The sequence below is a fragment of the Kribbella turkmenica genome, from assembly GCF_004348725.1.
Classification (GTDB): domain Bacteria; phylum Actinomycetota; class Actinomycetes; order Propionibacteriales; family Kribbellaceae; genus Kribbella; species Kribbella turkmenica.
Genome location: NZ_SMKR01000034.1, coordinates 1 through 49091, shown reverse-complemented (window position 1 = coordinate 49091; position 49091 = coordinate 1). Strand labels below are relative to the sequence as shown.

At 68.6% G+C, this 49091-nt stretch carries 67 protein-coding genes and 1 pseudogene; 18 read left to right on the top strand and 50 right to left on the bottom strand.

Annotated features, from left to right (window positions below):
* The 4 genes from E1218_RS10665 to E1218_RS10650 form a co-directional block, all read left to right on the top strand.
* On the top strand, positions 1–132 hold a 132-nt coding region (locus tag E1218_RS10665), incomplete at its 5' end, for an integrase core domain-containing protein (RefSeq protein ID WP_165949223.1).
* Positions 133–254: 122 nt separating this feature from the next.
* Positions 255–1358, top strand: coding sequence for an IS110 family RNA-guided transposase (locus tag E1218_RS10660; RefSeq protein ID WP_132318799.1), 1104 nt, complete (start codon positions 255–257; stop codon positions 1356–1358).
* Positions 1359–1718: 360 nt separating this feature from the next.
* Complete coding sequence (locus E1218_RS10655; protein WP_132318797.1) at positions 1719–2081, top strand: hypothetical protein; 363 nt, start codon at positions 1719–1721, stop codon at positions 2079–2081.
* Positions 2011–2697 (top strand): acyltransferase domain-containing protein, encoded by a 687-nt coding sequence (locus E1218_RS10650; protein ID WP_407657599.1) that lies wholly within the window; start codon positions 2011–2013, stop codon positions 2695–2697. The genes E1218_RS10655 and E1218_RS10650 overlap by 71 nt, the downstream gene beginning before the upstream one ends.
* Before the next feature lie 107 nt (positions 2698–2804).
* On the opposite strand, the gene glmM is transcribed toward E1218_RS10650, so the two are convergent.
* Genes glmM through rplM form a run of 3 tightly spaced genes read right to left on the bottom strand, consistent with a single transcriptional unit; the run spans position 2805 to position 5159 of the window.
* Positions 2805–4151: a phosphoglucosamine mutase gene (gene glmM, locus E1218_RS10645; RefSeq protein WP_132318793.1), complete on the bottom strand. Its 1347-nt coding sequence runs from the start codon at positions 4149–4151 to the stop codon at positions 2805–2807.
* Positions 4152–4158: 7 nt separating this feature from the next.
* On the bottom strand, positions 4159–4680 hold the full coding sequence (gene rpsI, locus E1218_RS10640; RefSeq protein ID WP_132318791.1) for a 30S ribosomal protein S9: 522 nt from the start codon (positions 4678–4680) through the stop codon (positions 4159–4161).
* A 35-nt stretch (positions 4681–4715) separates the two neighbouring features.
* Complete coding sequence (gene rplM, locus E1218_RS10635) at positions 4716–5159, bottom strand: 50S ribosomal protein L13 (protein ID WP_132318789.1); 444 nt, start codon at positions 5157–5159, stop codon at positions 4716–4718.
* Between the two features lie 276 nt (positions 5160–5435).
* On the opposite strand from rplM, the gene E1218_RS10630 reads away from it, so the two are divergent.
* From E1218_RS10630 to E1218_RS10570, 13 genes are all read left to right on the top strand, one after another.
* A complete protein-coding gene (locus E1218_RS10630; RefSeq protein WP_233712141.1) occupies positions 5436–6722 on the top strand; it encodes a citrate synthase in 1287 nt (428 codons plus the stop codon).
* A gap of 219 nt (positions 6723–6941) precedes the next feature.
* Entirely contained in the window at positions 6942–7319 is a 378-nt protein-coding gene (locus tag E1218_RS38180; protein ID WP_407657598.1) for an SDR family NAD(P)-dependent oxidoreductase, read from the top strand.
* 4 nt (positions 7320–7323) lie between these two features.
* Complete coding sequence (locus tag E1218_RS35990; RefSeq protein WP_165949222.1) at positions 7324–7470, top strand: hypothetical protein; 147 nt, start codon at positions 7324–7326, stop codon at positions 7468–7470.
* A gap of 203 nt (positions 7471–7673) precedes the next feature.
* Positions 7674–8681 carry an NAD(P)/FAD-dependent oxidoreductase gene (locus tag E1218_RS10620; RefSeq protein ID WP_202865901.1) on the top strand — a complete coding sequence of 336 codons (1008 nt, stop codon included), beginning with the start codon at positions 7674–7676 and terminating at the stop codon, positions 8679–8681.
* A 99-nt stretch (positions 8682–8780) separates the two neighbouring features.
* Entirely contained in the window at positions 8781–9782 is a 1002-nt protein-coding gene (locus E1218_RS10615) for a LacI family DNA-binding transcriptional regulator (RefSeq protein WP_132318783.1), read from the top strand.
* 63 nt (positions 9783–9845) lie between these two features.
* A complete protein-coding gene (locus E1218_RS10610; RefSeq protein WP_132318781.1) occupies positions 9846–11102 on the top strand; it encodes an ABC transporter substrate-binding protein in 1257 nt (418 codons plus the stop codon).
* Positions 11099–11950 carry a carbohydrate ABC transporter permease gene (locus E1218_RS10605; protein ID WP_202865900.1) on the top strand — a complete coding sequence of 284 codons (852 nt, stop codon included), beginning with the start codon at positions 11099–11101 and terminating at the stop codon, positions 11948–11950. The genes E1218_RS10610 and E1218_RS10605 overlap by 4 nt, the downstream gene beginning before the upstream one ends.
* Positions 11943–12770: a carbohydrate ABC transporter permease gene (locus E1218_RS10600; protein WP_132318779.1), complete on the top strand. Its 828-nt coding sequence runs from the start codon at positions 11943–11945 to the stop codon at positions 12768–12770. Before E1218_RS10605 ends, E1218_RS10600 begins: the two co-directional genes overlap by 8 nt.
* Positions 12771–12779: 9 nt before the next feature.
* A complete protein-coding gene (locus E1218_RS10595; protein WP_132318777.1) occupies positions 12780–14123 on the top strand; it encodes a sulfatase-like hydrolase/transferase in 1344 nt (447 codons plus the stop codon).
* Positions 14124–14260: 137 nt separating this feature from the next.
* A complete protein-coding gene (locus E1218_RS10590; protein WP_132318775.1) occupies positions 14261–14719 on the top strand; it encodes a DoxX family protein in 459 nt (152 codons plus the stop codon).
* Between the two features lie 37 nt (positions 14720–14756).
* Positions 14757–16133 carry an SbtR family transcriptional regulator gene (locus E1218_RS10580; protein ID WP_233712140.1) on the top strand — a complete coding sequence of 459 codons (1377 nt, stop codon included), beginning with the start codon at positions 14757–14759 and terminating at the stop codon, positions 16131–16133.
* Positions 16134–16161: 28 nt separating this feature from the next.
* On the top strand, positions 16162–16707 hold the full coding sequence (locus tag E1218_RS10575; protein ID WP_132318773.1) for a CGNR zinc finger domain-containing protein: 546 nt from the start codon (positions 16162–16164) through the stop codon (positions 16705–16707).
* A gap of 28 nt (positions 16708–16735) precedes the next feature.
* Positions 16736–17275: a GNAT family N-acetyltransferase gene (locus E1218_RS10570; RefSeq protein WP_132318771.1), complete on the top strand. Its 540-nt coding sequence runs from the start codon at positions 16736–16738 to the stop codon at positions 17273–17275.
* Between the two features lie 11 nt (positions 17276–17286).
* Here E1218_RS10570 and E1218_RS10565 read toward each other — a convergent pair whose 3' ends face one another.
* The 15 genes from E1218_RS10565 to E1218_RS10495 form a co-directional block, all read right to left on the bottom strand.
* Complete coding sequence (locus tag E1218_RS10565) at positions 17287–18969, bottom strand: ABC-F family ATP-binding cassette domain-containing protein (protein WP_132318769.1); 1683 nt, start codon at positions 18967–18969, stop codon at positions 17287–17289.
* Positions 18970–19048: 79 nt separating this feature from the next.
* Positions 19049–20338 carry a zeta toxin family protein gene (locus E1218_RS10560; RefSeq protein WP_132318767.1) on the bottom strand — a complete coding sequence of 430 codons (1290 nt, stop codon included), beginning with the start codon at positions 20336–20338 and terminating at the stop codon, positions 19049–19051.
* Positions 20335–20628 carry a hypothetical protein gene (locus E1218_RS10555; protein WP_132318765.1) on the bottom strand — a complete coding sequence of 98 codons (294 nt, stop codon included), beginning with the start codon at positions 20626–20628 and terminating at the stop codon, positions 20335–20337. The genes E1218_RS10560 and E1218_RS10555 overlap by 4 nt, the downstream gene beginning before the upstream one ends.
* Before the next feature lie 27 nt (positions 20629–20655).
* On the bottom strand, positions 20656–21435 hold the full coding sequence (locus E1218_RS10550) for a hypothetical protein (protein WP_132318763.1): 780 nt from the start codon (positions 21433–21435) through the stop codon (positions 20656–20658).
* Complete coding sequence (locus tag E1218_RS10545) at positions 21428–21949, bottom strand: SigE family RNA polymerase sigma factor (protein WP_233712139.1); 522 nt, start codon at positions 21947–21949, stop codon at positions 21428–21430. Before E1218_RS10545 ends, E1218_RS10550 begins: the two co-directional genes overlap by 8 nt.
* Before the next feature lie 16 nt (positions 21950–21965).
* Positions 21966–22580 carry a class I SAM-dependent methyltransferase gene (locus E1218_RS10540; protein WP_132318759.1) on the bottom strand — a complete coding sequence of 205 codons (615 nt, stop codon included), beginning with the start codon at positions 22578–22580 and terminating at the stop codon, positions 21966–21968.
* The gene (gene truA, locus E1218_RS10535) at positions 22573–23400 is read right to left on the bottom strand and encodes a tRNA pseudouridine(38-40) synthase TruA (protein WP_132318757.1); all 828 of its coding nucleotides are present in this window, start codon (positions 23398–23400) and stop codon (positions 22573–22575) included. Before truA ends, E1218_RS10540 begins: the two co-directional genes overlap by 8 nt.
* A 66-nt stretch (positions 23401–23466) precedes the next feature.
* Positions 23467–24153 carry a 50S ribosomal protein L17, sunset domain variant gene (gene rplQ, locus E1218_RS38175; protein ID WP_132318755.1) on the bottom strand — a complete coding sequence of 229 codons (687 nt, stop codon included), beginning with the start codon at positions 24151–24153 and terminating at the stop codon, positions 23467–23469.
* A 47-nt stretch (positions 24154–24200) separates the two neighbouring features.
* Positions 24201–25226, bottom strand: a complete 1026-nt coding sequence (locus tag E1218_RS10525) for a DNA-directed RNA polymerase subunit alpha (protein WP_132318753.1) — start codon at positions 25224–25226, stop codon at positions 24201–24203.
* A 102-nt stretch (positions 25227–25328) separates the two neighbouring features.
* The gene (gene rpsD, locus E1218_RS10520) at positions 25329–25937 is read right to left on the bottom strand and encodes a 30S ribosomal protein S4 (protein WP_132318751.1); all 609 of its coding nucleotides are present in this window, start codon (positions 25935–25937) and stop codon (positions 25329–25331) included.
* Between the two features lie 22 nt (positions 25938–25959).
* Positions 25960–26367, bottom strand: coding sequence for a 30S ribosomal protein S11 (gene rpsK / locus E1218_RS10515; protein WP_012923659.1), 408 nt, complete (start codon positions 26365–26367; stop codon positions 25960–25962).
* Between the two features lie 41 nt (positions 26368–26408).
* Complete coding sequence (gene rpsM, locus E1218_RS10510) at positions 26409–26780, bottom strand: 30S ribosomal protein S13 (RefSeq protein WP_132318749.1); 372 nt, start codon at positions 26778–26780, stop codon at positions 26409–26411.
* 186 nt (positions 26781–26966) lie between these two features.
* A complete protein-coding gene (gene rpmJ / locus E1218_RS10505) occupies positions 26967–27080 on the bottom strand; it encodes a 50S ribosomal protein L36 (RefSeq protein ID WP_008361054.1) in 114 nt (37 codons plus the stop codon).
* A 35-nt stretch (positions 27081–27115) separates the two neighbouring features.
* Positions 27116–27337, bottom strand: coding sequence for a translation initiation factor IF-1 (gene infA, locus E1218_RS10500; protein WP_012923661.1), 222 nt, complete (start codon positions 27335–27337; stop codon positions 27116–27118).
* A 162-nt stretch (positions 27338–27499) separates the two neighbouring features.
* A complete protein-coding gene (locus E1218_RS10495; protein WP_132318747.1) occupies positions 27500–27829 on the bottom strand; it encodes a winged helix-turn-helix transcriptional regulator in 330 nt (109 codons plus the stop codon).
* 77 nt (positions 27830–27906) lie between these two features.
* Between E1218_RS10495 and E1218_RS10490 the strand changes: the two genes are divergently transcribed.
* Positions 27907–28776, top strand: a complete 870-nt coding sequence (locus E1218_RS10490) for an NAD(P)-dependent oxidoreductase (RefSeq protein WP_132318745.1) — start codon at positions 27907–27909, stop codon at positions 28774–28776.
* On the opposite strand, the gene E1218_RS10485 is transcribed toward E1218_RS10490, so the two are convergent.
* The 32 genes and pseudogenes from E1218_RS10485 to E1218_RS10330 all read right to left on the bottom strand — a co-directional run.
* Positions 28760–29572 carry a hypothetical protein gene (locus E1218_RS10485; RefSeq protein ID WP_132318743.1) on the bottom strand — a complete coding sequence of 271 codons (813 nt, stop codon included), beginning with the start codon at positions 29570–29572 and terminating at the stop codon, positions 28760–28762. The two genes, E1218_RS10490 and E1218_RS10485, sit on opposite strands and share 17 nt — an antisense overlap.
* Positions 29569–30021, bottom strand: coding sequence for a DUF1707 SHOCT-like domain-containing protein (locus tag E1218_RS10480; protein ID WP_132318741.1), 453 nt, complete (start codon positions 30019–30021; stop codon positions 29569–29571). Before E1218_RS10480 ends, E1218_RS10485 begins: the two co-directional genes overlap by 4 nt.
* 105 nt (positions 30022–30126) lie before the next feature.
* Positions 30127–30948: a type I methionyl aminopeptidase gene (gene map / locus E1218_RS10475; protein WP_407657596.1), complete on the bottom strand. Its 822-nt coding sequence runs from the start codon at positions 30946–30948 to the stop codon at positions 30127–30129.
* Positions 30949–30961: 13 nt separating this feature from the next.
* Entirely contained in the window at positions 30962–31534 is a 573-nt protein-coding gene (locus tag E1218_RS10470; RefSeq protein ID WP_132318737.1) for an adenylate kinase, read from the bottom strand.
* Positions 31534–32835 carry a preprotein translocase subunit SecY gene (gene secY / locus E1218_RS10465; protein ID WP_132318735.1) on the bottom strand — a complete coding sequence of 434 codons (1302 nt, stop codon included), beginning with the start codon at positions 32833–32835 and terminating at the stop codon, positions 31534–31536. The genes E1218_RS10470 and secY overlap by 1 nt, the downstream gene beginning before the upstream one ends.
* A 134-nt stretch (positions 32836–32969) precedes the next feature.
* The gene (gene rplO, locus E1218_RS10460; RefSeq protein ID WP_132318733.1) at positions 32970–33410 is read right to left on the bottom strand and encodes a 50S ribosomal protein L15; all 441 of its coding nucleotides are present in this window, start codon (positions 33408–33410) and stop codon (positions 32970–32972) included.
* 1 nt (position 33411) lies between these two features.
* Positions 33412–33594: a 50S ribosomal protein L30 gene (gene rpmD / locus E1218_RS10455; RefSeq protein WP_132318731.1), complete on the bottom strand. Its 183-nt coding sequence runs from the start codon at positions 33592–33594 to the stop codon at positions 33412–33414.
* A complete protein-coding gene (rpsE, locus tag E1218_RS10450) occupies positions 33594–34193 on the bottom strand; it encodes a 30S ribosomal protein S5 (protein WP_132318729.1) in 600 nt (199 codons plus the stop codon). Before rpsE ends, rpmD begins: the two co-directional genes overlap by 1 nt.
* Before the next feature lie 28 nt (positions 34194–34221).
* Complete coding sequence (rplR, locus tag E1218_RS10445) at positions 34222–34605, bottom strand: 50S ribosomal protein L18 (protein ID WP_132318727.1); 384 nt, start codon at positions 34603–34605, stop codon at positions 34222–34224.
* A 2-nt stretch (positions 34606–34607) separates the two neighbouring features.
* The gene (gene rplF, locus E1218_RS10440) at positions 34608–35150 is read right to left on the bottom strand and encodes a 50S ribosomal protein L6 (RefSeq protein ID WP_132318725.1); all 543 of its coding nucleotides are present in this window, start codon (positions 35148–35150) and stop codon (positions 34608–34610) included.
* Positions 35151–35177: 27 nt separating this feature from the next.
* The gene (rpsH, locus tag E1218_RS10435) at positions 35178–35585 is read right to left on the bottom strand and encodes a 30S ribosomal protein S8 (protein WP_132147623.1); all 408 of its coding nucleotides are present in this window, start codon (positions 35583–35585) and stop codon (positions 35178–35180) included.
* A gap of 91 nt (positions 35586–35676) precedes the next feature.
* Entirely contained in the window at positions 35677–35862 is a 186-nt protein-coding gene (locus tag E1218_RS10430) for a type Z 30S ribosomal protein S14 (protein WP_012923674.1), read from the bottom strand.
* Position 35863: 1 nt separating this feature from the next.
* On the bottom strand, positions 35864–36445 hold the full coding sequence (rplE, locus tag E1218_RS10425) for a 50S ribosomal protein L5 (protein WP_132318723.1): 582 nt from the start codon (positions 36443–36445) through the stop codon (positions 35864–35866).
* Positions 36445–36843 carry a 50S ribosomal protein L24 gene (gene rplX / locus E1218_RS10420; RefSeq protein WP_132318721.1) on the bottom strand — a complete coding sequence of 133 codons (399 nt, stop codon included), beginning with the start codon at positions 36841–36843 and terminating at the stop codon, positions 36445–36447. Before rplX ends, rplE begins: the two co-directional genes overlap by 1 nt.
* A 1-nt stretch (position 36844) precedes the next feature.
* The gene (gene rplN, locus E1218_RS10415; protein WP_012923677.1) at positions 36845–37213 is read right to left on the bottom strand and encodes a 50S ribosomal protein L14; all 369 of its coding nucleotides are present in this window, start codon (positions 37211–37213) and stop codon (positions 36845–36847) included.
* A 93-nt stretch (positions 37214–37306) separates the two neighbouring features.
* Positions 37307–37603 (bottom strand): 30S ribosomal protein S17, encoded by a 297-nt coding sequence (gene rpsQ, locus E1218_RS10410; protein ID WP_132318719.1) that lies wholly within the window; start codon positions 37601–37603, stop codon positions 37307–37309.
* Positions 37600–37896, bottom strand: a complete 297-nt coding sequence (rpmC, locus tag E1218_RS10405) for a 50S ribosomal protein L29 (protein WP_132318717.1) — start codon at positions 37894–37896, stop codon at positions 37600–37602. The genes rpsQ and rpmC overlap by 4 nt, the downstream gene beginning before the upstream one ends.
* Positions 37896–38315 (bottom strand): 50S ribosomal protein L16, encoded by a 420-nt coding sequence (rplP, locus tag E1218_RS10400; RefSeq protein WP_132216203.1) that lies wholly within the window; start codon positions 38313–38315, stop codon positions 37896–37898. The genes rpmC and rplP overlap by 1 nt, the downstream gene beginning before the upstream one ends.
* 3 nt (positions 38316–38318) lie before the next feature.
* Positions 38319–39155 carry a 30S ribosomal protein S3 gene (gene rpsC / locus E1218_RS10395; RefSeq protein ID WP_132318715.1) on the bottom strand — a complete coding sequence of 279 codons (837 nt, stop codon included), beginning with the start codon at positions 39153–39155 and terminating at the stop codon, positions 38319–38321.
* 137 nt (positions 39156–39292) lie between these two features.
* Positions 39293–39736: pseudogene (gene rplV / locus E1218_RS10390) on the bottom strand (50S ribosomal protein L22); the annotation flags it as partial.
* 50 nt (positions 39737–39786) lie between these two features.
* Positions 39787–40068 (bottom strand): 30S ribosomal protein S19, encoded by a 282-nt coding sequence (rpsS, locus tag E1218_RS10385; protein WP_131361012.1) that lies wholly within the window; start codon positions 40066–40068, stop codon positions 39787–39789.
* A gap of 15 nt (positions 40069–40083) precedes the next feature.
* On the bottom strand, positions 40084–40917 hold the full coding sequence (gene rplB, locus E1218_RS10380; protein ID WP_132216194.1) for a 50S ribosomal protein L2: 834 nt from the start codon (positions 40915–40917) through the stop codon (positions 40084–40086).
* Complete coding sequence (gene rplW, locus E1218_RS10375; RefSeq protein WP_132147597.1) at positions 40917–41222, bottom strand: 50S ribosomal protein L23; 306 nt, start codon at positions 41220–41222, stop codon at positions 40917–40919. The genes rplB and rplW overlap by 1 nt, the downstream gene beginning before the upstream one ends.
* Entirely contained in the window at positions 41219–41923 is a 705-nt protein-coding gene (rplD, locus tag E1218_RS10370; RefSeq protein ID WP_202865898.1) for a 50S ribosomal protein L4, read from the bottom strand. The genes rplW and rplD overlap by 4 nt, the downstream gene beginning before the upstream one ends.
* Positions 41920–42576 carry a 50S ribosomal protein L3 gene (gene rplC, locus E1218_RS10365; RefSeq protein ID WP_132318711.1) on the bottom strand — a complete coding sequence of 219 codons (657 nt, stop codon included), beginning with the start codon at positions 42574–42576 and terminating at the stop codon, positions 41920–41922. The genes rplD and rplC overlap by 4 nt, the downstream gene beginning before the upstream one ends.
* Positions 42577–42592: 16 nt before the next feature.
* The gene (rpsJ, locus tag E1218_RS10360; RefSeq protein ID WP_012923688.1) at positions 42593–42901 is read right to left on the bottom strand and encodes a 30S ribosomal protein S10; all 309 of its coding nucleotides are present in this window, start codon (positions 42899–42901) and stop codon (positions 42593–42595) included.
* Between the two features lie 361 nt (positions 42902–43262).
* Positions 43263–44456: an elongation factor Tu gene (gene tuf, locus E1218_RS10355; RefSeq protein WP_132318709.1), complete on the bottom strand. Its 1194-nt coding sequence runs from the start codon at positions 44454–44456 to the stop codon at positions 43263–43265.
* Positions 44457–44530: 74 nt separating this feature from the next.
* The gene (gene fusA / locus E1218_RS10350; protein WP_233712142.1) at positions 44531–46591 is read right to left on the bottom strand and encodes an elongation factor G; all 2061 of its coding nucleotides are present in this window, start codon (positions 46589–46591) and stop codon (positions 44531–44533) included.
* Between the two features lie 122 nt (positions 46592–46713).
* The gene (gene rpsG, locus E1218_RS10345; RefSeq protein WP_131361025.1) at positions 46714–47184 is read right to left on the bottom strand and encodes a 30S ribosomal protein S7; all 471 of its coding nucleotides are present in this window, start codon (positions 47182–47184) and stop codon (positions 46714–46716) included.
* A complete protein-coding gene (gene rpsL, locus E1218_RS10340) occupies positions 47184–47558 on the bottom strand; it encodes a 30S ribosomal protein S12 (RefSeq protein ID WP_012923692.1) in 375 nt (124 codons plus the stop codon). The genes rpsG and rpsL overlap by 1 nt, the downstream gene beginning before the upstream one ends.
* 278 nt (positions 47559–47836) lie before the next feature.
* Positions 47837–48601 carry a maleylpyruvate isomerase N-terminal domain-containing protein gene (locus E1218_RS10335; RefSeq protein ID WP_132318705.1) on the bottom strand — a complete coding sequence of 255 codons (765 nt, stop codon included), beginning with the start codon at positions 48599–48601 and terminating at the stop codon, positions 47837–47839.
* Positions 48594–49091: nuclear transport factor 2 family protein (locus tag E1218_RS10330; protein WP_132318703.1), on the bottom strand; the 498-nt coding region annotated here is incomplete at its 5' end. The genes E1218_RS10335 and E1218_RS10330, both read right to left, overlap by 8 nt.

The window sequence follows — 49091 nt, the reverse complement described above, 5'->3', positions numbered from 1 at the left end:
GAATCAACCCACCATCGCAACGCGGCCCTACCCCACTGGCTCCACTTCTACAATCATCACCGACCCCACAGCTCAATCGGCGCCCAGCCACCCATCACCCGACTGACCAACGTCCCTGGACATCACACCTAGACGGTATGACGTGACCGTCTCGGGTTGAGGTGGTTGCGGGCCGGGGCCTCACTCACAGAGATTCGTGGGTTACCGAGTAGGGGCTGCCTGCTCGGCCTATCCGACAGTTGTGGGAGGCCCCGGTGTTTACCGAGCGTACGAGTGTTGGGCTGGATGTGCACGCCAGGTCGGTCGCGGCAGCCGCGATCGATGGCGTGACGGGTGAGTTGTTCCAGGCCAAACTGACTCCGTCACACGAGCACATCCGGTCCTGGGTCGCCGGTTTGCCGGGCCCGGTCGCGGTGGCCTATGAGGCAGGGCCCACGGGGTTTGGGCTCTATCGGGTGTTGAGCGCGGCCGGGGTCAGGTGCGAGGTCGTCGCGCCGAGCAAGCTGCAAAGGCCGGCCGGTGACCGGGTCAAGACCGATGCCAGGGACGCTGTGCATCTGGCGCGGTTGCTGCGGTTGGACGAGGTCACCGCGGTCGCGATCCCGACCATCGAGCAGGAGGCCGCCCGCGACCTCGTCCGTGCCCGCGAGGACTGCCGCAGCGACCTGATGCGCGCCCGGCACCGGTTGTCGAAGTTGCTGCTGCGCCACGGCATCGTCTACGACGGCGGCGCCGCCTGGACCGGTAAGCACGACGCCTGGCTGCGCAACGACGCACTCCCACGGCTGACCTCGACAGCCACACGTCTGACCTTCGACGCCGGCTACGAGACAGTGCTCGCGACCAAGGCCCGTCGTGACCGGCTCGACGTCGCGATCGAACAGCTGGCCGCCGACTCTGAGTTCACTCCACTCGTGCGGCGTCTGGGCTGCCTGCGCGGCATCGGCACCCTGACCGGGTTCGCACTCGCGGTCGAGATCGGCGACTGGCGCCGGTTCACCGGCAACTCGATCGGATCGTTCGTCGGGCTCATCCCGGCCGAGTACTCCTCGGGCGGATCACGCGCCCTGGGCCCGATCACCAAGACCGGCAACGGTCACGCCCGCCGGCTGCTGGTCGAGGCAGCAGTGCCATCACAGCACCACCGGCCCCGCTACCGGATCGGCAAAACCCTGCGAGACCGCTGGGACCTCGCCCCGGCCACGGCCAGAATCCGCGGCGACGAAGGAAACCGCAGACTGCACCAACGCTGGGTCCGGTTCATCGACCGCCGCAAACGCAGCACCGTCGCGAACATCGGGATCGCCCGCGAACTGGCCGGCTGGTGCTGGTCACTGGCCGTCCTCGAAGACACCTAACCTCACCGAGCTGCTTCGTCAGCGCCACAGGCTCGCCGGCAGCGCGTGGAACGACCCGCGACACTTCTATGAGCAGCCCCCTGGGCGACGCTCGTTCCTAGACACGCGGGAACCGTTCCAGCCGAAACAACCGTCCTGCGGTAACCAACCCACGCATATCAGACTGACCGCGCGTCGACACCGACACGCTCGCCGAGCCAGCCGACGAAGCACGAGGCGCCCGCCCCGGAACAACCCACCGGGACGGGCGCCTCACCCTGCCCTTGACAGAAACTCACTCCATATCAGAAGTCGTGCATTTGGGCTGCGGCCCGTGGTGTCATCGCCCAGTACGCATCGGCCTGCTGGGAGGACGAGAACGTGTTGGGGCTTTCGGAAAACGCGGTCGCCTGGTTAGGAGGTCTGGAGCCCGCGAGCGACGTGAGGCTTCCGGATGACGTCGAGGCAGCGAGGATGCTCAAGTTCTGTGGGGTTTCGGAGCAGGACCGGGATGACATGCTCGCGGCTCGGCCGGATCGGTCCCGGGATGCCGACTGGTGGACGGTACTGGGTGCGATGGTGACCGATCTCGACCGCGGGATGGACCAGTCGATCGAGGCGAGCGGGTTCATGGCCTGGCCTGTCCTGTCGGAGGCACCGGTCGGATCGTTTCGTGGCGGCCTGGGCGTTGGTGTCCAGGTTGCCGCGGCTGCTCGACGTACATGCGCGGCGCGGTGTGCCTGAGTCCATCAGCAAGGCGTCGGTGTCTTCCCTAGGTGGAGTGCTGTCGACGCACCGGCAGGTGACCGGCCGGGCCGGGGCCGGGCTGTTTCCGCTGTGGGGTCCGCCGTTGCGGTTCCGGAGCGCCGACGTCCAGATCGGCCGTCATTCGTTCACTCGGGCTCAGCTCGCGCTCGGCGACGGGCCCGCGGGGTACGGGTTGATGATCCACGTCCCACCGATCGGGCCGCTCGACGCCACCGCCTCGGAGGAGTCGATCTCGGCCGCCGAACGGTACTTCGCGCAGTGGTATCCCGAGGAGCCGGTGACGGTCTTCTCGTGTACGTCGTGGTTGCTCGATCCGCAGCTCGCCGAGTACCTGCATCCGGAGTCGAACATCCTGCGGTTCCAGCGCCGGTTCACCCTGCTTCCGGAGCTGCCGCCGGACGACCCGCACGAGGGCGATCGCGAGATGATGCGTCTCGGCCTCCAGGTGACACCTCCGGAGAGGTCGCTCGAGGCCGAGGATCTCGCCCGGGTCCCGCAGCACACCACGCTGCAACGGGCGTTCGTGGCGCATCTACGCTCCGGCCGGCACTGGGCCAAACGAACCGGCGTCCGCCTCCCGGCCGCGCCCTGAACCCGACAAGAAACGGGACCTGGGACAGGGAACGGCGACCTGGGACCTGATATTTCAGGTCCCAGGTCGCCAGAGGGTGTTTCAGGTCCCCAGAAGGTGGACGACGCTCAGAGCTTCAGCGAGGTCGCGACCACGTCAGCCAGCGAGTGGGCGATCTCGTGCGCGACGTCCGAGGACTCCGCTTCGACCATGACCCGGACCAGCGGCTCAGTGCCCGACGGGCGGAGCAGCACGCGGCCGGTGTCGCCCAGCCGGGCGGTGGCCTCGGCGACCGCGGCCTGGACGGCCGGGTCGGTGCCGGCGCGGGACTTGTCGACGTTCTTCACGTTGACCAGCACCTGCGGCAGCCGGGTCATCGCGCCCGCCAGGTCGCTCAGCGTCTTGCCGGTCTGGGCGACCCGGGCGAGCAGCATGACCGCGGTCAGCGTGCCGTCGCCGGTGGTGGCGTGGTCGGACAGGATCACGTGCCCGGACTGCTCACCACCGAGCTTGTGGCCGCCGGCCTTCATCGCCTCCAGCACGTACCGGTCGCCGACCTTGGTCTGCTCGACCGCGATCCGCTCCCGGACCATCGCCTGGACGAAGCCGAGGTTGCTCATCACGGTCGCGACCACGGTGTCGTTGGACAACCGGCCGCTGTCCCGCATCGCCAGCGCCAGGACAGCGAGGATCTGGTCACCGTCGACCAGTTCGCCGTTCGCGTCGACGGCCAGGCAGCGGTCCGCGTCGCCGTCCAGGGCGATGCCCAGGTCGGCGCGGTGACCGACCACCTCGCGCTGGAGGCCCTCCAGGTGGGTGGACCCGCAGTCGAGGTTGATGTTCAGTCCGTCGGGGGCGGCGGCGTACGTGATCACCTCGGCACCGAGCCGGCGCAGGGCCTCCGGCGCGGTCTGCGAGGCGGCGCCGTTGGCGCAGTCGATCACGACCTTCAGGCCGTCGAACCGGTTCGGCGCGGACCGGACGAGGTGCGAGACGTACGTCTCGAAACCCTGCCCGTCGTCGAACACGCGGCCGACGGCGGCACCGGTCGGCCGCTGCCACTCCTCGCCCATCCGGGCCTCGATCGCGTCCTCGATCGCGTCGTCAAGCTTGATCCCGCCGCGGGCCAGGAACTTGATGCCGTTGTCCGGCATCGGGTTGTGGCTGGCGGACAGCATCACGCCGAGATCGGCGCCGGTCGAGCCGGTCAGGTAGGCCACGGCCGGGGTCGGCAGGACACCGAGCCGAACCACGTCGACGCCTGCGCTGGCCAGACCGGCCACCACGGCGGCTTCCAGAAACTCACCACTGGCACGCGGATCCCGCCCCACAACGGCGCGCGGCCGGTGCCCTTCGAAGGCACCGGCCTCGCCGAGTACGTGAGCTGCCGCGACCGAGAGGTCTAGCGCCAGCTCCGCGGTCAGGTCCACGTTCGCCAGGCCACGGACTCCGTCCGTGCCGAACAAACGACCCATCAGACAATCAGCGCTTGCTGTACTGCGGCGCCTTGCGGGCCTTCTTGAGACCAGCCTTCTTCCGCTCCTTGATCCGCGCGTCGCGGGTGAGCAGACCGGCCTTCTTCAGACCCGGGCGGTTCGCCTCCTGGTCGGCCTCGTTCAGGCACCGGGCGACACCCAGCTGCAGCGCACCGGCCTGGCCGGTGATGCCGCCGCCGTTGATCCGGGCGATCACGTCGTACGAGCCCTCCAGGCCGGCGACGACGAACGGCTCGTTCACGTGCTGCTGGTGCACCTTGTTCGGGAAGTACACGTCGAGCGGCTTGCCGTTGATCTTCCAGTTACCGCTGCCCGGGACGATCCGGACGCGGGCGACGGCCTCCTTGCGGCGGCCGGTGGCGCCGGCCGGGTTGATGACCGCGACCCGACCCGTCTCGGCGCGCTGCTCCGGAGTCGGGTTCGTCTCGGAGGTGTAGGCGACCGGGCCCTCGTTGTCGATGGGGACCTCGGGGTCGAACTCTTCGGTCTCGGTGGTGATGTCGCTCACGCTGAAAATCCTCGTTTACCTGGCTCGTCGATCGCTTACTGGGCGATCTGGGTGATCTCGAACGGCTTCGGCTGCTGGGCGGTGTGCGGGTGCTCCGGACCGGCGTACACCTTCAGCTTGGTGAGCAGCTTCCGGCTCAGGCGGTTCTTCGGCAGCATGCCCCAGACAGCCTTCTCGACGGCCTTGCGAGGGTCCTTCTCGAGGATCTCGCCGATCGGCGTGGCCGTCAGACCACCCGGGTGACCCGAGTGGCGGTACGCCAGCTTGTCCGTCCGCTTGGTGCCGGACAGGGCGACCTTGGAGGCGTTGACGACGACGACGAAGTCACCGCCGTCCACATGCGGCGCGAACGTCGGCTTGTGCTTGCCGCGCAGCAGGGTGGCGATCTGGACGGCGAGCCGACCGAGCGTGACGTCGGTGGCGTCGATCACGTGCCACTCACGGGTGACGTCAGCAGGCTTCGGGCTGTACGTGCGCACGGTCGTTGACCTTCGTTTCTCAGAGGTTGACAAGACTGGTACGTCGGCGAGCGGTCCACCGACGGGGCTGGGACCTGGAACGCACAACAGCAGCCCAGAATACCGGCGCTGTCGCCCCCGGGTCAAAGCGGGCACATCTCCACCGGGGACCCCGGCTTGGAAGCAGACCCCGACCGCACTAGTTTAGCGGTGAAGATTGCAGTCCGAACCGCGTCCCGCCGGCTGACGATAACCCTCACTCACCAGGCGATGACGCCAGCTTCCGAAGAGGGCATTGTGACCGATCAGTCGCTCACCGTCCGGGACAACCGGACCGGCAAGGACTTCGACCTTGCCATCACCGATGGCACCATCCGTGCCGCCGATCTCAAGCAGATCAGCGCATCCGACGGCGACGGTGGCCTGGCCACCTACGACCCCGGGTTCGTGAACACCGCCTCCTGCCGTTCGTCGGTCACCTTCATCGACGGCGACAAGGGCATCCTGGAGTACCGCGGGTACCCGATCGAGCAGCTCGCCGAGCAGTCGAACTACCTCGAGGTGGCCTACCTGCTGGTCAACGGGAAGCTGCCGAACAAGGCGGAGTACGAGGCCTGGGCGCACGACGTGACGTATCACACGTTCGTGCACGAGAACCTGAAGACCTTCATGCAGGGCTTCCGGTACGACGCCCACCCGATGGGCATGCTGCTGGCCTCGGTCGGTGCGCTGTCCACCTTCTACCCCGAGTCGCGCAACATCTTCGACGAGGAGTCCCGGGCGCTGCAGATCCGGCGGCTGATCGCGAAGATGCCGACGCTGGGCGCGTTCGCCTTCCGGCACGCCCAGGGCAAGCCGTACGTCTACCCGGACAACGAACTCAGCTACACGGCGAACTTCCTCTCCATGCTGTTCAAGATGAGCGAGCCCAAGTACGCCGCCGACGACCGGCTGGTGCGGGCCCTGGAGATCCTGTTCATCCTGCACGCCGACCACGAGCAGAACGCCTCCACCAACGCGGTCCGGGCGATCGGCTCCACCCAGGTCGACCCGTACACGGCCGTTGCCGGCGGCATCGGCGCGCTCTACGGCCCGCTGCACGGCGGCGCCAACGAGGCCGTGCTGAAGATGCTCCGCCGGATCGGCTCGGTGGACAACGTCCCGTCGTTCATCGAGGGCGTGAAAGCCGGCGACGAGCGGCTGATGGGCTTCGGCCACCGGGTCTACAAGAACTACGACCCGCGCGCCAAGATCATCAAGAAGGCCGCCGACGACGTGTTCGAGGTGACCGGCATCAACCCGCTGCTGAAGATCGCCGTCGAGTTGGAGAAGATCGCGCTGGAGGACGAGTACTTCGTCTCCCGCAAGCTCTACCCGAACGTCGACTTCTACTCCGGCCTGATCTACGAGGCCCTGGAGTTCCCGCCGGAGATGTTCACCGTCCTGTTCGCCATCCCGCGAACCTCGGGCTGGCTGGCCCAGTGGCTGGAGATGCTGAACGACGGCGACCAGAAGATCGCCCGCCCCAAGCAGATCTACACCGGCGAACGCGGCACCCAGTACGTCCCCATGGGCGACCGCTGACCTACCCTCCAGAACGGCCCCTCGCACACCGAGGGGCCGTTCTGTGTGTGGAAGTCAAGGGACGGCGTCAACGGCGGGAGCGGTTAGCTTCGGGTGGTGGAATCACTTGTGCGGAAGGTGGCGCTGGTCACCGGGGCCAGCCGTGGCTGGGAAGGAGGATCGCTCTCGGGCCCGGCGAGCAGGGAGCGACCGTCTGCGTGACCGGCCGGACCGAGGCTGGTGGTCAGCCGACGATTCCGCTCGACGGCACCGTGCAGGCGACGGCCGACCGAGGTGACAGCCATCGGCGGGCGCGGGATCGCGATCGCCTGCGACCACCGCGACGACGAGCAGACGAAGCAGGCCGCAGCTCAGGTGGCCGCTGACACCGGTCGGCTCGACGTGCTGGTGAACAACGTCTGGGCGGCTACGAGTTCTTCTGGGACGGCACGAAATTCTGGCTGCCGGCGACAAGCCTTACCGGCCCACCCCGCCTTGACGACCGATGAGCACCCCCACGACGGCTTCTGGTCCAGCTGGCCTCGGGCCTCGCCGCGGTCGGGCAATGGACCGATTGCAGGAACCTGCAACGAGTTCGACGGCTCATTCGACCGCTGACAGGTTGACGTCCGGCCCTCGGGCCCGCTGCAACAAGAACTTCGACGAGAACCGGACGATCCGCTTCCACGCGATCAAGTACAACGCCCAGAACAACGCCTTCTCCGACCCGTCCGAGTGGGAAAGCACCTCCACCGGCCCGGCCAACTGACCCACCCGCCGACGCAGTGGGTCCGAAGGAACCGCACACCCGGCGGCCTCCTTCGGACCCACCCCGTTCTCCACCGATTCCGGCACGGTATGGACGACCATCACCACCGCCCCCGGTCGCCGTGGGCAGAAAATGGCCGAGCCGGCGCGGCTGCGAATGCTAGCGTCGCGGAGATGTCGAGCCCACTGATTGGCAGAGCCCTCGTGGTGGTCGGCGCCGGGATCGTCGGCGCGTCGGTGGCCTATCACGCCGCCCGGGCGGGCGCAGCCGTGACCCTTGTCGACGCCGGGCGACCGGGCGGCGGGGTGACGGCCGATTCCTTCGCCTGGGTCGGATCGTTCGGGGTACTCAACAGTCCCGCCGCAGGTCCCGCCGCCGCCGGCCTGCGGATCGGTGCGACCGACGAATACCGTCGGCTCGAGGCGGAACTGCCGGGGCTTCCCGTGGCCTGGACCGGATCTCTGTCGTGGCGGGCGGGAGAGAGCGCGCCGGAAGTCCGTCCTGGACAGGAGATCGTCGACGCGGCCACCGCGGCGGCGCTCGAGCCCAACCTGCGGCAGCCGCCGGACTGGGCCGTCTGGGCGCCTGGCGACGCCGCCGTCGATTCGGTGGGCGTGACCGAGCGGCTGATCGCGGGCGCCCGAGACCACGGCGCACAAATACACCCGGATACCCCGGTCACCGCCGTACGACGAGACGCGGAAGGCCGCGTCGCCGGAGTCGAGACGCCCGCAGGACCTCTTCCTGCAGCGACCGTGGTCCTCGCAGCGGGTGCGGCAACCGCCGCGCTGGGCGCGCCGCTGGGTGTAAGCGTCCCCGTCGACCCGTCGCCGGCCACGCTCTTCCGATTCCACGCCCCGGCCGGGCTGGTCCGCACGCTGGTCAACACTCAGGACTTCGATCTTCGGCAGGTCGCCGAGGACCGGATCATCGCCGCCGCGGATTCTCCGGAACACACCCTGGCCGCCATCCGATCAACCTTCCGCGGCGCTGAGAGCGTCGAGCTGCTCAGCTCCCGGGTCGGCCGGCGCCCCATGCCGGCCGACGGCGAGCCGATCATCGGCCCCGTGGCCGAGGTTCCCGGCCTGTACCTGGCGGTGATGCACGCGGCAATCGCGCTGGCTCCGACCGCGGGCCGGCTGATCGCGCAAGAGCTGGTCAACGGCAGCACCGAGCCGGCGCTGACACGCTGCCGCCTCGACCGCTTCTAGCCCCGACAACGACCCGGAGGGGTCACGGTGGTTAATGTCTAGTGAATTAACCAACTATCGAGTATTGACCGCTTCTCAGCTCAGGTTAATGCTTTCACCATGAGGAGGGAAGGGCGTACGACGCTTCGCGAGGTGGCGGAGGCTGCCGGGGTTTCGGTGGCTACGTGTTCGTACGTGCTGAGCGGGCGGGCGGGTCGGACGACCCCGTTGCCGGAGCCGACCCGGCGGCGGGTCGAGGAGGCCGCGCAGAAGCTCGGGTACAAAGGGAACACCGCCGCCCGGAGCCTGCGCCGGCAGCGGTCGGAGTTGATCGCGCTGGTGTACGCGCCGCCGGTCGGGCCCTGGCTGGACCGCCTGACGATGCAGTGCGAGGACATCGCGGCCGCGCACGGCTACTCCGTCATCGGAGTCCCCGTACGGCGTCTCGATCGGGCCGCCCAGTCGCTGCGGGTCATCACCCGCGGGCACGTGGACGGCGCCATCTTCGCGCCCGGTCTCAGCGACGACATGGAACTCACCGCCGCCCGGCGATCCACGCGGGCGTTGATGGCCTTCAGCGACCACCTGGACCTCGAGGGCGTGGACGTCGTCCGCAACAACGTCCGTCAAGCGGTGGCCGACGCCACCGCGTACCTGCTGGGTTCAGGCCGGGAGCGGATCGCGTTCCTGTCCCACGCCACCCCGCACGACGACCGGTACGCCGGGTACGCCGACGCCCTGCGCGCGCACGGGCTCGACGCCGACCCGGAGCTCGTCCGGATCGGGGCGGCCTCGCGGGAGGAGGCGGTCGTCGTGGTCCGCGACCTGCTCAGCTCGCCGAACCCGCCGGACGCGATCGTCTCGGAGTCGGACCGGGGCGCGTTCGCCGCACTGCAGGCGGCGGTCGACCGCGGCTTCAAGGTGCCGGACGACCTGGCCGTGATCGGCACCGGCAACACCCTGGAAGCGACCTACTCGTCGCCGCCGCTGACCAGCGTCGGCATGTACCAACTCGATTTCACCGAAATGGTCGAGGCACTGTTCGCGCGGATCGACGACCCCACACGGCCGGCTCGGGAGCTGTCCATGCCCTGGGTGCTGAACCATCGCGACTCCGCCTGACCACCGCGAGAGCCGGCGCCTCGCCGCCCCCACCGCAGTCCGCCGTACCCGAAAGGTTCCGTCATGCCATCTCTCGACCGCCGCTCGTTCCTCCAACTCGGGCTCGGTGCCACCGTCCTCGGCGCGGTCGGCACCGGCTGCTCGCCGGCCACGCCGGCGGCGCAAAAGCAGGACGCTCGGACGTTCACCATCTACTGGAACGCCGGCCATGGCTACCAGGTCTACAAGGACGTGATCGACCAGTTCGGCAAGGATCACGACCTGGAGATGAACTGGCAGAAGTTCCAGTGGCCGGACCTGACCACCAAGCTGACCGCGGACTTCCGGTCGGGCAACGTGCCGGACCTGGTCGAGGAGGTGAGCGCCGGCACCGGGACGCAGTACGGGCTGGCCGGCAACGTGCTCGCGCTGGACGAGTTCGCCACCGCGGACCAGGCGTTCGGCTTCCCCGGCGACTTCATCGACCAGGCCGTCGTCGCCCGGCAGTACGAGGGCACGACGTACTCGATCCCGCTGCACCTGACCGCGAACGGGCTCGTCTTCTACAACAAGGAGATGATCGACAAGCCGCCGGCGACGTGGGACGAGTTCCTCGACCTCGCCCGGTCGACCACCAAGGACAAGGTCAGCGGTACGGCGCTCAACTCGGACGCCAGCTACGCGGCCCCGTTCTACAGCCAGCAGAACGTCGACTTCAGCCAGGTCGGCGCGAAGCAGTTCATGGTCCCGCAGGACGGTGCCCGGAAGGCGCTGCAGTTCATGCAGGATTTGATCTTCACCCACAAGGCCTCCCCCGCGCCGGTGGCGACGACGGACTACTCCGGTCCGCAGAAGCTGTTCTCGGCCGAGCGGGCGGCGATGTTCGTGTCCGGACCGTGGGACATCGGCCCGATCCGGCAGGGCAGCCCGGACATCGATCTCGGTCTCGCGGTCCCGCTGACCGGGGCGGTACAGGCCTCGTCGATGGCCGGCTCCGGCCTGATGATCCCGGCGAAGGCGAAGGATCCCGAGCTGTCGTGGGAGCTGATCACCAGGCTGACCGCGGTGAAGACCGAACTGGCCGCCACCAAGGAGTCGGGGATGTCGATGCCGCGCAAGAGTTGGGCCGCGGACCCGGCCGTCGCCGCCGACCCGAACCTGGGCACGATCGCCAAGGCCCTCGCGGTGGTCGCCGACCAGGACGTCGCGCTGGCGGCGAGCGGCAAGGCCGCGCAGATCACCGAGCTGTGGAAGAAGGCCTACCAGCAGATGATCATCCAGCACGCTCCGGTCGAGCAGACGCTGGCCGACTTCCGCAAGCAGGCCGGGGCCGCGCTGTGATCCGTCGGCGTCAAGCGGCGACCGCTTGGCTGTTCCTCACGCCGGCGGTGCTGTTCTTCACCCTGTTGTTCTTCCTCCCGATCGGCAACCAACTGCTGACCGGACTGTACGACGCGGACGGCGTCTCGTTCGTCGGGCTCGGCAACTTCAGCCGGGCCCTGAGCGACCCGGAGGTCGTGCACTCGTTCCTGATCACCCTGCTGTACGCCGCGGGCACGCTGATCGTCGGTACGGCGGTGGGCCTCGGACTGGCCGTGATCCTCAACCAGGCGCTGCCGGGGCGCACGCTGTTCCGCTCGCTGCTGCTGATCCCGTACCTGACGTCGGTCTCGATCGTCGGCCTGCTGTGGCGCAACATCCTGGATCCGCAGGTCGGCATCCTCAACCGGCTGCTCGAGTCCCTCGGCCTGCCCGGTCAGACGTGGCTGAGCACGCATCCGCTGGCAACGATCGTCGGCATCACGGTCTGGTCCGGCGCGGGCTACACGATGGTGCTGTTCCTGGCCGGCCTGCAAGGGATCCCCGGCCTGTACTACGAGGCCGCGCGGATCGACGGTGCCGGGCCGTGGCGCCGGTTCTTCGCGATCACCCTGCCGCTGCTCGCGCCGACGACGCTGTTCGTGTCGATCATCGGGTTGATCAGCACGTTGCAGCAGTTCGCGCTGCCGTACATCGTGACCGGGGGCGGCCCCGGCAACGCGACCTCGCTCTACGCCCATCGACTGTTCATCGTCGCGTTCAACGACAACGACTTCGGGTACGCGTCCGCACTCTCGGTCCTGCTGCTGATCGTCGTCCTGGTCCTGTCGCTGGCGCAGTTGCGGATCGGAGACCGGGCCAATGCGTGAGCGACTCTTCCCGGGCGACCGGTTGGCGGCGTACGTCGTCCTGGGCGCGCTCGGCCTGGTCACCGTGCTGCCGCTGCTCTACATGATCGTGCTGGCGCTGCAGAGCGACGCCGAGGTGCAGTCGGGTGATCCGGTGCTGTGGCCGGCCGAACTGCAGTGGAGCAACTTCACCCGGTTGTTCGAGGCGGCGCCGTTCGGGCGGTTCTTCGTGAACAGCTTCGTGATGGCCGGCGCGATCACGGTCGCCCACCTGATCTTCGACCCGCTCGTCGGCTACGTGTTCGCGAAGATGGACTTCCCCGGCAAGCGGATCGCGTTCGTCGCGGTGCTGTCCACGCTGATGGTGCCGTTCTTCGTCCGGATGCTGCCGATCTACGCGATCTTCGCCAACCTCGGCTGGATCGACAGCTACCAGGGGCTGATCGTGCCGTTCCTAATGGACGCCTACGGCATCTTCCTGATGCGGCAGTTCATCAAGCCGCTGCCGGACGAGCTGATCGAGGCAGCCCGGGTGGACGGCGCCGGCGAGTTCCGGATCTACCTGCGGGTGATCCTGCCGCAGTGCAAACCGGCGATGGCGGTGCTCGGCCTGTTCACCTTCGTCTTCCAGTGGAACGAGTTCCTCTGGCCGTTGATCGCGACCAGCCGGACGGAGATGCGCACCCTGCCGATCGGGCTGACGCTGTTCAACCAGGAGTACTTCACCCAGTGGAACCTGACCGCCGCCGGCGCACTGCTGCTGTTCGTCCCGACCGCGTTGTTCTTCGTGATCACCCAGAAATTCCTGGTCGAGGGCATCGCGCTCTCCGGCCTCAAGTGAGGATTGTTGATGCGCCCCAATGTGATCGTCTTCTTCACCGACCAGCAGCGCTCCGACACCGTCGGCGCGGCCGGCAGTCCACTCGGTCTGACCCCCAACCTCGACCTGATGGCCCGTCACGGCACGATGTTCGAGTCCGCGTGCACCACGAATCCCGTCTGCGCACCGGCCCGGGCCGCACTGCAGACGGGCATGTACCCGACCAATACCACCGTCTTCCGCAACAACGTGCCGCTGCCCACGGACGCCCCGACACTGGGCCGCCTCTTCGGCGCTGCCGGCTACCAGACCGGCTACATCGGCAAGTGGCACCTCGGCACCCAGGACCCTGTCCCGGTGGAGGAGCAGGGCGGGTACGACTTCTGGCTGGGCGCGAACCTGCTCGAGTTCACCTCGGACGCGTACCGGACGGTCGTGTACGACCGGGACGGCGAGCCCGTCCGGCTTCCCGGCTACCGGCCGGACGCCCTCACCGACGCGGCGATCCGCTTCGTCGCCAGAGCCTCGGGCGACGACCGCCCGTTCATGCTGTTCCTGTCGCTGATCGAGCCGCACCACCAGAACGAGCACGACGACTACCCGGCCCCCGAGGTCTACCGCGACACCTACAACGGCGCCTGGCTGCCACCGGACCTGGCCACCCTCCCGGGGACGGCGCACCAGCACGCCGCCGGGTACTACGGCCAGATCAAGCGGGTCGACGAGTGCCTTGGCCGGCTCCGCGATGCCCTGATCAGCTTGGACCTGCTCGACGACACCCTGGTCGTCTACACCTCCGACCACGGCTCGCACTTCAAAACCCGCAACAACGAGTACAAGCGTTCGCCGCATGACGGGTCGGTCAGGGTCCCGCTGGTCGTGGAGGGCCCTGGCTACCGCGGTGGTACTCGCGTCGGCGTACCCGTCAGCACGGTGGACGTAGTCCCGACGGTGCTCGACGCGGCCGGGATCGAGTTGCCCGAGCACCTGGACGGCGTACCGCTCCGGGAGCGCACGACGAGTGCCGGCGTGCTGATCCAGATCAGCGAGTCGGAGGTCGGCCGTGCACTCCGGACGGGCCGGTGGAAGTACTACGTGCACGCGCCGGACGCGGGCGACGTCCCCGGAACCGACCGCTACACCGAGCGGGCGCTGTACGACCTCCAGGCCGACCCGTACGAGTTGGACAACCTGGTCGACAGCGCCAACCACCAGGAGATCGCGGCCGAACTGCGGGCCGCCCTGATCGCCGAGATCGCACGCATCGAGCGGCAGACCGTCACGATCGACGCCTACCCCGGCATTCGCGACCGCGGGCGGTTCCCCGAGACCACCGTCCGGCGGCTGAAGCTGGACGGTCGCCGGCTGGAGTGAACTACTCCGCCAGGACTCAGGGCATCCCTGAGTCCTACGCCGGCTGCGGTACAGGAAGTGCCGTCGACTGCCCGACGCGGCGGACAGGTGGTTTTCGCGACGCTGTTGACACATCGATCGCGACAGGAGAAACCACCATGAATGCCTTGCTCTTCAGGGAAAACAAGCTGGCCGACTGGCTCGGGCGGCGAAGTGTCGACATCCTCCGGGTCAGCCTGGGGCTGATCTTCCTGGGCTTCGGCGTCCTCAAGTTCTTCCCGGGTGCGAGCCCGGCGGAGGCGCTGGTGATGCGGACGCTCGACACGCTCACGCTCGGCATCGTCGAAGGACGGAACGCCGTCCTGCTGACGGCGCTGATGGAGTGCTTCATCGGGCTGACGCTGGTCACCGGCAAGTTCCTGCGGACCGGGCTGCTGGTGCTCGGGCTTTCGCTGGTCGGGATCATGTCGCCGCTGGTGCTGTTCTTCGGCGACCTGTTCCCGGGGACGCCGACGCTGGAAGCGCAGTACGTGCTGAAGGACATCGTGCTGGCGGCCGCCGGCCTGGTGATCGCGGCGAAGGCCCTGGCCGCGTCACCACTGCGGCTGCGGGCGTGAGGGTTGGCCATGTGGAGATGGCCCCGGGCGGGCTCAGTTGCCTCGGTCCGGGGCCATCCGGCGCCTCTGCCGTCTACGACGCGGCAGGGGCATTCGCCGGTTCCGGGAGTCCGCCTCGAAGCTCGCGATCGCGGAGGCGCTGACCGCGGCCGGGTCGGGCGCCGGCGCGGAGGCGACGAAGGCCGGCAGCGGCCTGCGGGCCGCGTTCGGCACGCTCCTCACGCGCGCCCAGGACGCCGGCGCCGTACGGCGTGACGCCGGGCCGGCCGAGGTATACGCGCTACTGATCGGCGCCTCCCCGGGGCGCGACCTCGCTCGCGCTCGAGCCGGATGTCCGCGACCGGATGCTCGCGCTCGTCTACGACGGCCTGCGTCCGTGAGGCAGCGCTGGCAGAACTGGTCCCGCAGACGCCGAGTCCTGATCGGTCTCGCACTCGCCTTCGTCGTGCTCGTGCCGCTTCCGCTCGGCGCGTACGCCGGGTCGCTGCAGGTCCGGTACGCCGGTGACCCGGCCGCCGAGGCGCAAACCCGGAACAACGACGCCCTGTGGCTCGGCCATGCCTGGGTGGACGGGCGGAAGACCGAGGCCGACGTGACCGCGCTGGCCCGACAGCTCGAAGACACTGGCATCCGGGACCTGTACGTCCACGCCGGCCCGCTGGAGCACGACGGAACGTTGCCAATCGCAACGGTGTCGCCGAAGGCGCGGTGGTTCACGTCGGCGATGCGGGCCGCGGCTCCCGGCGTCCGCGTGCAGGCCTGGCTCGGCAACCTCGTGCAACCCGGCAAGAACCCGGGCCTGGACCTGGACGACGCCGCCGTGCGGACCCGGGTCGTGGCGTCCGCGGCCGCCGTCCTCGATCAGGGCTTCCAGGGCATCCACTTCGACTTCGAGCCGGTGCATTCCGGGTCGACCGGATTCCTCGCCGTACTCGACGAAACGCATGTGCTGACCGACCGGCACGGCGTACCGCTGTCGGTTGCGGCAGCTCAATTGGAGCCGCTCCGGCGAATCAATGCCCTGCCGTTGGCACTCACCGGCGAGGGCAAGTGGTGGTCTCAGAACTATTTCGCCGAGGTTGCCCGCCGGGTCGAGCGAATCGCCGTGATGTCGTACGACACCGCGATGCCGCTGGAGTCCTTGTACGGCGGCTATGTCGCCCAGCAGACCGCACTGTCGCTGGCGGCGACGCCGGCGTCGACCGACCTCCTGATGGGCCTGCCCGCCTACTGGGAGAGCAACCCCTCCCACTGGGTCACGCGGAGACCGTCGCGGCGGCCGTCCGCGGCGCCCGCCTCGCTCTGGGCACTTCGGACCGGCAGAACTTCGGTCTGGCCGTGTACGTCGACTTCACCGCCACAGCCGCCGACTGGGCGGCGTACCGCGACGGCTGGTGCGTATCTCCCTAGCTGACGGATAAATCTACTGTTACCGTCAGCATATGGAGTTTCCCCTACTCGGCACCGAGCCGCTCGCGGTCGAGTTCGCGAACACCTGGTACGACGACGGCGCGGTTGACTACCTGGCGACGCCGGAGCTCGTCCGCGGCTGGTTCCAGGCGTACGGCGACGCCCACGACGCCGGCGTGCACCGAGTGCCGACGAGGGACGCCGGCCGGGTCCGCGAGTTGCGCGGCCACGTCCACCGCCTGCTGGCGGCGGTCGCCGACGGCCGGCACCCGGGCCCCGATCCGATCGCGGCCGTCAACGACTGTGCCGCACTGGCGTACTCCTCGGTGCGGCTGACGTGGCCGTCAGGCGGGCGCCCGTCGGCGTCGACGGACTCGGCGACCTCGGGGACGACCCGCCTCCTGGCAGCACTCGCGAGCGAAGCGATCGAGTTGGCCGCCGGGGATGACCGGATCGGCCGGTGCGAAGGGCCCGGCTGCCGGATGTTGTTCGTGCGGACGCACGGACGACGGCGGTTCTGCCACGCCTCCTGCAGCCAGCGCGGACGCCAGGCCCGCTACTACCGGAAGACGCATTGAATCGTTTTCACCGTCAGAGGGGATCATCATGACCTACCGGTTCCGCCGGCTCACCCGGGACGACTTCGGCCTGCTCGCCGAGTGGCTGGCCCACCCGCACGTGGCACGCTGGTGGAACCACGAGACCAGCCCGGAGGCGGTCGAGCGGGACTTCGGCACGAGCGCGGACCGGCGTGAGCCGTCCGAGGACTGGCTCGTCCACCTCGACGACGAGCCGGTCGGGCTGATCCAGCGCTGCCGGCTGGCCGACTACCCGGAGTACCTGACCGAGTTCGAGAAGCTCACCGAGGTCCCCGCGGGCGCGCTCACCGTCGACTACCTGGTCGGTGAAGCCAGTCGGACCGGCCGAGGCATCGGCACCGGGATGATCGCGGCCATGGTCGCCGACAGCTGGACGGCGTACCCCGACGCCGAGGCCGTCATCGTCGCGGTCGTGGCGGGCAATCGGCTGTCGTGGCGGGCGCTGGAGCGTGCCGGGTTCCGGCGGGTCGCCGAAGGGCCGATGGAGCCGGACAACCCCATCGACGACCCACTCCACTACGTCTACCGCGTCGACCGCCCGAGCTGACGCGGCGAGCCTCAGCGAGCCCGCTCGACCCGGCCTTCGTCCCAGACCGGTTCGTTCGACTCGTACACGGAACCGTCGGCGCCGAACACGAGGTACCGGTCGAACCCACGGGCGAACCAGCGGTCGTGCGTGACCGCGAGCACCGTCCCGTCGAAGGAGTCGAGCCCCTCCTCCAGAGCCTCCGCCGACTCCACGTCGAGGTTGTCGGTCGGCTCGTCGAGCAGCAGCAGCGTGGCCCCCGACAGCTCGAGCATGAGGATCTGGAAACGGGCCTGCTGACCACCGGACAGGCTGTCGAACGTCTGCTCGGCCGCGTGCGCCAGCTCGTACCGGTCCAGTTTCCGCGAGGCCAGCTCGCGGCCCATGCCCTCCCGGTGCTCGTCACCGCGGTGCAGGATTTCCAGCAGAGTCCGGCCCACCAACTCCGGGTGCTCGTGCGTCTGCGCGAACCATCCGGGCCGGACCCGGGCACCCAGCTTCGCGTTGCCGCTGTGCGCCACCGGAGCGATCTGTACGTCGCCGACCGGCCGGTGCTCGACATCCGGATCGGAGCCGCCGTTGGCCAGCAGTCGCAGGAAGTGCGACTTGCCGGACCCGTTGGACCCCAGCACGGCCACGCGTTCGCCGTACCAGACCTCGAGGTCGAAGGGCTTCATCAGACCGGTCAGCTCGAGGCTCGTGCAGACCACCGCACGCTTGCCGGTACGGCCGCCGGTCAGCCGCATGCTGACCTTCTGCTCGCGCGGGATCGCCTGCGGCGGCCCGGCCTCCTCGAACTTGCGCAGCCGGGTCTGCGCGGCCCGGTACCGGGACGCCATGTCGGAGTTGTACGCCGCCTTCTGCTTGTACATCAGCATCTGCGCACGAAGCTTCGCGTGCTCCTCGTCCCAGCGCTTGCGCAGTTCCTCGAACCGCTCGAACCGGTGCTGCCGGGCCTCGTGGTAGGTCCTGAAGCCGCCGCCGTGCGTCCACACGGTGTTGCCGGCGGCACCGAGCTCGACGGTGACGATCCGGGTCGCGGTATTGGCCAGCAACTCACGGTCGTGGCTGATGTAGAGCACGGTCTTGTCGGTGGCCCGGAGCTGCTCCTCCAGCCAGCGCTTCCCCGGTACGTCGAGATAGTTGTCCGGCTCGTCGAGCATCAGGACCTCGTCGGGTCCGCGCAGGAGGGCCTCCAGGACCAGGCGCTTCTGCTCACCGCCGGACAGCGTCTTCACCTCCCGCCAGCGGCAGCGGTCGAACGGGATGCCGAGGGCGGCTGTCGTACACACGTCCCAGAGGACTTCGGCGTCGTACCCGCCGACCTCACCCCAGTCGGCGACGGCCTGGGCGTACCTGAGCTGGGTCTTCTCGTCGTCGGCCTCTATCATCGCCAGCTCGGCCTGGTCCAGCTTGGCCGCGGCGGTTCGGATGGCCTCCGGCGCGACCGACAGCAGCAGGTCCCGCACGGTCGACGAGTCCCGCACCGAGCCGACGAACTGCCGCATCACGCCGAGCCCGCCGGACCGCGAGATGCTGCCGCTGTGCGGTTTCAGGTCCCCGGCGATGATCCTGGTCAGCGTGGTCTTGCCGGACCCGTTCGCTCCGACCAGCGCGACCTTGGCTCCGTCGCCGACCCGTAACGTGACGTCGTCCAGCAACACCCGCCCGTCCGGCAACTCGAAGCCGACCCCACCGACATCTACGTGACCCATCGCACCAGTCTGACAACCCGACCCCAACCAGGCGAGCGGATATCGCCACCGGGCCGAACCGGCGGGTCGCTGTCAGGCGTCACCTGGAGTCGCGGGCGCTCTCACCGGGGCCGTGCTCGCCGCGCGCCGGGCCGGCGGACGGGCCGCGGTGATACCGCTGCGCGGGCTGCGCCGCGTCCGCCTCCGGCTGCGGGTGCGCCCCGGCGCCTGGTGCTGTGATGGCACTCGCCGGCGTCTGCTCAGCCTGCAACCGAACGCCGAACTGCTGCCAGTCATGCTCTCTCCGCCCGGCTTGGTCATGTCCGGCGCCCTCCTGCTGCTGCGTCAGGTGCACAGTCGGCGCGAACTGCGGACGCGGCGGGAACTGCTGAGCAGATGGTTGAGGGATGGGTGGCTGATGCCCGGGGTGAGTCGGCTGCTGGAGCTCTGGGCCGGTTGCCTGGCGGGTCGATGCCGGGGCGCCGCGTTGTTCAGCGAAGCGCCGGTGTTCGGCGAGCTTCGGAGCGGCCAGCTGCTGCAGCCGGCCGAGCAGCCGGCGGCCTTCGTCGGAAGCCATCAACGGCATCGCCTTGAAGTGGTCCTTGATCGGCCGGTCGGCGAGCGCGGCGAGCCGGTTCCACCCGCGGTGGAAGTGATTCACCTCCCGGTCGGTCCACGGCCGGTTCCGCTCCGCCTCGATCGCTGCGCGGCTCGAGCCCGGCGGGTGCCGCCACAGACCGTTCTTCCGCTCGTTGGTGAAGACCGGCTCGGCCTCTCCGCGCCGGTACACGTGCACGGCGTCGGCGAGCCGGTGTGCCTCGATCGCCTCCGCGGTGCCCAGCATGTCCCGGTAGATCTGGTCGTGCTGCCCCGCGCCGATCCAGCGTCCGTACCCCGACTCCTGCCGGCCGTCGACGAAGCGCTCCATGATCCCGAGCTGGCTCTGCGCCTCGTGCACCGCCGCGAACGCGACCTCGACGCGGTACCCCTTGTCCTGGAACTGCTTCATCAGGTCGAGGTCGTACTGGCCGGAGATCGGGAACGGCACGACCACGTCCAGCTGCCGCGCCTGCACGTCCTGGAGGGCCCAGCCGCGCCAGATCGCCGCGTCCTGGCCGTAGACGGCGGCCGCGGTGTAGTCGTTCTCGAGCGCCCCGCTCGCGTAGCCGGGGTGCTTGTCGAGCAACTCGTCGTGGTCGAGGACGTACGCGGTCTTCATCCCGAGGCGCTCGATCGCCGCCGCCTGCATGGTGGTCTTCCCAGCGCCGGGCTGGCCCGCGATGAACAGGACCGTGGGCCGCCGCAGCATCGGCCGGCGGTGCTTGAGGATCCCACGGCGGATCCGCCGCAGGTACACGTCCTGCAGTTGCTCGTTCGGCAGCCTGCTCACGACAGCCCGGCGCGGACCCGGGCCAGCAGCTCCGGGAACTCGGCGTTGATCCTCGCGATCCCGGCCTTGTCGTCGGGTGACAGCGTGCGGCGGAGCTCCTCGTAGCCGTCGGACTCGTCCGCGAGCCGGTCGGCCTCGGCGTCGTCACCGGCGGCCTCGGCCGCGCCGATGCGAGCGCTGTACGCCGCGATCACCGCGCCGATCCGCCGGCGCGCCGACTCGAACGCGCGCTCGTCGTCGAGCGACCAGCGCGGACCCGGTTGTGCGTTCTGGTTCCCCGTGTCGGTCATGACGTGGCGGATTCTACCGGCCGGAGGTCACCAGCCCTCGAGGGCGTTCAGGTAGGTGCTGCCGGTGGGGCGGGTGCTTCCGATCATGAAGAGCTTGAGTGGGGCGGCGTACAGGCCGTACGTGCGGGAGCCGGTGAAGAAACCGGGGGTGTCGCAGCCGTCGTACTGCACCCAGATCTCCTTGACGCCGGCGGAGGTGTCGAAGCGCAGCACGATCGCTTCCTTCGCCTGCGCGAGCTGCGGGGTGCACTTGAACACCGGAAGGTCCGGGTTCCGCTCCGGCAGCACCTTGATCGCATCGACCACCTGCTGCGCGATGCCGGCGTTGAGGCTGTGCTGGCCTAGCAGCATGGGTGCGTCCGGGGTGAGCCGGTAGCGGCAGGCCTCCAGCCCGAACACCTGGGTCTCCAGGTCCAGCCCGGTCCCACGAGGTACGGCGCTCGCTCCGCCGGGTGACTGGATCACGTGATCGGCCGGGCAGGCCGGCCCGGACTCCGTCTGTGGGGGCACCAGACCTGGCGACGTCCGGCCCGATCCGGTTCCGGAACTGCCCTGCTCCGCGCTGCTGTCGCTGGTGCTCGAGGCGATCGGCGACGGGTCACCGATCGCGTTCCAGACACCTCCGATCGCGGCCGCCACCACCACCGCGGCCGCGGCCATCGTCATGCCCTGGCGGCGTTTGCGGACCCGCCGGCGCGCCTCGGCCGCCAGCGCACTGCCGCGCGGCCCGGCGGCCGCGGCGGCCCGGCGCTGGAACGCGTCGGCGATCTTGGGGCCGAGCTCCTGCTCAGGCTCGTGCTCAGGCATCCTCGGCTCCTTCCTTGCTCAGCGTGGTCTTCAGTGCGGCCAGTGCCCGGTGGACGTGGGACCGGGCGGTCGCCTCGGCGCAGTGCAGCAGTTCAGCGATCTCGGCGTACGAGAGCTCCTCGTAGAAGCGCAGTACGACGGCTGCCCGCTGCTTGTCGGGCAGCGTCGCGCAGAGCGCCCAGACCGCGTCGGACTCCGCCCTGTCCACGGCACCGTCGGGTGCCGGCGGCCCGCTCCGGACCGGGTCGGCGATCGGTGCCTCCCGGCGGCGGAAGCGGCGCCACCAGGAGATGTGCGCGTTCACCACCATCCGTTTCACGTACGCCTCGGGGTCGTCGGCGCGGCTCACCCTTCCCCAGCGGGCACAGGCGGTCGTCAGGGCGTCCTGCACCGCGTCCTCGGCCAGGTTCCTGTCCCCGGTCAGGACGTAGGCGAAGCGCAGCAGCGCGTCCGCCCTCTCGGTCACCCAGAGCTCGAAGTCCAGCTGACCCGTCCGTGCCTCTGCTGCCGCCAAGGCTGCCTCCATACCCTCAGGACGGCGACGGACCCGCGTTCGTTGCACGCAGGACCCGGAACCCCTTCGCGCTGCCGATCCGCGTGCAGGGGTAGCCCTGCTCGGTCATCCAGCGCTGCAACGAGTCGCCGCCCAGGTTCTTGCCGACGACGAACCATGCCACGCCGCCGGGGGCAAGACGGGGCAGCCAGTGCAGCAGCATCTTGTGCAGCTCGGGCTTGCCGATGTGGATCGCCGGGTTCGACCACAGCTGGTCGAAGCGCATCACCTCCGGTACGCCCTCCGGCAGCACCGGATGCACCCGGTCGGCCACACCGGCCCTCCGGGCGTTCTCCGCGGTCAGCTCCAGCGCCCGGGTGTTCACGTCGACCGCCCACACCTCGGCCTTCGGCGCCTCCACCGCGAGGGCACACGCGATCGGCCCGTAGCCGGTCCCGAGGTCGAGGAATGTGCCCGGCCCGGTCGGCGGTTCCACCTCGCGCAGCAGGACCGCCGTACCGATGTCCAGGCGGTCGCGGGAGAACACCCCGGTGGCCGTCGTGAAGGTGTACTCGCGTCGCCAGATCCGCGCCTCGACAGTACGGCGTACGTCGGCCGAACCGGGCTCCGCCGAGAAGTAGTGGTCAGCCACGCTGGTGCACCTCTCCCCTGACCTGACGGGCCTGCAGCGCCCGCGCGGCCAACTCGTCGTCGGCCGGGTAGCGCACTTCCTCCAGTGTGAGGCCGTGGGCGGGCAGAACCGACACGGCCGAGTCCCGCACCTTCCCAGCCAGTACGGCGGCCGGCCAGTCGACCTCACGCCGTCCGTCACCCACGGGGATCAGTGCGCCTACGAGCGCCCGGACCATCGAGTGGCAGAAGGCATCCGCGACGACCGTGCCTTCGAGCTGTCCGACGCCGGTCCGCTGCCAGGAGTACTCCAGGAGTGCCCGGACCGTGCTGGCGCCCTCGCGCTTCTTGCAGAAGGCAGCGAAGTCGTGTTCGCCGAGCAGGCCTGCGGCCGCGGCGTTCATGCGGTCCACGTCCAGCGGGCGGCCCACGCGCAGTACGTGCCCACGCCGCAGCGGGTCCCAGCCTGCGGGGTCGTCGCACAGCCGGTACACGTAGCGGCGGGCCAGAGCGGAGAAACGGGCGTCAAAGCCCGCTGGAGCCTCGCTGACGGCCGTGACGGCTACGTCCGCGGGTAGGACGCCATTCAGGCTCCTGAGGAGCCTCAGCGGCTCCACAGCGCCTTCGAGGTCCACGTGAGTGACCTGGCTACGGGCATGCACGCCGGTGTCCGTCCGGCCGGCGCAGGTGACCCTCGGCGGCTCCGGCAACCGCAGGACGACGCGGAGGGTCTCCTCCAGCACGCCCTGCACGGTCCGGAGGCCTTCCTGACGGGCCCAGCCGTGGAAGGCCGTCCCGTCGTACCTGAGGTCTATCCGCCAACGCCCAGTACCGTCGAACACAGTGCAATCTAACGCAACAGCGCCCCCTCACCGTGAAGTGAGGGGGCGCCGCCGGACCAACCGGTGTTACTTGTCGTCGTCCTCGGTCTCGCCGGCCTTGGTGAAGCCGGCGGCCTCGGCGTCCGCCTCCGTCTTGAACCAGACCTCGGCCTCGGTCTGGTCGTACCACGGCGAGTCGGCGGTGTGGTACTTCATCGAGTTCTCGTTGCCCTTGATCACGAAGCCGTCCGGCGCGCTGCCGTCGGCGTTCGGGGGGGCGGAACCCTCGTACTTGCCCGCGACAACGTCCTCGGTCTTCTCGTCCTGGACGTCCTCGGCCTTGTCCTCGGCGACAGCCTTCTTCGCCGCGGCCTTCTTGGCCGGAGCCTTCTTCGCGGCCTTCTTCGGCGAGTCGGCGAGTGCCTCGACCAGCTCGATCTTCACCATCGGCGCGTTGTCGCCCTTGCGCGGGCCGAGCTTGGTGATCCGGGTGTAGCCGCCCGGGCGGTCGGCGTACCGCTCGCCGATCTCGGTGAAGAGCACGTGCACGACGCTCTTGTCCTTGATCCGCTTCATCACCTGGCGGCGCGAGTTCAGGTCACCACGCTTCGCCTTGGTGATCATCTGCTCCGCCAGCGGCTGCAGGCGCTTGGCCTTGGCCGCGGTGGTGGTGATGGCGCCGTGCTCGAACAGCGACGTCGCGAGGTTGCTGAGGATCAGCTTCTCGTGCGCCGGGCTGCCGCCCAGCCGGGCACCCTTGGTGGGGGTAGGCATCTCTTGACTCCAGGAATCTCAGGCCGCTCGGCCCGGGGGTGGTTGACTCAGTACTGCTCGGTCTCGGCGAAGCTCTCGTCCTCGTCGTCCGACTCGGTGCCGTAGGCCTCGGCGGCCGCGCGCAGGTCGAAGCCAGGAGGCGAGTCCTTGAGCGACAGGCCCATCTCGGCCAGCTTCAGCTTGACCTCGTCGATCGACTTGGAGCCGAAGTTGCGGATGTCCAGCAGGTCCTGCTCGCTGCGCGAGATCAGCTCACCCACGGTGTGGATGCCCTCACGCTTGAGGCAGTTGTACGACCGGACGGTCAGCTGCAGGTCCTCGACCGGCAGGGCCAGGTCGGCGGCCATCTGCTCGTCCACCGGCGACGGGCCGATGTCGATGCCCTCGGCCTCGACGTTCAGCTCGCGGGCCAGGCCGAACAGCTCGACCAGCGTCTTGCCGGCCGACGCGACGGCGTCGCGGGGCAGCATCGACGGCTTGGTCTCGACGTCGACCACGAGGCGGTCGAAGTCGGTCCGCTGCTCGACACGGGTCGCCTCGACCTTGTAGGTGACCTTGAGCACCGGCGAGTAGATCGAGTCGACCGGCATCCGGCCGATCTCGGCGTCGGCGGACTTGTTCTGGATCGCCGAGACGTAGCCCCGGCCCCGCTCGACGACCAGCTCCATCTCGAGCCGGCCCTTCTCGTTCAGGGTGGCGATCTTCAGGTCCGGGTTGTGCACCTCGACACCGGCCGGCGGCGCGATGTCCGCGGCGGTGACGTCACCGGGGCCCTGCTTGCGCAGGTACATGGTGACCGGCTCGTCGTGCTCGGAGGAGACGACCAGGTCCTTCAGGTTCAGGATCAGCTGGGTGGCGTCTTCCTTGACCCCGGCAACGGTCGAGAACTCGTGCAGGACACCGTCGACCTTGATGCTGGTCACGGCGGCACCGGGGATGGAGGACAGCAGCGTGCGGCGGATCGAGTTGCCGAGGGTGTAGCCGAAGCCCGGCTCCAGCGGCTCGATCACGAACCGCGAGCGGTGCTCGCCGACGACCTCTTCGGTCAGGGTGGGGCGCTGTGCGATAAGCAACTTCGTGTTCCTTCTCTGTTCGCGACGACCACTATTTGAGGTCGCGAGGGATGAAGAACACCGATCCGGCCGGCGGCCGGGAGGCCACCGGCCGGAGCCGGGTCAGTTCTTCGAGTAGAGCTCGACGATCAGGTGCTCGGCGACCTGGGTGTCGATCTGCTGCCGGGTCGGCAGCTGGTGGACGAGGATGCGCAGCCGCTCGGGCAGCACCTCGAGCCAGGCCGGGACGACGCGCTCGGAGTGCGTCTCCCGGGCGATGATGAACGGGGTCGTCTCGACCGACTTCGCCTTGACATCGATGATGTCGTGGGCGGCCACCCGGTACGACGGGATGTTCACCTTGACGCCGTTCACGGTGAAGTGACCGTGCACGACGAGCTGACGGGCCTGCCGCCGGGTCCGGGCCAGGCCGGCGCGGTACACGACGTTGTCCAGCCGGGACTCCAGGATGATCAGCAGGTTGTCACCGGTCTTGCCGGAGCGCCGCGAGGCCTCCTCGTAGTACCGGCGGAACTGCTTCTCCAGGACGCCGTACGAGAAGCGGGCCTTCTGCTTCTCGCGCAGCTGGAGCAGGTACTCGCTCTCCTTCGGGCGGCCGCGGCCGTGCATACCCGGCGGGTACGGACGACGCTCGAACGCCTTGTCGCCACCGACGAGGTCGACCCCGAGACGGCGCGACTTCTTGGTCATGGGTCCGGTGTAACGGGCCATTGTGTGTGCTCCTCTCGGAAGGTCAGACCCGGCGCCGCTTGGGCGGGCGGCAGCCGTTGTGTGCGGTCGGGGTGACGTCCTGGATGGTGCCGACCTCGAGGCCGACGGCACCCAGCGAACGGATCGCGGTCTCACGGCCGGAGCCGGGACCCTTCACGAACACGTCGATCTTGCGCATGCCGTGCTCCATCGCGCGGCGCCCGGCGGCCTCGGCGGCCATCTGCGCGGCGAACGGGGTGGACTTGCGCGAACCCTTGAAGCCGACGGTGCCCGCGGAAGCCCACGAGATGACCGCGCCGGTCGGGTCGGTGATCGTCACGATCGTGTTGTTGAACGTGCTCTTGATGTGCGCGTGGCCGGCGGCCACGTTCTTCTTCTCCTTGCGGCGCACCTTCTTCGCGCCGGCCGCGGTGCGGCTCTTGGGAGGCATAGGTCAGTTGCTCCTGGGGTGGTCGACGGTCATCCGGGTCATCACTTCTTCTTCTTGCCGGCGATCGCCTTGCGACGACCCTTGCGGCTGCGGGCGTTGGTCCGCGTGCGCTGACCACGCACCGGCAGGCCGCTGCGGTGCCGGCGACCCTGGTACGACCCGATCTCGATCTTGCGGCGGATGTCCGCGGTCACCTCGCGACGGAGGTCACCTTCGATCTTGTAGTTGCCTTCGATCCAGTCCCGGAGCTTCACCAGCTCCTCGTCGCCCAGCTCGTGGACGCGCCTGTCACCGGAGATCCCGGTGGCTTCGAGCGTCTTCAGGGCGCGAGTACGTCCTACACCGAAGATGTAGGTGAGAGCGACCTCGATGCGCTTGTCGCGCGGCAGGTCGACCCCTACGAGGCGTGCCATGTGGCGGTGTTCCTTTCGTCGGCAGAGGTGTGGCGGCGCGCCGCGTCCCCGCCCGCCTCGGTGTCGCTGTGCTTCACCGGCAGGGCCCCGGCCTCTGTTCCGGGGGCGACGTCAGGCCGGGTTGCGGTGGCCTGACGAGCGTGCGCGCTGTGGTGCGAAAGTGCTGGTGCTGCTCGAGTGGGGCTGTCAGCCCTGCCGCTGCTTGTGCCGCGGGTTCTCGCAGATCACCATGACCCGGCCGTGACGGCGGATCACCTTGCACTTGTCGCAGATCTTCTTGACGCTCGGATTGACCTTCATCGAGCTTCTTTCTTCGACAGGTGTTGGTGGTGGTCTTACTTGTACCGGTAGACGATGCGACCCCGGGTGAGGTCGTACGGCGACAGCTCCACGACGACCCGGTCCTCGGGGAGGATCCGGATGTAGTGCTGCCTCATCTTGCCGCTGATGTGCGCGAGCACCTTGTGCCCGTTGGACAGCTCAACACGGAACATCGCGTTCGGCAGGGCCTCGACGATGGTGCCCTCGAGTTCGATGACTCCCTCTTTTTTGGGCATGTCCTCGCACTTCTGTAGACGACGTACTGAATGATGGTTCTGTCTCCTGGCGCCCTCCTGACGCGAGCGTCAGGCAGCCGCGGGCACGACGAGCCAGAGGCTACAAAGAGCCAAGGGAAGAGTCTACGCCACTCACCCAGGCGAAACCCAATCGAGACCCGGTCAGCCCGCGCGGGAGGCCTCCAGGATCTCCAGATGCTCGGCTCCCCAGGCATCCAGCGGCGCCAGCGCCACGTTGAGTGACTGGCCGAGCCCGGTCAGCGAGTACTCGACCCGCGGCGGGACCTGCCGGAAGACCTCGCGGTGCACGATGTCCCGGGCCTCCAGCTCGCGCAGCTGCTGGATCAGCATCTTCTCGGTCACGCCGGCGATCTCCCGGCGCAGCTCGCCGAACCGCATCGGCCCGTGGTGCAGCGCCCAGAGGATCCGCGGCTTCCACTTGCCGCCGATCACGTCCGCCGCGGCGTCCAGGCCACAGCTGTACGGAACCATCACTTACCTTCCGGTCAGTACCTGACAAAATAGTGGGTACTTGTCCATCCTAAAGGGATCGCACCAGGCTGGACAGCATGAGAACTCCTGTCACCGTCCTCGGCCTCGGCGCGATGGGCACCGCCCTCGCCCGGGCCTTCCTGGCCGCCGGCCACCCGACCACCGTCTGGAACCGGACACCCGGCCGCTCCCCCGAGCTCGACGCCCTCGGCGCCACCCGCGCGGCCACTGCCGCCGAGGCCGTCGCCGCCGGCCGACTCGTCGTGGTCTGCCTGCTCGACGACACCACCGTCCGCGCCACCCTCGAGCCGCTCGCCGCCGAACTGACCGGCCGCACCCTGGCCAACCTCACCAGCAGCCTGCCCTCCCGGGCCCGAGCGCTCGCGGACTGGGCCGCCGGGCACGGCATCGAGTTTCTGGACGGCGGCATCATGGCCGTTCCGGTGATGATCGGCGGCCCCGAGGCCTTCATCCTGTACAGCGGCTCCACGGTCGCCTTCGAGCAGTACGAGCACGACCTCGCAGCCGCCGCGCGACCGGCGTACGTCGGCAAGGATCCGGGGCTGGCCTCGCTGCACGACTTCACCCTCCTCAGCGCGATGTACCCGATGCTCGGCGGGGCCGCGCACGCGCTCGCCCTGATCAGTCGCGAGGACATCTCGCCGACGACGTTCACCGACAGCTACCTGGTGCCCTGGCTGAGCGCGATGCTCGGGCAGCTCCCGGCTATGGCGAAGGACCTCGAACACGGCCCGGACGGACCGGCCGGGTCGAACCTCGCCATGCAGGCGAACGGGTTCCACGAGCTCGTCGACCTGGCCGTCGAGCAGGGCGTCGACCCACGCATGCTCGCTCCGATGGAGCAGCTCCTGCGCAGAGCGGTCGACGCCGGGCACGGCGACGAGGACCTGGCCGCGCTGGTCCCGCTGCTCAGGGCTGGTGCCTAGCCGCCCACTGCTCGCCCGCGCGCCAGATCTGCTCGGGCATCAGGTCGAGCAGGTCGCACGCGGCGTCCAGCTGCGCGAGGGCGGTGGCCGAGTCGCGGTACGCCGGCAGGATCGCGACGAACCGCCGCCCCTCGCAGCTGAACCCGAACGGCGGGACGGCGGCCAGCTCCTCGACCGCGCGCGGATGCAGAACCGCCTCCGCGTGGTCCTCGCGACCGTTGAACAGGAGATACCGCCCGGGCAGACCGTCGACGGCCAGCTTCATCGGCAGCAGGCTCGCGGCCGCCACCGGCGCCAGCGCGGCCGGCAGCACCTGCAGCGGCGGAAGCGGCCGGTCCACCTGCAGGTCGAGGAAGTCGAAGCCGAGATCGCGCCGGCCGACCTTGTGCCGGAACCGGCCGGTCGAGAACTCCCGGCCCCGGTGCCGGCCCGACGTCACGTCGTACACCTCGGCGTCCGGATCCACCGAGAACGGCGGGAACGGCCAGCGCCGCAGCAACTCGGGCCGGTCCACACTGAGCCGCCAGCCCATCTGGCCGACGACGTCACCCCAGGCCTTGCGCCGCCGGCTCTCGGCGATTCGCACGCCGACCGTGAACCCGGCCAGCACCAGGAACCAGATCAGCATCATCCAGCCGACCGAGCGCGGCTTGAGCAGCAGTCCGGCGATCGCCAGCGGTACGGCGACCGCGAACCAGATCACGTAGACGACGGCCGACCCCTGCCGCAGCTGCCACTCCCAGTCCGGCCGCAGACGTGGGCCGACGACGCGACGGGTGACCGGGGCCGCTGTCAACGGCGCTTCCCGAGGTTGCTCAGCGCGAACAGGGTCCAGGGGATCAGCAACCAGACCGGCCAGAAGTGCGGCCAGTTCCCACCGTTCGCGACGCCGATGACGAACCAGATCACCACGTTGATCAGCACGACGCCGGTGAAACCGCCGCCGAGTGCCGCCAGTCCGTGCCGCTCCGGGTGGCCGTCCCGCTTCCGCTCCGGGAACTCACCGGGCGCCGGGGCCGGCTTGCTGTCCTGCACCACCGCCGGGGTCTGGTAGGTCCGCACCGGCGGCAGGTCCCGCACCAGCGGCTCCAGCTCGCCGTACGTCTGCACGGAGTACAACTGGTCGAGGCGGGAGGTGAACTCGGGTTGGTCCAGCCGGCCGTCCGCGAACGCGTCCCGCAGCCGGCCGGCGATCTTGTCCCGGTCGGCTTCGGTGAAACGCTGGTGCGGCTGGTACTGAGGCATAGCTCAAGTGTGCCTCAGCGGCAGGGGCGACGGCGTCCCCCGAGGGGTGGACGCACGTAGTCCGCCGACACGGGCGGTGAGCGGACTTCGGCGTACCGTGATCGGTCAGTCGGCGAGCGCGCCGACCTTGACGCCGAGCTCGGCCAGCTTGGCCTCGCCGCCGTCCAGTGCGGTCAGCACCCACGGGCCCTGCGGGGTGAGCGTGAAGGTGTGCTCGGTGTGCGCGGCGGCCTTGCCGTCGTCGGTGACGACCGTCCAGTCGTCGTCGAGCGTGTGGTTGTCCTGCCGGCCAAGGGTGAGCATCGGCTCGACCGCGAGCGCCATCCCCTCGACCAGCTTCGGGCCGCGGCCGGGACGGCCGAAGTTCGGCACGTTCGGCGGCTGGTGCATCGCCGAGCCGATCCCGTGCCCGACGAAGTCCTCGACGATCCCGTACGACGAGTTCGCCCGGACGTGGGTTTCGATCGCCGCCGAGATGTCGGTCAGCCGCCCGCCGAGCCTGGCCGCGGCGAACCCGCGCCACATCGACTCCTCGCAGATCCGGGCCAGCTCGAGCAGTTCCGGCTCCACGTCGCCGACCGCGACCGTGATCGCGGCGTCGCCGTGCCAGCCGTCCACGATCGCACCGCAGTCGATCGAGATCAGGTCGCCGTCGGCCAGCAGCCGGTCACCGGGAATGCCGTGCACGATCTCGTCGTTCACCGATGCGCAGATCGAGCCGGTGAAGCCGTGGTAGCCCTTGAACGACGGCGTCGCGCCGGAGGACCGGATGTTGTCCTCGGCGATCGCGTCCAGCTCGCGGGTGCTGATGCCGGGGCGGACCTCACCACGGAGCAGTGCCAGCGTGCGGCCGACGACCAGGCCGGCCGCACGCATGGAGAGGATCTGCTCGCGGGTCTTGATCTCGATCCCGCGATCCCTGAACATCACCGCACGCCGCTTACTCGGTGATGGTCTTCAGGGCGGCGAGCACACGCTCGCTCACCTCGTCGATTTCGCCGACACCGTCCACCTCGACCAGCAGGCCGCGCTGGGCGTACACCCGCAGCAGCGGCTTGGTCTCGGCGGTGTAGACGTCCTGCCGGTGCCGGACGACCTCCTCGGAGTCGTCCGCCCGGCCCTCGACGTGCGCCCGCCGGAGCATCCGGTCGACCAGGACGTCGGTGTCGGCGATCAGCGCCACCACCGCGTCCAGCTTGTGGCCGTGCTCGGCCAGGATGTCGTCCAGCGTGCCGACCTGGGCCAGCGTCCGCGGGTAGCCGTCCAGCAGGAAGCCGTCGCCGGCGTCCGCCTCGGACAGCCGGTCCCGCACCATCGCGTTGGTGACCTCGTCCGGGACGTAGTCACCGGCATCCATGTAGCGCTTCGCCTCGAGCCCGAGCGGCGTCTCGTCCTTGACGTTCGCACGGAAGATGTCGCCGGTGGACACGGCCGGGATATTCAGGCGTTCCGCAAGCACCTTTGCCTGCGTGCCCTTGCCCGCCCCGGGCGGACCCATCAGCAACATTCTCATCAGCGCAAGAACCCTTCGTAGTTACGCTGCTGCAACTGAGACTCGATCTGCTTCACGGTGTCCAGACCGACGCCGACCATGATCAGGATCGACGTACCGCCGAACGGGAAGTTCTGGTTCGCGTTCAGGAGCACCAGCGCGACCAACGGGATCATCGAGATCACCGCGAGGTAGAGCGCGCCGGGCAGCGTGATGCGGGACAGCACGTAGCCCAGGTACTCCTCTGTCGGCCGGCCCGCCCGGATGCCCGGGATGAAGCCGCCGTACTTCTTCATGTTGTCCGCGACTTCCTTCGGGTTGAAGGTGATCGAGACGTAGAAGTACGTGAAGAAGATGATCAGGGCGACGTAGGAGATCATGTACACGGGGTGGTCGCCGGTGACCATATTCGCCTGGATCCACTGGGCCCAGGACTTCTCCTGCTGGAACTGGCTGACCAGCACCGGCAGGTAGATCAGGCTGGAGGCGAAGATGACCGGGATGACACCGGCCTGGTTCACCTTCAGCGGGATGTACGTCGACGTGCCGCCGAACATCTTGCGGCCGACCATGCGCTTGGCGTACTGCACCGGGATCCGGCGCTGCGCCTGCTCGATGAAGATCACCGCGGCCATGATCACCAGGCCGACGACCAGCACAACGACGAAGATGCCGAGGCCCTTCTCCTTGCGGATGCTCCACAGCTGCGAGGGGAAGGTGGCCACGATCTGGGTGAAGATCAGGATCGACATGCCGTTGCCGACACCGCGGTCGGTGATCAGCTCGCCCAGCCACATCACCACACCGGTACCGGCCGTCATGGTCAGCACCATCACGACCACCGGGAACCAGCTGTCGTCGTGCAGCAGCGGCTCCTGGCACCCCTGGAACAGCCGGCCCGGAGTCCGCGCCAGCGCGACGAACGCAGTGGCCTGCAGGATCGCCAGCCCGACGGTCAGGAACCGGGTGTACTGCGTGATCTTGGCCTGTCCCGCCTGACCTTCCTTCTTCAGCGACTCCAGCCGCGGGATCACCACGGTGAGCAGCTGCAGGATGATGCTGGCGGTGATGTAGGGCATGATGCCGAGCGCGAAGATCGCCAGCTGCAGCAGCGCACCGCCGGAGAACAGGTTGATCAGGTTGTACAGGTTCGCGTTGGCGCCGCCCTGGGCCTGCTTGAGACAGACGTCCAGCGAGTTGACGTTGACGCCGGGTGCCGGAACGACCGAACCGATCCGGAAGATCACGATGATGAAGAGCACGAACAAGAGCTTCCGGCGCAGGTCCGGAGTCTTGAACGCGTTGGCAAAGGCGCCTAACACCCTGTCCTCCCACATGTTTCCTCTGCCCGGTCAGGGCAGGGGCCTAGCAAAGCAGCTTGGCAAGAGACGAACCAGGGCTCGTCCGAACTCCAGCGCACGATATCAAGCGCCGGCTCGCACGAGCCCTGGACACATCACACCTCGGTGGTGGTCCCCCCGGCCGCCTGGATCTTCTCCTGGGCGGACTTGGAGAACTTGTGCACCGAAACCTGCAGTGCCACGGTCAGCTCGCCGTCACCCAGCACCTTCACCGGCTGACCGCTGCGAACCGCGCCCTTGGCGACCAGGTCGGCCACGCCGACCTCACCGCCTTCGGGGAACAGTTGTCCGAGCTTGTCCAGGTTAACGACCTGGAACTCCACCCGGTTCCTGCTCTTGAAGCCCTTCAGCTTCGGGAGCCGCATGTGCAGCGGCATCTGGCCACCCTCGAAGTACTCGGGGATGTTGTTGCGGGCCTTGCTGCCCTTGGTTCCGCGGCCGGCGGTCTTGCCCTTGCTGCCCTCACCACGACCCACGCGGGTCTTGGCGGTCTTGGCACCGGGCGCCGGACGCAGGTGGTGAACCTTGAGCGCCATGTCAGTCGACCTCCTCGACGGTGATGAGGTGGCGAACCGTGCGGACCATGCCGCGGACCTCAGGCTTGTCCTCGTGGACGGCGGTGTCGCCGATCCGCTTGACGCCCAGGGTGCGCAGCGTGTCGCGCTGGTTCTGCTTGCCACCGATACCGGAACGGACCTGGGTCACCTTCAGGCGTGCCATCAGGAGGCCACCTCCGCCCGCGCCTTCAGCAGCGCCGCCGGGGCGACGTCCTCGACCGGCAGGCCACGGCGCGCGGCCACGGCCTCCGGGGTCTCCAGGCTGCGCAGCGCCGCAACGGTGGCGTGCACCACGTTGATGGCGTTGGACGAGCCCAGCGACTTGCTCAGGATGTCGTGGATCCCCGCGCACTCCAGTACGGCGCGCGCCGAGCCACCCGCGATCACTCCGGTACCAGGAGCGGCCGGACGCAGCATGACGACGCCTGCGGCCTTCTCGCCCTGCACCGGGTGCGGGATGGTGCCCTGGATCCTCGGCACCTTGAAGAATGCCTTCTTGGCCTCCTCGACGCCCTTGGCGATCGCCGCGGGCACCTCCTTGGCCTTGCCGTACCCCACACCGACGGTGCCTTCACCGTCGCCGACGACCACGAGGGCGGTGAAGCTGAAGCGACGACCACCCTTCACGACCTTGGCGACACGGTTGATGGCTACCACACGCTCGATGTAGGCGGTCTTGTCGGCTGCCGCACCACGACCACCGTCGCGGTTACGGCGCTCACCACCGGCGCCGCCTCCGCGACGCTGCTGGCCTCCGCTCATTTCGAACTACCTTCTTCCTTTGTCGCCATCAGAAGCCGAGCCCGCCCTCGCGGGCGGCGTCGGCCAGGGCCGCGATACGGCCGTGGTACTTGTTTCCGGCCCGGTCGAAGACGACCGAGTCGATGCCGGCGGCCTTCGCCCGGTCGGCGATCAGGCCGCCGACGGTCTTGGCCTTGTCCGTCTTGTTCGCCTCCGCGCCGCGCAGGTCGGCCTCCATGGTGGAGGCGGACACCAGCGTCTTGCCGGCCACGTCGTCGATGACCTGCACGAACAGGTGCTTCGAGGACTTGGTGACCACCAGCCGCGGCCGGTCGGCCGTGCCGTTGATCTTCTTCCGGACCCGGATCTGGCGACGCAGCCGCGACGCCGTCTTCTTGGCGGAGTGCTTGTGCGGACGCAGTCCGATCGCCATGGTTACTTACCAGCCTTTCCGACCTTGCGGCGGACCTGCTCGCCGGCGTACCGCACACCCTTGCCCTTGTACGGCTCGGGCTTGCGCAGCTTGCGGATGTTGGCGGCAACCTCGCCGACGGACTGCTTGTCGATACCCTGCACCGAGAACTTGGTCGGCGACTCCACCGCGAAGGTGATGCCGTCCGGTGCCTCCACCGTGATGGTGTGGCTGTACCCGAGCGAGAACTCCAGTGTGGCCGGGCCCTTGGACAGGACGCGGTACCCGACGCCGACGATCTCGAGCTTCTTCTCGTAGCCGTCCGTCACGCCGGTCACCAGGTTGGCGATCAGGGTGCGGGACAGGCCGTGCAGTTCCTTGCTCTTGCGCTGGTCGTCGGGGCGGGTGACGGCGATGGTGCCGTCCTCGTCCCGGTCGACCGCGATGGGTTCAGCGACGACGTGCGACAGCTGACCCTTCGGACCCTTCACGGTGACCGTCTGGCCGTCGATCGTGACGTCGACGCCGGACGGGACCGTGATCGGGAGCTTACCGATGCGAGACATGAGAGTGGTCCTCCTTCCGGTTCTTCGTCACCAGACGTAGGCGAGGACTTCCCCGCCGACGCCCTTGTTCTTGGCCTGCCTGTCGGTCAGCAGTCCCTGGGACGTCGAGATGATCGCGACGCCCAGGCCACCGAGGACCTTGGGCAGGTTGGTCGACTTCGCGTAGACCCGCAGACCCGGCTTGCTGATCCGGCGGACGCCCGCGATGGAGCGCTCCCGGCTCGGGCCGAACTTGAGGTCGACGACCAGGGTCTTGCCGACGGCGCCCTCCTTGGGGTCCTCCACCTTGTAGGAGGAGATGTACCCCTCCTGCTGGAGGATGTCGGCGATGCCCTGCTTGATCTTGCTGTACGGCATCGAGGTCGACTCGTGGTACGCCTGGTTGGCGTTGCGCAGACGCGTCAGCATGTCTGCGATCGGGTCGGTCATCGTCATGGCCTGGGGCCTCTTTCCCGCCGTGGTTTCGCCGGCCGGCGACCTACGGTGACTAGATGGTGAATGGAGAAAAGTTCGGGGGTGGAGACGGTCACCAGCTGGACTTGGTCACGCCGGGCAGCTCGCCCCGGTGCGCCATCTCCCGCAGGCAGATCCGGCAGAGGCCGAACTTGCGGAAGACCGCCTTCGGCCGGCCGCAGCGCTGGCAGCGGGTGTAACCGCGCACCGCGAACTTCGGCTTCCGGGCCTGCTTGACCTTGAGTGCTGTCTTCGCCACGTCAGTTCTCCTTGAACGGGAAACCGAGCTGCCGCAGCAGGGCCCGGCCCTCGTCGTCGTTCTTCGCGGTGGTCACCACGGTGATGTCCATGCCCCGGACCCGGTCGATCCGGTCCTGGTTGATCTCGTGGAACATCACCTGCTCGGTCAGGCCGAAGGTGTAGTTCCCGGTGCCGTCGAACTGCTTCGGCGACAGACCGCGGAAGTCACGGATCCGCGGCAGCGCGAGCGCCAGCAGCCGGTCCAGGAACTCCCACATCCGGTCGCCGCGCAGTGTCACGTGCGCACCGATCGGCATGCCCTCGCGCAGCTTGAACTGCGCGATCGACTTGCGCGCCTTGGTGACCTGCGGCTTCTGACCGGTGATCGCGGCCAGGTCCTTCACCGCGCCGTCGATCAGCTTCGAGTCGCGAGCCGCCTCGCCGACACCCATGTTCACCACGATCTTGGTGAGGCCGGGCACCTGCATGACGTTCTCGAACTGGAACTGTTCCTGCAGCTGGCCGACGATCTCCTCGCGGTACTTCGCCTTCAGCCGCGGCTGGACCCTGGTGGTCGCAGTCTCGGTCGCTGTCGCACTCATCAGATCTCCTCGCCGGTACGCCGCGCGATCCGGACGCTCCGGAAACCGGTGTACGTCGAGCCGTCGGGGCGCCGCTTCTGCACCTCGACGCGGTTGTAACCGACGCGGGTGGTCACCTTCTGCTTCTTGCCGTCCTTCTCGACCTCGACCAGAAGCGCCACGTTCGAGACGTGGATCGGGGCTTCCTGGGTGACGATGCCACCGGTGGTGCCGCCGCGCTGGGCCTGCTGCACCTTGGTGTGCTTCTTCACCCGGTTCACGCCCTCGACGATGACCTTCTCGTCGTCCGGGAAGACCTGGATGATCTTGCCCTCGAGGCCCTTGGACTTGCCGGCGATCACGCGGACGAGATCACCCTTCTTCACGTGCAGCTTCTTCTGTGCCTTGTTCTGGGCCATCTCAGAGCACCTCCGGAGCGAGCGAGATGATCTTCATGAAGCGCTTCTCGCGCAGCTCCCGGCCGACCGGCCCGAAGATACGGGTACCGCGCGGCTCGCCGTCGGCCTTCAGGATCACCGCGGCGTTCTCGTCGAACCGGATGTAGGAGCCGTCCGGACGCCGGCGCTCCTTCACGGTCCGCACGACGACCGCCTTGACGACGTCACCCTTCTTCACACCACCGCCCGGGATCGCGTCCTTGACGGTGGCGACGATCGTGTCACCGACACCGGCGTAGCGCCGACCGGAGCCACCGAGCACGCGGATGCAAAGGATCTCCTTGGCACCCGTGTTGTCGGCGACCTTCAGTCGCGACTCCTGCTGGATCATCTGTTGATCTCCTGGTTGTCTCGCTGGTTCTCACTCACGTGAGCCTTGCGGAACGAATGATTTCGATTGGTTGCCGGTCAAGACCGGGAACTACTACTTGGCCTTCTCGAGGATCTCCACGACGCGCCAGCGCTTGGTCGCCGACAGCGGCCGGGTCTCCATCAGGAGGACGCGGTCGCCGATCCCGGCGGCGTTCTGCTCGTCGTGCGCCTTGAGCTTGCTGGTGCGACGGATGACCTTGCCGTACAGGGCGTGCTTCACCCGGTCCTCGACCTCGACCACGACGGTCTTGTCCATCTTGTCGCTCAGCACCAGGCCCTCACGGGTCTTCCGGCGGCCTCGCGCCTCGGTGGTCGTGCTCACGGTCTCGTCCTTCGCGTTCTCGGTCATGCCTTGCTCCCGGCCTTCTCGCTGTCGTCCGCGGTCTCTTCGGCCTCGGCCTCGGCGTCAGCCTCGGCGGCCGGTGCGTCGACCTCCTCGGTGATGCCGAGCGCGCGCTCGGTCAGCACCGTGTAGATGCGGGCGATGTCCTTGCGAACGGCGCGCAGCCGGCCGTGGGACTCCAGCTGACCCGTGGCAGCCTGGAACCGGAGGTTGAACAGCTCCTCCTTGGCTTCGCCGAGCTTGCTCAGCAGCTCGTCCCGGCCCAGGTTCCGCAGCTCGGCGGCGGTCAGGATAGCCATCAGTTCTCACCTGCCTCTCGGGTGATGAAGCGGCACTTCATCGGCAACTTGTGGATCGCGCGGCGCATGGCCTCGCGAGCGATGTCCTCCGGTACGCCGGACAGCTCGAACATCACGCGACCGGCCTTGACGTTGGCGATCCACCACTCCGGCGAACCCTTGCCGGAACCCATCCGGGTCTCGGCCGGCTTCTTGGTCAGCGGGCGGTCGGGGTAGATGTTGATCCACACCTTTCCGCCACGCTTGATGTGCCGGGTCATCGCGATACGCGCGGACTCGATCTGCCGGTTGGTGACGTAGTGGCTCTCCAGCGCCTGGATGCCGAAGTCACCGAAGGCCAGCGTGGTACCGCCCTTGGCAGCGCCGGAGCGCTTCGGGTGGTGCTGCTTGCGGTGCTTGACCTTGCGGGGGATGAGCATCGGTCAGCTCTCCGTTCCGGTCGTCTCGGCGGGCTTGTCGGCAGCCGGCGCCTCGGCCCGGGGGGCCTCGTCGCGCTGTCCCCGACGGTCGTCGCGGCGGTCGCCACCGCGGCCACCACGGTCGCCGCCACGGCCACCGCGGTCGTCGCGACGGGCCGGCCGGCGCTGCTGGGTGGCAGCCCGGGCGGCGGCCTGCGCCTCGCGCTCGGCGCGGGAGCCGGCGACGTCGCCCTTGTAGATCCAGACCTTCACGCCGATCCGGCCGAAGGTCGTCCGGGCCTCGTAGAAGCCGTAGTCGATGTCCGCGCGGAGCGTGTGCAGCGGCACCCGGCCCTCACGGTAGAACTCCGACCGCGACATCTCCGCGCCACCGAGCCGGCCCGAGCACTGGATCCGGATGCCCAGGGCGCCGCCACGCATGGTGGTCTGCATCGCCTTGCGCATCGCGCGGCGGAACGCCACGCGGCCGGACAGCTGCTCGGCCACGCCCTGCGCGACCAGCTGGGCGTCGACCTCGGAGTTCTTCACCTCGAGGATGTTCAGCTGCACCTGCTTGCCGGTGAGCTCCTCCAGGCTGCCTCGGATCCGGTCCGCCTCGGCGCCACGGCGGCCGATGACGATGCCCGGACGGGCGGTGTGGATGTCGACCCGGACCCGGTCACGGGTGCGCTCGATCTCCACGCGGGAGATGCCGGCGCGCTCCATGCCCTTGCTCAGCAGGCGGCGGATCTTGACGTCCTCGCCCACGTAGTCCTTGTACAGCTTGTCGGCGTACCAGCGGCTCTTGTGGTCGGTGCTGATGCCGAGACGGAACCCGTGCGGGTTTACCTTCTGTCCCACAGTCAGGACTCCTTCTTCTCAGCGGTGGCCTTCTTGGCGGCCGACTTCTTGGCGGTCGCCTTCTTGGCCGGCTTGTCGGCGGCCTCGGCCTTGTCAGCCGCCGCCTTCTTGGCCGGGGCCTTCTTCGCCGCGGTGTCGGCCTTCTTGGCAGACTTCTTGGCGGGAGCCTTCTCGACCGGCTCCTCCTCGACCCGCGGCGTGACCACGACGGTGATGTGGCTGGTCCGCTTGTCGATCCGGGTGGCCCGGCCCTGGGCACGCGGGCGGTGACGCTTCAGCGTCGGGCCCTCGTCCACCAGGACCTTGGTCACGACCAGGTCGGCCCGGCTCAGGTGCTCGGTGCCCTCGGCGTTCGCCGCGGCGCTGTCGACGACCTTGTACACGGTCGCGGCAGCGGCCTGCGGGGCGAACTTCAGAGTGGCGAGTGCGTCGTCGACGCCCAGACCGCGCACCAGGTCGCCCACGCGGCGCGCCTTCATCGGCGTCACGCGGACGAAGCGCGCGACCGCGAAGGCCCCGGGCTCGTCGCCCAGCAGGCTCTCGCGACGGGCGCTGACCGCCCTACGCTCTTGAACGCTCATGATGTTCGAATCTCTCCGTAGGTTGCTTTCGCTTCGTCACTGACCACAGGTCAGCGACGCCGTGACTTCCGGTCGTCCTTCTCGTGACCCTTGAACGTCCGGGTCGGGGCGAACTCGCCGAGCTTGTGCCCGACCATCGCGTCCGTCACGAACACGGGCACGTGCTTGCGGCCGTCGTGCACCGCCAGCGTGTGACCGATCATGTCCGGCACGATCATCGATCGGCGGGACCAGGTCTTGATGACGTTCTTGGTGCCCTTCTCGTTCTGCACCTCCACCTTCTTCATCAGGTGGTGGTCGACGAACGGGCCCTTCTTCAAGCTGCGTGGCATCTGGCCGGCTCCCTATCAGCGCTTCTTGCCGGCCTTGCGGCGCCGGACGATCATGCGGTCGCTTTCCTTACGGGTGCGGGTACGCCCTTCGGGCTTGCCCCACGGGGACACCGGGTGGCGACCACCCGAGGTCTTGCCCTCACCACCACCGTGCGGGTGGTCGACCGGGTTCATCGCGACACCGCGGACGGTCGGGCGCTTACCCTTCCAGCGCATCCGGCCGGCCTTGCCCCAGTTGATGTTCGACTGTTCGCCGTTGCCGACCTCACCGAGGGTGGCGCGGCAGCGGACGTCGACCATCCGGACCTCGCCGGACGGCATCCGCAGGGTGGCCATCCGGCCTTCCTTCGCGACCAGCTGGATGCTGGCACCGGCCGAGCGGCCCATCTTGGCGCCGCCGCCCGGGCGCAGCTCGACGGCGTGCACCGTGGAGCCGACCGGGATGTTGCGCAGCGGCAGGTTGTTGCCCACCTTGATGTCGGCGGCCGGGCCGTTCTCGACGATCGTGCCCTGCTTCAGGTTCGCCGGGGCGAGGATGTAACGCTTCTCGCCGTCGACGTAGTGCAGCAGCGCGATCCGCGCGGTGCGGTTCGGGTCGTACTCGATCTCGGCAACCTTCGCCGGGACGCCGTCCTTGTCGTACCGCTTGAAGTCGATCAGCCGGTAGGCCCGCTTGTGACCGCCGCCCTGGTGGCGGGTGGTGATCTTGCCGGAGTTGTTCCGGCCGCCCTTCTTCGGGAGCGGACGCAGCAGCGACTTCTCCGGGGTCGAACGGGTGAGCTCGACGAAGTCGGCCACGCTCGAGCCACGGCGGCCCGGCGTCGTCGGCTTGTATTTGCGGATACCCATTACGACTGGCCTCCGAAGATGTCGATGCGGTCGTCACCCTTGAGGGTCACGATCGCCCGCTTGGTGTCCGGGCGCTTGCCCCAGCCGGACCGGGTCCGGCGGCGCTTGCCCTTGCGGTTGATGGTGTTCACGTCGCTGACCTTGACCTTGAAGACCTTCTCGACCGCGAGCTTGATCTCGGTCTTGTTGGCGTTCGGGTCGACCTCGAACGTGTACTTCTGCTCATCCAGCAGGCCGTAGCTCTTCTCGCTCACGACCGGCCGCAGCAGCACGTCCCGCGGGTCCTTGTTGACTCCGTGGCTCACGCTTCTACCTCCTCGGCTTCGGTCGACGTCGCGACAGCCTTCACGGACTTGCCCTTCGGGGCACCGGCGACGAACGCGTCGAGCGCACCCTTGGTGAACACGACCGCGTCGCTGACCAGCACGTCGTACGCGTTCAGCTGGTCGGCCGCGATCAGGTGCACGTGCTGCACGTTGCGCAGGCTCAGCCAGGTGAGCTCGTCGGCACGCTCGACCACGACCAGCGCCTTGCCCGGGTCGGTGACCTCGGTCAGCACCTTCATTGCGGTCTTGGTGGACGGGGTGTCCCCGTCGATGAACTTTTCGACGACGTGCACCTGGCCGTCGCGGGCCCGGTCCGAGAGCGCACCGCGGAGCGCGGCGGCGATCATCTTCTTCGGGGTCCGCTGGCTGTAGTCGCGCGGCACCGGGCCGTGGACCACGCCACCGCCGGCGAACTGCGGCGCGCGGGTCGAACCCTGCCGGGCGCGACCGGTGCCCTTCTGCCGGTACGGCTTGGCGCCGCCACCGCGGACCTCGCCCCGGGTCTTGGTCTTGTGCGTGCCCTGCCGGGCCGCGGCCAGCTGGGCCACCACGACCTGGTGGATCAGCGGAATGTTGACCTGGACGTCGAACAGCTCGGCCGGAAGCTCGGCGGAGCCCTTCTTGCTGACCTTGTCGCCCTTCACGACGACGACGTCGACGGTGTTCGATGCGGGGCTCACTTGGCTGCTCCCTTCGCGGCGTTGCGGATCAGCACGAGGCCGCCCTTCGGACCGGGAACCGCGCCCTTGAGCAGGATCAGGCCGCGGTCGGCGTCGATCGCGTGGACCGACACGTTCTGCGTGGTGACCTGCTCGGCGCCCATCCGGCCCGCCATCCGCAGGCCCTTGAAGACCCGGCCGGGGGTGGCGCAGCCGCCGATGGAACCCGGCGAGCGGTGCTTCTTGTGCACACCGTGGGTGGCGCGCAGGCCGTGGAAGCCGTGCCGCTTCATCACACCGGCGAAGCCCTTGCCCTTGCTGGTGGCGGAAACGTCGACCAGCTCGCCGGCGGCGAACGCCTCGGCCTTGATCTCCTGGCCCAGCGTGTACTCGCTCGCGTCGGCGGTGCGCAGCTCCAGCAGGTGGCGCCGCGGCGTCACGCCGGCCTTGTCGAAGTGACCGCGCATCGGGCTGGTCACCTTCCGCGGGTCGATGTCGCCGAAGGCGATCTGGACGCCGTCGTACCCGTGGCTGTCCGAGGTCCGAACCTCGGTCACGACGCACGGGCCGGCCTGGATCACGGTCACGGGGACGACTCGGTTGTTCTCGTCCCAGGTCTGGGTCATGCCGAGCTTGGTGCCCAGCAGACCGCGCGTGTTCTTCTGCTTGCTCATTGGTTGTTCGCGTCCCTCAGAGCTTGATCTCGATGTCGACACCGGCCGGCAGGTCGAGCCGCATCAGCGAGTCGACGGTCTTCGGCGTGGGGTCGATGATGTCGATGAGCCGCTTGTGGGTGCGCATCTCGAAGTGCTCGCGGCTGTCCTTGTACTTGTGCGGCGAGCGGATGACGCAGAACACGTTCTTTTCCGTCGGCAACGGCACCGGGCCAGCAACCTTCGCACCAGTACGCGTCACCGTGTCGACAATCTTGCGCGCCGAGCTGTCGATGACCTCGTGGTCGTAGGCCTTCAGCCGGATGCGGATCTTCTGTCCCGCCATCGCTTCGCTTCGTCCTTCTCTATCGTCAACGTCTGTGTTGCTCCGACCCCCGCGGTCGGGTGTGTCGCGGACGCGGAACGCGCGCGACTCACCGCTTCATCGACCTGGAATGGTGATCGGGGCCCGGTCTCGGACCGGAACCTCGGCATGGTCTCCGGTCCGGCGCACCAGCCCGACCTGGTGGTCGGGGGGCGCGCCCCGGCGGCCTCGCCTGAGCAACCTGAATATTGTGCCCCAGATCGGCGCCGGAACGCCAATCGGGGTGGCTTCATGCCTGATCCGGCCCACCTGAGCGCCGGATCGGGCGCAAAGCAGAGGTCCGCGGGGGCTCAGCGGGCGAGCCCACGCGGACCTCGTGAGATCACTTGATGATCTTGGTGACCCGGCCGGCGCCGACGGTGCGGCCACCTTCGCGGATCGCGAACTTCAGACCGTCCTCCATGGCGATCGGCTGGATCAGCTCGACCGACATGTCGGTGTTGTCGCCCGGCATGACCATCTCGGTGCCCTCGGGGAGCTGCACGACACCGGTCACGTCCGTGGTACGGAAGTAGAACTGGGGCCGGTAGTTCTGGAAGAACGGCGTGTGACGGCCGCCCTCCTCCTTGGACAGGATGTAGACCGAGGCCTCGAAGTTCGTGTGCGGGGTCGTGGTGCCCGGCTTGATGACGACCATGCCGCGCTCGACGTCCTCGCGCTTGGTGCCACGAAGCAGCAGACCGACGTTCTCACCGGCCTGGCCCTCGTCCAGCAGCTTCCGGAACATCTCGATACCGGTGACCGTGGTGGTCTGCTTCTCCGGGCGGATGCCGACGATGTCGACGGTCTCGTTGACCTTGATGACACCGCGCTCGATCCGGCCGGTGATGACGGTGCCGCGCCCCGTGATGGTGAAGACGTCCTCCACCGGCATCAGGAACGGCTTGTCGATCTCGCGCTCCGGCTGCGGGATGTACTCGTCGACCGCGTTCATCAGCTCGAGGATCGACTCGCCCCACTTGGCGTCGCCCTGCAGCGCCGGGTGAGCGGCGACCCGGACGATCGGCGCGTTGTCGCCGTCGAACTCCTGCTCCGAGAGCAGCTCGCGGACCTCGAGCTCGACGAGCTCCAGGATCTCCTCGTCGTCGACCATGTCGCACTTGTTCAGGGCGACGACCATCGCCGGCACGCCGACCTGACGGGCGAGCAGCACGTGCTCACGCGTCTGCGGCATCGGGCCGTCGGTGGCGGCGACGACCAGGATCGCGCCGTCCATCTGGGCCGCACCGGTGATCATGTTCTTGATGTAGTCCGCGTGACCCGGGCAGTCGACGTGGGCGTAGTGCCGGGCCTCGGTCTGGTACTCGACGTGCGCGATCGAGATGGTGATACCGCGCTGACGCTCTTCGGGCGCCTTGTCGATCTGATCGAAGGCCGACGCCTCGTTGAGGTCCGGGTACTTGTCGTGCAGCACCTTGGTGATCGCCGCGGTAAGAGTGGTCTTACCGTGGTCGATGTGACCGATGGTGCCGATGTTGACGTGCGGCTTAGTCCGCTCGAACTTCGCCTTCGCCACTGGGGCCCTCCTAGATAAATGTTGACTACGCCGTACGCCGACGCGCTTGGGGTGTGGTGGTCAGGAGCGAGAGACTACTCGCCCCGGGCCTTCTTGATGATCTCTTCCGCCACGTTCTTCGGAACCTCGGCGTAGGAATCGAACTGCATCGAGTAGGACGCGCGTCCCTGCGTCTTCGAACGCAGGTCACCGACATACCCGAACATCTCCGACAGCGGCACCAGGGCCTTGACGACCCGGCTGCCACCAGGGCCCTCGTCCATCGACTGGATCTGGCCACGGCGGGAGTTGAGGTCGCCGATCACGTCGCCCATGTAGTCCTCGGGCGTGGTGACCTCGACCGCGAACATCGGCTCCAGGATGACCGGCCCGGCCTTGCGGGCGGCATCCTTGAACGCCATCGAGCCGGCGATCTTGAACGCGAGCTCGGAGGAGTCGACGTCGTGGTAGGCGCCGTCCTGCAGCGTCACCTTGACGTCCACCATCGGGTAGCCGGCCAGTACGCCGAACTCCATCGCCTCCTGGCAGCCCTCGTCCACCGACGGGATGTACTCCCGCGGGATGCGGCCGCCGGTGACGGCGTTGACGAACTCGTAGCCGCCCTCGCCGCCGGCCTCCACCGAGGTCGGCTCGATGTCGATGATCACGCGCCCGAACTGACCCGAACCACCGGTCTGCTTCTTGTGCGTGTAGTCGACCTTCTCGACCTTCTTGGTGATGGTCTCGCGGTAGGCGACCTGCGGCTTGCCGACGTTCGCCTCGACCCGGAACTCGCGCTTCATCCGGTCGACCAGCACCTCGAGGTGCAGCTCACCCATGCCGGCGATGATGGTCTGGCCGGTGTCCTCGTCGGTCCGGACCTGAAAGGTCGGGTCCTCCTCGGCGAGCCGCTGGATCGCGACGCCCAGCTTCTCCTGGTCGGCCTTCGACTTGGGCTCGATGGCGACCGAGATGACCGGGGCCGGGAACTGCATGGACTCCAGCACGACCGGGTTCGCCGGGTCGGCCAGGGTCTCACCGGTGGTGGTGTCCTTCAGGCCCATCACGGCGACGATGTGGCCGGCGCCGATCGACGCGATCTCCTCACGCTTGTTCGCGTGCATGCGGTAGATCTTGCCGATCCGCTCCTTGCGGCCCTTGGTCGGGTTCAGCACCTGCGTACCGGTCTCGAGCTTGCCCGAGTAGACCCGGATGAAGGTCAGCTTGCCCAGGTGCGGGTCGGCGGCGATCTTGAACGCCAGCGCCGAGAACGGCTCGCTGTCGTCCGGCTTGCGCAGCACGACCTGCTCGGCGTCCTTGACGTCGTGGCCCTCGATGGCCGGCACGTCGACGGGGCTGGGCAGGTAGGCGTTGATGGCGTCCAGCAGCGGCTGGACGCCCTTGTTCTTGAACGCCGTACCGGTCAGCACCGGGGTCAGCTTGCTGGCCAGGGTGGCCCGGCGGATGGCTGCGACGAGCTGCTCCTGGGTCGGCTCCTCGCCCTCCAGGTACAGCTCCATGATCTCGTCGTCGGCCTCGGCGACCGTCTCGATCAGCTTGTCGCGCCACTCGGCCGCCAGCTCGGTGTGGGTGGCCGGGATCTCCTCGACCGTGTAGTCCTCACCGATCTTGGTCTCGCCGCGCCAGGTCAGCGCACGCATCCCGACCAGGTCGATGACGCCGATGAAGTCGGACTCGGCCCCGATCGGCAGCTGCATGACCAGCGGCACCGCGGCGAGGCGGTCCCGGATCATGTCGACGCAGCGCATGAACTCCGCGCCGGTCCGGTCCAGCTTGTTGACGAAGCAGATCCGCGGCACGCCGTACCGGTCCGCCTGCCGCCAGACGGTCTCGGACTGCGGCTCCACGCCGGCGACCCCGTCGAACACCGCGACCGCGCCGTCGAGCACGCGCAGCGAGCGCTCCACCTCGACGGTGAAGTCGACGTGGCCCGGGGTGTCGATGATGTTGATGGTGTGGTCTTTCCAGGTGCAGGTCGTCGCGGCGGACGTGATGGTGATGCCGCGCTCCTGCTCCTGCTCCATCCAGTCCATCGTGGCGGCGCCCTCGTGGACCTCACCGATCTTGTAGGTGATACCGGTGTAGAAGAGGATCCGCTCGGTCGTCGTCGTCTTGCCGGCGTCGATGTGAGCCATGATGCCGATGTTGCGGACCTTGGCCAGGTCGGTGGTGATTTGTACGGCCACCTCGGTGGTCTACCTCTCGATTCTGTACTGCGTCAAAGGGGTGAGCGCTGGGGTCCGGAGCGGACCCCGGTTCACCAGCGGTAGTGGGCGAAAGCCTTGTTGGCTTCGGCCATCTTGTGCGTGTCCTCGCGGCGCTTGACCGAGGCACCCAGACCGTTCGACGCGTCCAGGATCTCGTTCATCAGGCGCTCGGACATGGTCTTCTCGCGACGGGCGCGGGAGTACGTCGTCAGCCAGCGCAGCGCCAGCGTGGTGGACCGGCCCGGCTTGACCTCGATCGGCACCTGGTAGGTGGCACCACCGACGCGGCGGCTCTTCACCTCGATGCTCGGCTTCACGTTGTCCAGCGCACGCTTCAGCGTGATCACCGGGTCGGTGCCGGTCTTCGTGCGGGTGCCCTCGAGCGCGGTGTAGACGATGCTCTGCGCGATCTGCTTCTTGCCGTCCACCAGGATCTTGGAGATCAACTGGGTGACGAGCGGCGAACTGTAGACCGGGTCGATGATGACCGGGCGCTTCGGGGCCGGGCCCTTGCGCGGCATTAGCTCTTCTCCTTCTTCGCGCCGTAGCGGCTGCGGGCCTGCTTGCGGTTCTTCACACCCTGGGTGTCGAGCGAACCGCGGATGATCTTGTACCGGACACCCGGGAGGTCCTTCACACGACCGCCACGCACGAGCACGATCGAGTGCTCCTGCAGGTTGTGGCCGACGCCGGGAATGTACGCGGTGACCTCGATGCCGCTGGTCAGGCGGACACGCGCGACCTTGCGAAGCGCCGAGTTCGGCTTCTTCGGCGTGGTGGTGTAAACGCGCGTGCACACACCGCGACGCTGAGGGGAACCCTTCAGGGCGGGCGTCTTGTTCTTGGACACCTTGTCCTGGCGGCCCTTGCGGACCAGCTGCTGAATGGTGGGCACCGCGTAGGTCTCTTTCTGTCGTCCGGCTTTCTTCTGCTGCTTCTCGCCTGACCCCCGCGGTCGGGTGTGTCGCGTGCGCACGGGCGTACCGAAGCCGTAATCTTCCAGACTGTCGGCAGGAGTCCCGTGCCACGCGCGCAGACCCGAACGACCGAGGGGCACGCATGACGGCCCAGGATGACCCGGGCACGATCGTTAAGACTAGCGGCTGCCTCATGCACGGTCAAAATGAGTAACCGACCGAACCGAAGCCCTTCCGCGTTCCCAGTCTACAGGGTTTACGGAGTGGTCGTTCCGGCCAGGAAAGCGGCTGCCACCGCCGGGTCGCCCGCAACCGTCAGGACGCCGGTCGGCAAGCGTTTCCAGAGGCACAGGTCCAGCTCGGCCGCGGTACCCGAGACGACCGCCTCACCCGCGGCCTTCCCCCGCTCGACCCGTGGCCGACCGCCGTCCGCCGCAGGTGTCAGGGTCCACTCGTCGCCGGTGTCGGTCGCCCGGACGCCGATCTGCCGGGTGACCGCCGGTGCGAACCCGCGGGCGAGCATCCGGGCCAGGAACACCCCGAACACCTCGTCCACCCCGTCGGCCGCGATCCGTGGAGGTACGACGGTAAGACCACTGGCGGACCGCCCGTCCGCATCGGCGCCGGCCTGGACGGCGTCCACGAGATGGATGACCGTCTCATGCAAGCGCCGGCGTGACCAGAATCCGGCGCGCTGCTCGACCGGCGCGAAGTTCCAGCACGGCTCGTCCGGATCGACGGCCCGGATCGCGGCCGCCAGCGCGGCGGTCGTGCCGGCATACCAGTCGGCCCAGGAGATCGTCGTACGCAGGACCTCCGGGACCTTCTGGCGAGTGCCGCTCAGCAGGATCGCCGCGGCCCAGCGCTGCCCCGAACCGAGGTGCAGCGCCAGGTCTGCGAGCGTCCAGCCGGGACAGCCCGGCACCGCCGCGGCCGGGTCCGCCCGGTCGAGGACGGCCGCGAACTCCGCGGCCGTCCGCTCGAACTCTGCCAGGTGATCGACGGGGTCGAGCTCAGACACGGAACTGGACTTCGGCGATCAGTCCGTCGGTGACGCGGTAGAGGGCGATCATCGGGGTCGGCTCGCCGGTGTCGTACGCCGAGACGTGCTCGACCACCCACTCGCCGAGCATCAGCTTCTGCACGACCTCGGTCTTGCACCGGCCGGCGTCGAAGCGTGGCCGGTAGTACTCGCGGAGGAACCGGCGGCCCTTCAGCTCACCGCCGTCGGCCAGCTCGATCCGGGCGGTCGGCGAGTACATCGCCAGGAACGCCTCCAGATCGTGCGCGGCGTAGGCGGCGTGCTCGCGCGCGACCACCCGCGCCGCCGGGGTGTCCGCGGTCGCAGCCGCGACCGTGGCCGCCGCGACCGACGCCAACGGCGTCGCGGCGGAGGCCGTCGCCGGGCCGGCCTCGCTGGCCCGGTCGGCCGGGCCCGGCGTGCCGGTGAGGCTCGGTGCGCCGGTCGTCGCGGCGGCGCCGGCTGGGGCGGTGGGTGCTGGGGTCGGAGT

Excerpts from the sequence above, each read along its gene's own strand:
- glmM (WP_132318793.1), bottom strand. The coding sequence starts at position 4,151 with ATGGGTCGTTTGTTCGGCACGGACGGAGTCCGTGGCCTGGCGAACGTG.
- E1218_RS10615 (WP_132318783.1), top strand. The coding sequence starts at position 8,781 with ATGAGGAGGGAAGGGCGTACGACGCTTCGCGAGGTGGCGGAGGCTGCC.
- E1218_RS10610 (WP_132318781.1), top strand. The coding sequence starts at position 9,846 with ATGCCATCTCTCGACCGCCGCTCGTTCCTCCAACTCGGGCTCGGTGCC.
- E1218_RS10600 (WP_132318779.1), top strand. The coding sequence starts at position 11,943 with ATGCGTGAGCGACTCTTCCCGGGCGACCGGTTGGCGGCGTACGTCGTC.
- E1218_RS10595 (WP_132318777.1), top strand. The coding sequence starts at position 12,780 with ATGCGCCCCAATGTGATCGTCTTCTTCACCGACCAGCAGCGCTCCGAC.
- E1218_RS10590 (WP_132318775.1), top strand. The coding sequence starts at position 14,261 with ATGAATGCCTTGCTCTTCAGGGAAAACAAGCTGGCCGACTGGCTCGGG.
- E1218_RS10575 (WP_132318773.1), top strand. The coding sequence starts at position 16,162 with ATGGAGTTTCCCCTACTCGGCACCGAGCCGCTCGCGGTCGAGTTCGCG.
- E1218_RS10570 (WP_132318771.1), top strand. The coding sequence starts at position 16,736 with ATGACCTACCGGTTCCGCCGGCTCACCCGGGACGACTTCGGCCTGCTC.
- E1218_RS10565 (WP_132318769.1), bottom strand. The coding sequence starts at position 18,969 with ATGGGTCACGTAGATGTCGGTGGGGTCGGCTTCGAGTTGCCGGACGGG.
- E1218_RS10555 (WP_132318765.1), bottom strand. The coding sequence starts at position 20,628 with ATGACCGACACGGGGAACCAGAACGCACAACCGGGTCCGCGCTGGTCG.
- E1218_RS10550 (WP_132318763.1), bottom strand. The coding sequence starts at position 21,435 with ATGCCTGAGCACGAGCCTGAGCAGGAGCTCGGCCCCAAGATCGCCGAC.
- rplQ (WP_132318755.1), bottom strand. The coding sequence starts at position 24,153 with ATGCCTACCCCCACCAAGGGTGCCCGGCTGGGCGGCAGCCCGGCGCAC.
- rpsD (WP_132318751.1), bottom strand. The coding sequence starts at position 25,937 with ATGGCCCGTTACACCGGACCCATGACCAAGAAGTCGCGCCGTCTCGGG.
- rpsK (WP_012923659.1), bottom strand. The coding sequence starts at position 26,367 with ATGCCTCCCAAGAGCCGCACCGCGGCCGGCGCGAAGAAGGTGCGCCGC.
- rpsM (WP_132318749.1), bottom strand. The coding sequence starts at position 26,780 with ATGGCACGCCTCGTAGGGGTCGACCTGCCGCGCGACAAGCGCATCGAG.
- rpmJ (WP_008361054.1), bottom strand. The coding sequence starts at position 27,080 with ATGAAGGTCAATCCGAGCGTCAAGAAGATCTGCGACAAGTGCAAGGTG.
- infA (WP_012923661.1), bottom strand. The coding sequence starts at position 27,337 with ATGCCCAAAAAAGAGGGAGTCATCGAACTCGAGGGCACCATCGTCGAG.
- E1218_RS10495 (WP_132318747.1), bottom strand. The coding sequence starts at position 27,829 with ATGGTTCCGTACAGCTGTGGCCTGGACGCCGCGGCGGACGTGATCGGC.
- E1218_RS10490 (WP_132318745.1), top strand. The coding sequence starts at position 27,907 with ATGAGAACTCCTGTCACCGTCCTCGGCCTCGGCGCGATGGGCACCGCC.
- E1218_RS10480 (WP_132318741.1), bottom strand. The coding sequence starts at position 30,021 with ATGCCTCAGTACCAGCCGCACCAGCGTTTCACCGAAGCCGACCGGGAC.
- map (WP_407657596.1), bottom strand. The coding sequence starts at position 30,948 with ATGTTCAGGGATCGCGGGATCGAGATCAAGACCCGCGAGCAGATCCTC.
- E1218_RS10470 (WP_132318737.1), bottom strand. The coding sequence starts at position 31,534 with ATGAGAATGTTGCTGATGGGTCCGCCCGGGGCGGGCAAGGGCACGCAG.
- rplO (WP_132318733.1), bottom strand. The coding sequence starts at position 33,410 with ATGGCGCTCAAGGTTCACCACCTGCGTCCGGCGCCCGGTGCCAAGACC.
- rpmD (WP_132318731.1), bottom strand. The coding sequence starts at position 33,594 with ATGGCACGCCTGAAGGTGACCCAGGTCCGTTCCGGTATCGGTGGCAAG.
- rpsE (WP_132318729.1), bottom strand. The coding sequence starts at position 34,193 with ATGAGCGGAGGCCAGCAGCGTCGCGGAGGCGGCGCCGGTGGTGAGCGC.
- rplR (WP_132318727.1), bottom strand. The coding sequence starts at position 34,605 with ATGGCGATCGGACTGCGTCCGCACAAGCACTCCGCCAAGAAGACGGCG.
- rplF (WP_132318725.1), bottom strand. The coding sequence starts at position 35,150 with ATGTCTCGCATCGGTAAGCTCCCGATCACGGTCCCGTCCGGCGTCGAC.
- rpsH (WP_132147623.1), bottom strand. The coding sequence starts at position 35,585 with ATGACGATGACCGACCCGATCGCAGACATGCTGACGCGTCTGCGCAAC.
- rplE (WP_132318723.1), bottom strand. The coding sequence starts at position 36,445 with ATGAGTGCGACAGCGACCGAGACTGCGACCACCAGGGTCCAGCCGCGG.
- rplX (WP_132318721.1), bottom strand. The coding sequence starts at position 36,843 with ATGGCCCAGAACAAGGCACAGAAGAAGCTGCACGTGAAGAAGGGTGAT.
- rplN (WP_012923677.1), bottom strand. The coding sequence starts at position 37,213 with ATGATCCAGCAGGAGTCGCGACTGAAGGTCGCCGACAACACGGGTGCC.
- rpsQ (WP_132318719.1), bottom strand. The coding sequence starts at position 37,603 with ATGACCGAGAACGCGAAGGACGAGACCGTGAGCACGACCACCGAGGCG.
- rpmC (WP_132318717.1), bottom strand. The coding sequence starts at position 37,896 with ATGGCTATCCTGACCGCCGCCGAGCTGCGGAACCTGGGCCGGGACGAG.
- rplP (WP_132216203.1), bottom strand. The coding sequence starts at position 38,315 with ATGCTCATCCCCCGCAAGGTCAAGCACCGCAAGCAGCACCACCCGAAG.
- rpsS (WP_131361012.1), bottom strand. The coding sequence starts at position 40,068 with ATGCCACGCAGCTTGAAGAAGGGCCCGTTCGTCGACCACCACCTGATG.
- rplB (WP_132216194.1), bottom strand. The coding sequence starts at position 40,917 with ATGGGTATCCGCAAATACAAGCCGACGACGCCGGGCCGCCGTGGCTCG.
- rplC (WP_132318711.1), bottom strand. The coding sequence starts at position 42,576 with ATGAGCAAGCAGAAGAACACGCGCGGTCTGCTGGGCACCAAGCTCGGC.
- rpsJ (WP_012923688.1), bottom strand. The coding sequence starts at position 42,901 with ATGGCGGGACAGAAGATCCGCATCCGGCTGAAGGCCTACGACCACGAG.
- fusA (WP_233712142.1), bottom strand. The coding sequence starts at position 46,591 with ATGGCTCACATCGACGCCGGCAAGACGACGACGACCGAGCGGATCCTC.
- rpsG (WP_131361025.1), bottom strand. The coding sequence starts at position 47,184 with ATGCCGCGCAAGGGCCCGGCCCCGAAGCGCCCGGTCATCATCGACCCG.